39 protein-coding genes (1 of these 39 running past the window's edge) are annotated in these 41,020 nt (G+C 68.7%); 9 read left to right on the top strand and 30 right to left on the bottom strand.

Annotated features, from left to right (window positions below; genetic code table 11):
• Positions 1 to 347: 347 nt before the first annotated feature.
• From RWO82_RS02480 to gabT, 6 genes are all read right to left on the bottom strand, one after another.
• Positions 348 to 1,712 (bottom strand): NAD-dependent succinate-semialdehyde dehydrogenase, encoded by a 1,365-nt coding sequence (locus RWO82_RS02480; RefSeq protein ID WP_314422845.1) that lies wholly within the window; start codon positions 1,710 to 1,712, stop codon positions 348 to 350.
• A 25-nt stretch (positions 1,713 to 1,737) separates the two neighbouring features.
• Positions 1,738 to 3,204, bottom strand: a complete 1,467-nt coding sequence (locus RWO82_RS02475; protein WP_314422843.1) for an NAD-dependent succinate-semialdehyde dehydrogenase — start codon at positions 3,202 to 3,204, stop codon at positions 1,738 to 1,740.
• 32 nt (positions 3,205 to 3,236) lie between these two features.
• Positions 3,237 to 4,781, bottom strand: a complete 1,545-nt coding sequence (locus RWO82_RS02470; RefSeq protein ID WP_314422840.1) for an APC family permease — start codon at positions 4,779 to 4,781, stop codon at positions 3,237 to 3,239.
• Complete coding sequence (locus tag RWO82_RS02465) at positions 4,778 to 5,665, bottom strand: universal stress protein (RefSeq protein WP_314422837.1); 888 nt, start codon at positions 5,663 to 5,665, stop codon at positions 4,778 to 4,780. Before RWO82_RS02465 ends, RWO82_RS02470 begins: the two co-directional genes overlap by 4 nt.
• Positions 5,665 to 7,047: an NAD(P)/FAD-dependent oxidoreductase gene (locus RWO82_RS02460; RefSeq protein ID WP_314422834.1), complete on the bottom strand. Its 1,383-nt coding sequence runs from the start codon at positions 7,045 to 7,047 to the stop codon at positions 5,665 to 5,667. The genes RWO82_RS02465 and RWO82_RS02460 overlap by 1 nt, the downstream gene beginning before the upstream one ends.
• Before the next feature lie 111 nt (positions 7,048 to 7,158).
• The gene (gabT, locus tag RWO82_RS02455; protein WP_314422831.1) at positions 7,159 to 8,526 is read right to left on the bottom strand and encodes a 4-aminobutyrate--2-oxoglutarate transaminase; all 1,368 of its coding nucleotides are present in this window, start codon (positions 8,524 to 8,526) and stop codon (positions 7,159 to 7,161) included.
• A gap of 118 nt (positions 8,527 to 8,644) precedes the next feature.
• On the opposite strand from gabT, the gene RWO82_RS02450 reads away from it, so the two are divergent.
• Positions 8,645 to 10,153, top strand: a complete 1,509-nt coding sequence (locus RWO82_RS02450) for a PucR family transcriptional regulator ligand-binding domain-containing protein (RefSeq protein WP_314422829.1) — start codon at positions 8,645 to 8,647, stop codon at positions 10,151 to 10,153.
• Between the two features lie 135 nt (positions 10,154 to 10,288).
• On the top strand, positions 10,289 to 11,611 hold the full coding sequence (locus RWO82_RS02445; protein WP_314422826.1) for an aromatic acid/H+ symport family MFS transporter: 1,323 nt from the start codon (positions 10,289 to 10,291) through the stop codon (positions 11,609 to 11,611).
• A 6-nt stretch (positions 11,612 to 11,617) separates the two neighbouring features.
• On the opposite strand, the gene RWO82_RS02440 is transcribed toward RWO82_RS02445, so the two are convergent.
• Positions 11,618 to 13,069, bottom strand: coding sequence for a helix-turn-helix domain-containing protein (locus tag RWO82_RS02440; RefSeq protein WP_314422825.1), 1,452 nt, complete (start codon positions 13,067 to 13,069; stop codon positions 11,618 to 11,620).
• 136 nt (positions 13,070 to 13,205) lie between these two features.
• On the opposite strand from RWO82_RS02440, the gene aceA reads away from it, so the two are divergent.
• From aceA to RWO82_RS02425, 3 genes are all read left to right on the top strand, one after another.
• A complete protein-coding gene (aceA, locus tag RWO82_RS02435; RefSeq protein ID WP_314422823.1) occupies positions 13,206 to 14,531 on the top strand; it encodes an isocitrate lyase in 1,326 nt (441 codons plus the stop codon).
• A 109-nt stretch (positions 14,532 to 14,640) separates the two neighbouring features.
• Entirely contained in the window at positions 14,641 to 16,311 is a 1,671-nt protein-coding gene (gene aceB, locus RWO82_RS02430) for a malate synthase A (RefSeq protein WP_314422821.1), read from the top strand.
• Between the two features lie 80 nt (positions 16,312 to 16,391).
• A complete protein-coding gene (locus RWO82_RS02425) occupies positions 16,392 to 16,826 on the top strand; it encodes a hypothetical protein (protein WP_314422819.1) in 435 nt (144 codons plus the stop codon).
• Positions 16,827 to 17,233: 407 nt separating this feature from the next.
• Here the strand turns inward: RWO82_RS02425 and RWO82_RS02420 are convergent, their stop codons facing one another.
• Positions 17,234 to 18,307, bottom strand: a complete 1,074-nt coding sequence (locus RWO82_RS02420; protein ID WP_314422816.1) for a helix-turn-helix domain-containing protein — start codon at positions 18,305 to 18,307, stop codon at positions 17,234 to 17,236.
• Positions 18,308 to 18,433: 126 nt separating this feature from the next.
• Entirely contained in the window at positions 18,434 to 18,943 is a 510-nt protein-coding gene (locus RWO82_RS02415; RefSeq protein WP_314422814.1) for an Lrp/AsnC family transcriptional regulator, read from the bottom strand.
• Between the two features lie 115 nt (positions 18,944 to 19,058).
• Between RWO82_RS02415 and ald the strand changes: the two genes are divergently transcribed.
• Positions 19,059 to 20,153: an alanine dehydrogenase gene (ald, locus tag RWO82_RS02410; RefSeq protein ID WP_314422811.1), complete on the top strand. Its 1,095-nt coding sequence runs from the start codon at positions 19,059 to 19,061 to the stop codon at positions 20,151 to 20,153.
• 17 nt (positions 20,154 to 20,170) lie between these two features.
• Here ald and RWO82_RS02405 read toward each other — a convergent pair whose 3' ends face one another.
• The 8 genes from RWO82_RS02405 to RWO82_RS02370 all read right to left on the bottom strand — a co-directional run bounded on the left by RWO82_RS02405 (position 20,171) and on the right by RWO82_RS02370 (position 28,305).
• The gene (locus RWO82_RS02405) at positions 20,171 to 21,022 is read right to left on the bottom strand and encodes a fumarylacetoacetate hydrolase family protein (protein WP_314422809.1); all 852 of its coding nucleotides are present in this window, start codon (positions 21,020 to 21,022) and stop codon (positions 20,171 to 20,173) included.
• Positions 21,022 to 21,429: a RidA family protein gene (locus RWO82_RS02400; RefSeq protein ID WP_314422806.1), complete on the bottom strand. Its 408-nt coding sequence runs from the start codon at positions 21,427 to 21,429 to the stop codon at positions 21,022 to 21,024. The genes RWO82_RS02405 and RWO82_RS02400 overlap by 1 nt, the downstream gene beginning before the upstream one ends.
• 62 nt (positions 21,430 to 21,491) lie before the next feature.
• Positions 21,492 to 23,876 (bottom strand): bifunctional salicylyl-CoA 5-hydroxylase/oxidoreductase, encoded by a 2,385-nt coding sequence (locus RWO82_RS02395; protein WP_314422804.1) that lies wholly within the window; start codon positions 23,874 to 23,876, stop codon positions 21,492 to 21,494.
• Between the two features lies 1 nt (position 23,877).
• Positions 23,878 to 25,554, bottom strand: a complete 1,677-nt coding sequence (locus RWO82_RS02390; protein ID WP_314422803.1) for an AMP-binding protein — start codon at positions 25,552 to 25,554, stop codon at positions 23,878 to 23,880.
• Positions 25,555 to 25,585: 31 nt separating this feature from the next.
• Entirely contained in the window at positions 25,586 to 26,452 is an 867-nt protein-coding gene (locus RWO82_RS02385; RefSeq protein WP_314422801.1) for an acyl-CoA thioesterase domain-containing protein, read from the bottom strand.
• On the bottom strand, positions 26,449 to 26,907 hold the full coding sequence (locus RWO82_RS02380) for a cupin domain-containing protein (RefSeq protein WP_314422798.1): 459 nt from the start codon (positions 26,905 to 26,907) through the stop codon (positions 26,449 to 26,451). Before RWO82_RS02380 ends, RWO82_RS02385 begins: the two co-directional genes overlap by 4 nt.
• Before the next feature lie 79 nt (positions 26,908 to 26,986).
• On the bottom strand, positions 26,987 to 27,814 hold the full coding sequence (locus tag RWO82_RS02375) for a PaaX family transcriptional regulator C-terminal domain-containing protein (RefSeq protein WP_314422795.1): 828 nt from the start codon (positions 27,812 to 27,814) through the stop codon (positions 26,987 to 26,989).
• A gap of 32 nt (positions 27,815 to 27,846) precedes the next feature.
• Entirely contained in the window at positions 27,847 to 28,305 is a 459-nt protein-coding gene (locus RWO82_RS02370; RefSeq protein ID WP_314422792.1) for an Lrp/AsnC family transcriptional regulator, read from the bottom strand.
• 192 nt (positions 28,306 to 28,497) lie between these two features.
• Here RWO82_RS02370 and RWO82_RS02365 point away from each other — a divergent pair, with 192 nt between their 5' ends.
• Positions 28,498 to 29,925 carry an amino acid permease gene (locus RWO82_RS02365; protein ID WP_314422789.1) on the top strand — a complete coding sequence of 476 codons (1,428 nt, stop codon included), beginning with the start codon at positions 28,498 to 28,500 and terminating at the stop codon, positions 29,923 to 29,925.
• A gap of 49 nt (positions 29,926 to 29,974) precedes the next feature.
• Positions 29,975 to 31,174, top strand: coding sequence for a pyridoxal phosphate-dependent aminotransferase (locus RWO82_RS02360; protein ID WP_314422787.1), 1,200 nt, complete (start codon positions 29,975 to 29,977; stop codon positions 31,172 to 31,174).
• A 168-nt stretch (positions 31,175 to 31,342) separates the two neighbouring features.
• On the opposite strand, the gene RWO82_RS02355 is transcribed toward RWO82_RS02360, so the two are convergent.
• The 5 genes from RWO82_RS02355 to RWO82_RS02335 form a co-directional block, all read right to left on the bottom strand.
• Positions 31,343 to 31,744, bottom strand: a complete 402-nt coding sequence (locus RWO82_RS02355; protein ID WP_314422784.1) for a VOC family protein — start codon at positions 31,742 to 31,744, stop codon at positions 31,343 to 31,345.
• Positions 31,745 to 31,841: 97 nt separating this feature from the next.
• Complete coding sequence (locus RWO82_RS02350; protein ID WP_314422847.1) at positions 31,842 to 32,975, bottom strand: UDP-N-acetylmuramate dehydrogenase; 1,134 nt, start codon at positions 32,973 to 32,975, stop codon at positions 31,842 to 31,844.
• A 14-nt stretch (positions 32,976 to 32,989) separates the two neighbouring features.
• The gene (locus tag RWO82_RS02345) at positions 32,990 to 33,388 is read right to left on the bottom strand and encodes a MaoC/PaaZ C-terminal domain-containing protein (protein ID WP_314422782.1); all 399 of its coding nucleotides are present in this window, start codon (positions 33,386 to 33,388) and stop codon (positions 32,990 to 32,992) included.
• Entirely contained in the window at positions 33,388 to 33,855 is a 468-nt protein-coding gene (locus RWO82_RS02340; protein ID WP_314422781.1) for a MaoC family dehydratase N-terminal domain-containing protein, read from the bottom strand. The genes RWO82_RS02345 and RWO82_RS02340 overlap by 1 nt, the downstream gene beginning before the upstream one ends.
• 60 nt (positions 33,856 to 33,915) lie before the next feature.
• A complete protein-coding gene (locus RWO82_RS02335) occupies positions 33,916 to 34,716 on the bottom strand; it encodes a sulfite exporter TauE/SafE family protein (protein ID WP_314422778.1) in 801 nt (266 codons plus the stop codon).
• Between the two features lie 110 nt (positions 34,717 to 34,826).
• Between RWO82_RS02335 and RWO82_RS02330 the strand changes: the two genes are divergently transcribed.
• A complete protein-coding gene (locus tag RWO82_RS02330; RefSeq protein ID WP_314422775.1) occupies positions 34,827 to 36,401 on the top strand; it encodes an AMP-binding protein in 1,575 nt (524 codons plus the stop codon).
• A gap of 77 nt (positions 36,402 to 36,478) precedes the next feature.
• On the opposite strand, the gene rplQ is transcribed toward RWO82_RS02330, so the two are convergent.
• The 8 genes from rplQ to map all read right to left on the bottom strand — a co-directional run.
• Positions 36,479 to 37,042: a 50S ribosomal protein L17 gene (gene rplQ / locus RWO82_RS02325; RefSeq protein WP_314422772.1), complete on the bottom strand. Its 564-nt coding sequence runs from the start codon at positions 37,040 to 37,042 to the stop codon at positions 36,479 to 36,481.
• A gap of 33 nt (positions 37,043 to 37,075) precedes the next feature.
• A complete protein-coding gene (locus tag RWO82_RS02320; protein WP_201471273.1) occupies positions 37,076 to 38,065 on the bottom strand; it encodes a DNA-directed RNA polymerase subunit alpha in 990 nt (329 codons plus the stop codon).
• A 133-nt stretch (positions 38,066 to 38,198) separates the two neighbouring features.
• The gene (gene rpsK, locus RWO82_RS02315; protein ID WP_017829189.1) at positions 38,199 to 38,597 is read right to left on the bottom strand and encodes a 30S ribosomal protein S11; all 399 of its coding nucleotides are present in this window, start codon (positions 38,595 to 38,597) and stop codon (positions 38,199 to 38,201) included.
• Positions 38,598 to 38,628: 31 nt separating this feature from the next.
• Entirely contained in the window at positions 38,629 to 39,003 is a 375-nt protein-coding gene (gene rpsM / locus RWO82_RS02310) for a 30S ribosomal protein S13 (RefSeq protein ID WP_017829190.1), read from the bottom strand.
• Positions 39,004 to 39,149: 146 nt separating this feature from the next.
• The gene (gene rpmJ, locus RWO82_RS02305) at positions 39,150 to 39,266 is read right to left on the bottom strand and encodes a 50S ribosomal protein L36 (RefSeq protein ID WP_005050492.1); all 117 of its coding nucleotides are present in this window, start codon (positions 39,264 to 39,266) and stop codon (positions 39,150 to 39,152) included.
• 64 nt (positions 39,267 to 39,330) lie between these two features.
• Entirely contained in the window at positions 39,331 to 39,552 is a 222-nt protein-coding gene (gene infA, locus RWO82_RS02300) for a translation initiation factor IF-1 (RefSeq protein WP_028496510.1), read from the bottom strand.
• 175 nt (positions 39,553 to 39,727) lie between these two features.
• On the bottom strand, positions 39,728 to 40,405 hold the full coding sequence (locus tag RWO82_RS02295; protein WP_314422743.1) for a thioredoxin domain-containing protein: 678 nt from the start codon (positions 40,403 to 40,405) through the stop codon (positions 39,728 to 39,730).
• Between the two features lie 173 nt (positions 40,406 to 40,578).
• Positions 40,579 to 41,020 carry the 3' portion of a type I methionyl aminopeptidase gene (gene map, locus RWO82_RS02290; RefSeq protein ID WP_314422740.1) on the bottom strand. It continues 407 nt past the right edge of the window, so the window shows 442 of its 849 coding nt (coding positions 408–849); its start codon lies off the right edge, out of view; its stop codon occupies positions 40,579 to 40,581.

The following is a 41,020-nucleotide window of genomic DNA, read 5'->3' as shown; positions in this document are numbered from 1 at the left end:
AGGTCCGGAAAACCTCTTCCGGCCCTGCATCCGTCACTTCGGCATGCATCTGCACCTCGGCGCGCACGAACGAGGCGCGGATGCCGGCACGCACCGGCATCCCCGCCGCACACCCGCACCCACCTGCATGTCCATTTCACGGATGCAGGTCCGGAAAACCTCTTCCGGCCCTGCATCCGTCACTTCGGCATGCATCTGCACGTGGGCGCACACGAAGAAGGGGCGGATGCCGGCATGCATCTGCACGTGGGCGCGCACGAACGAGGCGCGGATGCCGGCATGCGCGTCGGCGCGCACGAAGAAGGGGCGGATGCCGTGCAGCATCCGCCCCTTCCGTCATGTCGCGCTCAGCCGATGCGGATGAGCTTCTTGTTGACGAACTCGTCTGCGGCGAGGTGCCCCAGCTCGCGCGAGGTGCCGCTGCGCTTGATGCCGCCGAAGGGCAGCTCGGGGCTGTCGGCGAGCACGAGGTTCACGTAGACCATGCCCGCCTCGATGCCGTCGGCGACGCGCTCGGCCTGCTCGGGATCGGTCGTGTACACGTACGAGCCGAGGCCGAAGGTCGTGTCGTTCGCGAGCGCCACGGCGGCGTCCTCGTCGGCGACCCGGTAGACGACGGCCGCGGGGCCGAAGAGCTCCTCGCGGTAGACGTTCATCTCCGGAGTCACGTCGGCCAGCACCGTGGGTGCGAAGAACGCGCCGTCGCGTGTGCCGCCGGTCAGCAGCGTGGCGCCCTGCTCGACCGCCTGATCGATCTGCTTCTGCAGGTTCTCGGCCGCCGTCTCCGACGAGACGGGTCCCAGCACGGTGTCGTCGAGCATCGGATCGGCGGGCTGCACCGCGGCCATCGCGGCCGTGAACTTCTCGACGAATGCGTCGTACAGCTCGTCGACGATGATGAAGCGCTTCGCGCCGTTGCACGCCTGGCCGTTGTTGTCGAGCCGCGCGTCGACGCCCGCCTGCACGGTGGCGTCGAGGTCGGAGGTGCTCAGCACGATGAACGGGTCGGATCCGCCGAGCTCGAGCGCGACCTTCTTGAGGTTGCGCCCGGCGATCTCCGCCACCGCCGCGCCGGCCCGCTCGGAGCCGGTGAGCGAGACGCCCTGCACGCGGGGATCGGCGATCATGTCGGCGATCTGCTCGTTGGTCGCGAGGATGTTCTGATACGCGCCCTTCGGGAAACCGGCGTCGTGATAGATCGCCTCGATCGCGGTCGACGACTCGGGGCACTGCGGCGCGGGCTTGAGCAGGATCGTGTTGCCGACGATCAGGTTGGGCGCCGCGAAGCGCACGATCTGGTACGCCGGGAAGTTCCACGGCATGATCCCGACGAGCGGCCCGAGAGACGAGCGGCGGATGATCGCCGATCCCTCGCCCAGGATCGCGATCGGCTGGTCGGCCATGATCGCCTCAGCCTGGTCGGCGTAGTACTCGGCGATGTCGGCGGCGAAGTCGACCTCGCCCAGCGCAGCCTCGCGCGGCTTGCCCATCTCGCGCACGAACACGTCGGCGAGCTCCTCGCGGCGCTCCCGGTGCAGCTCGGCGGCTCGACGGAGCAGCGCCGCGCGCTCGGCCACGGTCGTGGACCGCGACCACTCGCGGTGCGCCTCGTCGGCGGCCGCGACGGCCTGTTCGATCTGCGCATCCGTGAACGTGTCGAAGGACGCCAGCGTCTGTCCGGTGGCGGGGTTGATGACGGCGTAATCGGTCATGTTCTCTCCTCCTCTGGCCGACCGGTCAGGAGACCGGGATCAGCGTGTACTTGGTGGACAGGTACTCGTGGATGCCCTCGAGTCCGCCCTCGCGGCCGACGCCCGACTGCTTGACGCCGCCGAAGGGGGCCGCGGCGTTCGAGACGACGCCCACGTTGAGACCCATCATGCCGGTCTCGAGGCGATCGATCATCCGCTGGCCGCGCTGCAGGTTCTCGGTGAAGACGTACGAGACGAGCCCGTACTCGGTGTCGTTCGCGAGGCGCACCGCGTCGTCCTCGGTGTCGAAGGTCGCGATCGCGAGCACCGGCCCGAAGATCTCCTCGCGCAGGATCGCCGATCCGGGCACGACGTCGGTGAGCACGGTGGGCTCGTAGAAGGTGCCGGTGCCCTCGAGCGCCTTGCCGCCGGCGAGCAGGGTCGCACCGCGCTCGACGGCGTCGTCGACCAGCTCGCCCGCCTTGGCGACGGCATCCTCGTCGATGAGCGGCCCGATGGCCACGCCCTCTTCCGTGCCGCGGCCGATCTTCATGGCGTTGACGCGCTCGGTGACCTTGCGGGCGAACTCCTCCGCGACGTCCTTGTGCACGATGAACCGGTTGGCGGCGGTGCACGCCTGGCCGATGTTGCGGAACTTCGCGGCCAGCGCGCCGTCGACCGCCTTGTCGAGGTCGGCGTCGTCGAAGACCACGAACGGCGCGTTGCCGCCGAGCTCCATCGACACGCGCAGCACGCCCTCGGCGGCCTGCGCGATGAGCTTGCGTCCCACCTCGGTCGACCCCGTGAACGACAGCTTGCGCAGACGGGGGTCGGCGATGATCGGGGCCGACAGCGCCGACGACTTCGAGGTCTGCACGACGTTGACGACGCCCTTGGGGAGTCCCGCCTTCTCGAGCAGCGACGTGAAGAAGATCGTCGTGAGGGGCGTGAGTGCCGGGGGCTTGATCACCACGGTGCATCCGGCGGCCAGGGCAGGGGCGATCTTGCGCGTCGCCATCGCGAACGGGAAGTTCCACGGCGTCACGAAGAACGAGGGACCCACGGGGCGCTGCGAGACGACCATGTGGCCGGTGCCTTCGGGGTTGATGCCGTAGCGGCCGCTGATGCGCACCGCCTCCTCGCTGAACCAGCGCAGGAACTCGCCGCCGTAGACGACCTCTCCCCGCGCCTCGGCGAGCGGCTTGCCCATCTCGAGCGTCATGAGCAGAGCAAGGTCCTCCTTGTGCTCCTGCACGAGGTCGAACGCCCGCCGCAGGATGTCGCTGCGGGTGCGCGGTGCGGTCGCGGCCCACGCGTCCTGCGCGGCGACGGCGGCATCAAGCGCGCGGATGCCGTCGGCCGGCGTCGCGTCGGCGATCGTGCGGATGACGTCGCCCGTCGAGGGGTCCTTGACGTCGAACGTGCCGCCCGTCTCCGCGTCGATCCACTCGCCGCCGATGAAGAGGCCGGTGGGGATGCTGTCGAGCAGCGCCTGCTCGGTCTGAGTGCTCATGGATTCTCTTTCTGTGGGGACGGGGAAGGTGGTCAGCGGCGACGGGCGCTCACGGGAGCGTCCATGCTGAGCGTCTCGCCGCGGAAGAACGCCGGGCGCTTGATGGACTGCCAGATCATGATCACGATGCCGACGCCGATGATGCCGACGCCGAGCACGAACACCAGTCCGACGCCGCCGATGTTGGATCCGCTGCCGTAGGCGGGGTCCATCGAGTCGATCAGCGTCGTGACGAACAGCACCGCGAGGATCGCGCCGCCGACGAGCGGGAACAGGAACGTGAAGAAGAAGCTCCGCGCGGAGTCGAACCACTGCTTGCGGAAGTACCAAACGCACGCGAACGCGGTGAGTCCGTAGTAGAAGCAGATCATCATGCCGAGCGACAGGATCGTGTCGGTGAGCACGTTCTCGCTCACCAGACGCATGACGGCGTAGAACGCGGACGCGACGACCGCCGACACGATGGTCGAGTACCCGGGGGTGAAGAAGCGCGGGCTGACCCGTGCGAACTTCTTGGGCAGAGCGCCGTAGTGTCCCATCGCCAGCAGGGTGCGGGCGGGGCCGACCGCGGTCGACTGCAGCGACGCCGCCGAACTCGACAGCACCGCGAGCGAGACGAGGAAGGCCAACGGCCCGAGGATCGGATCGGACAGTGCGAAGAACACGTTCGCGGAGATGTCCTCGTTCGCGAGACCGTACTCGCCCGAGCCCACGCCGGCGAACATGATCAGACCGATCGCGAGGAGCAGATACAGGGCGACGACCACGACGACCGTGACCATCGCGGCACGACCGGGGGTCTTCTCGGGGTCCTTCGTCTCCTCGTTCATGGTGAGGACCACGTCCCAGCCCCAGAAGATGAAGATCGACAGCGAGAGACCCGCGGCGAAGGCGCTGAAGGACGGCACCTCGAACGGATTGAACCACGACCACGAGAAGGCGGTGGGCTCGGGGGCGTCTCCCGAGACGGCCTTGACGATCGCGACCGTCGCGAAGACCACGAGCACCAGCACCTGGAAGCCCACGAGGACGTACTGGAACTTCTGCGTGGTCTGCATGTCGCGGTAGGACACGAGTGTCGCACCGAGCATGAAGAGGAGACAGACCACGACGTTGATGATCGGGTTGAACGCGAGGTCGGCGATCTCGGGATTCCGGCTGACCTGAGCGATGAGCAGGAACAGGAACTCGACCGCGATGCCGGCGAGGTTCGACAGCACGATGACGGTGGCGGCGATCAGGCCCCATCCGGTCATCCAGCCGATCCACGGACCGAACGCCCGCACACCCCACGTGAACGAGGTGCCGGAGTCGGGCATCATGCGGTTGAGCTCGCGGTAGCCGAAGGCGGTCAGGAGCATCGGGATGAAGCCGACGAGCATGATCGCGGGCACCTGCGTGCCGACGACCGCGACGGTCGGTCCGAGCGATGCGGTGAGCGTGTAGGCCGGTGCGATGGTGGAGACGCCGATGACGACGGCACCGAGCACGCCGACGGCGCCCGCGCTGAGTCCCTTCTGCGAGATGCCGGTCGTCACGCCGGATTCGGGCCCCGTCGCCCGGTTCATGCTGCTCATCGGCGGACTCCTGCTTCGGCGCGGGTGCGCGGGACGACGATCATGGGGACGGGCAGTTCGTGCAGCATCTTCGCTGCGGTCGAGCCCAGGAACAGACGGCGCGGCTGCGCCAGGCGGCTGGATCCCACGAGGACGACCTCGCCGGGCAGCCAGGAGAGGTTCGCGACCGCCTCCTCGACCGTCTCTCCGGGGGCCTGTTCGGCCTCGGCCTTGAGCTCGGCGGGCAGCAGACTCTTCGCGACCTCGAGCACGTCGTTCGCGTGCTCGTCGCCGACCACGCGGATGGCTCCGGTGTCGAGCCCCGGGGGCACGTCGAAGGGCACGAGAGAGACAAGGCGCAGTCCGACGCGCGCCTCGGTGGCGATCGCGGCGGCCTCGTCGAGCAGGTTGTCGGCACCGGCGCGGTTGCCGACTGCCGCCGTCACCCGCGGGAGCACGTGGTCGTCCTGCTCGGCCGTGCCGGCCGGGGCCAGCGCGACGGGGACGGTCGACGAGTGCAGCAGCTCGGAGGCGACGCTGCCGAGGCGATGGCGGCCGAGGATGCTGCCGCCTGCCGTTCCGATGACGATCAGCCGGGCGTCGAACTCCTCGGCGGCGGCGATGAGTCCCTCGGCGAACGACTCGCCGAACCGGACATGCCCCGTACGGGTGAGCTCCTGCGGCAGCCGGACGACGGCATCCTCGAGCCACTCCGTCGCCTGGCGACGGATGTAGTCCTCGTACGCGCGCTCGGGAGGTACGGCCGCATTGCGTGTGCCCTCCGAGGGCAGCACGATCACGAGGTGCAGCACCGCGCCGATGCTGCGTGCGAGCCGGGCTCCGAGCGCCGCGGCATCCGCTCCCGCATCCGTCGCCGTGTACCCGACGACGACCGCCCCGGTCATCAGCCGACCTCGACGGTGTCACCCGCGGCGCGAGCGGCCTCGACGATGTTCGAGGCGGCGAGGCGCCCCATTCTGATCGCGCCGTCGACGTGCTGGTATCCGGCGCCGGCCATGTCGCTGCACGCGAAGTGGATCGGACCGACGGCCTCTCGCAGGTCGGCGCCGTAGCGGTGCAGACCGCCCATGTCGAAGCTCGCGGCGTACGCGCCACGGGTCCACTCCTCGGTGCCCCAGTCGCTCTCGTAGTAGACGACCGGGTTCTTCGCCTCGGGACCGTAGTAGTGCGAGAGGGACTCGAGGATGCGCTCCTTACGCTCCTCGGCCGTCAGCGCGAACAGGTCGTCGGCGTTCTGGTCGCTGACGAAGCCGACCAGCGTGCCGCGCTCATCGCCGTGGTTGGTGTTGTCGTACGCCTCGTGCGAGAGCTCGTAGGGGCTGAACGCGGTGCCGCTGAGGCCCTGCTCGCGCCAGAACGGGCGGTCGTAGACCGCGTGGACCTTGATCACGAACCCCATCGAGATGTGCTGGTGCATCTGGTGCTGGCGACGGGGCAGCGGCGGGACGAACGAGATGCGGCTGTAGAGCACCGGAGCGTGCGCGAGGATCGCGTAGCGGGCGCGCACGGTGGTGTCGTCGGTCGTCGCGGTCACACCGTCGGCGCCCCACTCGAGCGAGCGCACCGGCTGATTCAGCAGGACGTCGTCGCCCAGCCGCTCCGCCAGGAGCAGGGGCACCTGCTGCAGACCGCCGACGACGCGCTTGTCGAGGATGAAGTCTGCGTCGACGAGGTTCGAGTACGAGCCGGCGGACGCCGCCATGAGCAAGGACTGCAGCAGCGAGAACGAATGCGTCGGCTTGGTGAGCATCGCGGATCCGGTGGCGAAGGCCAGGTTGCGCACGGCCTCGTCATCATCGGTCTGCGCCCGCAGCCAGGCGTCCCACGTGACCGAGTCCCACTCCTTCGCCGAGGGGTGCTCCCACGGGCGGTCGGGGTCGATCTCGGCGACCATCGCGTCCAGGCGCTCGGTGATCTCGGCGATGACCGCCTCGGTCTCGGCGGAGACCGGGAACATCTCGCCCGTGAAGCGGTGCACCTGGCCGTCGGGCCCGACGTAGACGCTGTCGCCCTCGCGATAGCGGCTGTAGGTCTCGAGCCCCAGCTCCTCGATCGTGTCCTTCAACGCGTCCTGATCGGGCGAGACCCACTGACCGCCGATCTCGAGCATGGCGCCGTCGATGACGTCGGTCCACAGACGGCCGCCGACGCGGTCCCGTGCTTCGAGGACCGCCACCGACAGTCCGGCCTTTCGCAGGTCGTTCGCCGCCGTGAGCCCTGCGGCTCCGGCTCCGACGATCAGCACGTCGCGAGTGATCTCAGCCATCTGCTTCTCCTTCATTGGAAATGTATGTGCCGGCCGCGACTCGAAATCCCCCGATCCTCGTCGCGGCCGGACGTGTGGTGGCGGTCGCGGCGAACCGGGACCGCTGGTCTGTCAGGCCGGGTTCGCGGCGAGCGCGGCCGCGACGACGTCGAGGCCCTCGTTCAGCAGGTCGTCGCCGATCGCGAGCGGCGGCAGGAACCGGATGACGTTGCCGTAGGTGCCGCACGTGAGCACGATCACTCCCTGCGCGATGGCGGCCTTGGCGACGGCGGCGGTGAGGGCGGCGTCGGGCGCCTGGGTCTCGGGGTCGACGAACTCGGCCGCGATCATCGCGCCGTGTCCGCGGATGTCGCCGATGCGGGCGTCCTTCTCCTGCATCGCTCCCAGGCGCGTCGTGAGGATCTCGCCGATCTCGCGCGCACGCTCGATCACGCCGTCGTTCTCGAACACGTCGATCGCCGCGAGCGCTGCGGCGCACGCGATCGGGTTGCCGCCGTAGGTGCCGCCGAGCCCGCCCGCGTGGGAGGCGTCCATGGTCTCGGAGCGGCCGGTGACCGCCGCCAGGGGCAGGCCGCCGGCGATGCCCTTGGCGGTCGTGATGAGGTCGGGCTCGATGCCGAAGATCTCGCTCGCGAACATGTGGCCGGTGCGCGCGAAGCCGGTCTGCACCTCGTCGGCGATGAAGACGACGCCGTTCGCGCGGCACCACTCGAGGATCGCGGGCAGGAAGCCCTCGGCCGGCACGATGAAGCCGCCCTCACCCTGGATGGGCTCGATGATGACGGCGGCCAGGTTGTCGGCGCCGATCTGCTTCTCGAGCTGCAGGATCGTGCGCGCGGCCGCCTCGGCGCCGTCGAGTCCGTCCCGGAACGGGTAGGACATCGGCGCGCGGTAGACCTCGGGCGCGAACGGACCGAAGCCGCTCTTGTACGGCATCGACTTGGCGGTCAGCGCCATCGTGAGGTTCGTGCGGCCGTGGTAGCCGTGGTCGAACGCCACGACCGCCTGGCGGCCGGTGTGCTTGCGGGCGATCTTGATCGCGTTCTCCACGGCCTCGGCGCCCGAGTTGAACAGTGCCGTCTTCTTCTCGAAGTCACCGGGGGTGATGCGGTTGAGGGCCTCGGCCACCTCGATGTACGACTCGTACGGCGAGATCATGAAGCACGTGTGCGTGAACTGCGCGGCCTGAGCGGCGACGGCGGCGGCGACCTTGGGGTGCGCGTTGCCGACGGTGGTCACGGCGATGCCCGAGCCGAGGTCGATCAGCGAGTTCCCGTCTGCGTCGACGACGACTCCCCCGCCCGCGGCGACGGTCGCGACGGGCACGGTGTGTCCGACACCCGCGGGAACCGCTGCGGCCTTGCGGGCGAGGATCTCCGCCGATCGGGGACCGGGGAGCTCGGTGACGAGGCGTCGCTCCTGGGGGAGCTCGGGTCCGCCGAGAGGGACTGCAACAGCTGCGGTGTCGAGGAGTGCCATGTCCGCGAGCGTACGACCGCATCCACTGCCCCTGCATTCGCCGGACTGTACAATCTGCAAGTGGCAGTCGCCATCCGGTACAACCGAGTGGGCGCCGCAGCAGACAGGAGCGCCGAGCATGGATGACACCGAGCAGCCCACGCTGCGTGCCCTGCTCCGGCGCCGCGACCTCGCGCTCAGTCTGATCTCGTCGGAGCACGCGCTCCCCGACGGTGCACTCGACCGCCCCCTGCGCTGGGTGCACAGCTCCGACCTCGCCGACCCCACGCCGTTCCTCGCGGAGGACCTCGCGCTGCTGACCACCGGAACGCAGTTCGACGCCGACACCGCCGTCGACGTGTACGTGGGTCGCCTCGCGGATCGCGGGGTCCTCGGCCTCGGCTTCGGCACCGACGTGCACCGCGCCGCGATTCCCGACGAGCTGATCGCCGAATGCGCGCGCCGCGGCATACCCCTGTTCGAAGTGCCCTACCGCACGCCGTTCATCGCCGTCGCCCGCGCGCACTCCGAGGCGATCGCGGCCCAGGCCTACGCCCGCAGGTCCTGGGCGCTCGACACGCAGCGCGCCCTCGCGCTCGCCGCACTCCGCCCGCACGGACTCGATGCGACACTCGCGGAACTCGGCCGACGCCTGAGCGCGTGGGTGGGCATGTACGACGCGTCCGGCGCCCTGCAGGTGTCGCACCCTCGATCGGGGATGACGGCGCACCTGCTGACCGAGCTCGGTGACCGCGCCACCGAGATCCTCACGCGCGGACTCGAGGCCGGTCAGTCGCTCACGATCGACGATCAGACGTTCATACTGTTCACGGTCGGCCGCGGCGGTCACCTGCGCGGCGTGATCGCTCTGGCCGCCGATGCGCTGGACGCAGAGGCCCGCACGGTCGTGACCTCGGTGATCGCCATGGCCGGACTCGCGCTCGAACAGAGCGATCAGCTGGCCCGCAGCAAGCGTCGACTGAACTCGCAGCTGCTGAGGTCGCTGCAGGACGACGACCCCTCGCTGGCCAGGCGCGTGCTCGGGGGGATGCCTTCTGCGCCGGTCGTCGTGGCGATCGCCGCAGACGCCCCGACGGGACCGTTCGTCGACTGGTGGGACAGGCGCCGCGCCGAGCACGGCACCGCGAGCTTCCTCGCCGAGTCGCCGGACGGCGTCGTGCTGTGCCTGTCGGTGACCGATGAGGCGCTGCTCGACGAGGCCGCCGCCCGCTTCGGCATCCGCATCGGGGCGTCGAGCTCGGAATCGTACGACGCATTCTCCCGCGCACACGCGCAGGCCCTCGCGGCGCTGCGGCAGCAACCCGATGCGGGGGTCTTCCACTTCACCGACGCCGCAGGGTCCAGCATCCTCAGCGCGCTCGCGACCGACGAAGCCCGCCTGGTCGCGGAGTCGCGTCTCGCTCCCCTCCGCGACCACGATGCACGGACCCGAGCCGACCTGGAGGGCTCGCTGCGCGTCTGGCTCGAGCATGACGCGAAGGCCGATCCGGCGGCGGCGGCTCTCGGCGTGCACCGCCACACGCTGCGGTCGCGCATCGCTCAGGCCGGCGCCCTGCTCGGCAGCGACCTGTCGACCTTCCCCGCCCGCGCAGAGCTGTGGGCGCTGCTGCAGACCGCGCAGGACTAGCTGCTCCCGACGCGGACGGCGGGTGGAAGACCGCTCGGTATATTGCAATCGGGTGACTGTCGTCATAGTTTTGAGACAGCGGTCTGATCGACCGATCCATCGACGCACTGTCGCGTCACCGCGAAGGAGACGACGTTGTCTGCCACTTCATCGACCACATCCCCCGAGACCGTCTGGCCCGTGCCCCCGGCGGTCACCCGCATCGTCCTGTTCAGCTGTTGGCTCGCGATCCTCGCCGACGGCTACGACATCGGCGTGATCGGCGCCGTGCTGCCCGCCCTCGCCGAGGACTCGGCCTGGGCACTCTCCCCCGTCGAGCTCGGGGGCCTCGCCTCCTGGGCCCTGGTCGGCATGCTCATCGGAGCCCTCTTCATCGGCACGCTGAGCGATCGTGTCGGCCGCAAGCGGATGCTGCTGGTGTCGATGTCGATCTTCACGCTGATGCAGCTCGGCGCCGCACTCGCGCCCACGCCCGAGATGTTCGGCCTCTTCCGCTTCCTCGGCGGACTCGGGATGGGCGGCGTGATCCCGGTGGCCGCGGCGCTCACGATCGAGTTCTCGGCACCGAGACGCCGCGCGCTCAACTACGGCATCATGTACTCCGGCTACTCGCTCGGAATCGTCGTCTCCGCCCTGGTCGCGATGCTGCTGCTGCCTCACCTCGGCTGGCGCTGGGTGATCGCCGTCGGCGCGTTCCCGATCCTCCTGATCCCGATCATCGCGAAGATGCTGCCCGAGTCGCTCGAATCGCTCGAGAACCGGGGTCGACACGGCACCGCGGCGGCGCTGGCCCGGCGGATCGGCATCGACCCGTACATCCCCACCCCGCGGCCCGAAGCGAAGCCCGGAGAGCGGATGCCGTGGCACAGCATCCTTCAGCAGCTGTTCTCCCGTCGCTACCTGCGCTCGACGGTGTTCCTGTGGATCTCGCTGTTCGCCGGCCTGCTGCTCGTCTACGGGCTGAACTCCTGGCTGCCGTCGATCATGCGCGCCGCGGGATACGACCTCGGGCCGGCACTCACGTTCCTGATGGTGTTCAGTCTCGCCTCGGCCGTCGGCGGACTCGTGCTCGGGCACCTCGCCGACCGCTTCGGGTCGAAGCCCGTCCTGGTCATCTTCTACACCCTGGGCGGGGTCGCCTGCCTGCTCATGATGTTCCCGAATTCGATGCTGCTGAACCTCGTGTTCGTCGCGATCTCGGGCGTCGGATCGATCTCCACATCGCTCGTGCTCACGGCGTACATCACCGACTACTACCCGGCCTCCGTGCGTGCCACCGCCGCCGGGTGGGCGCTGAGCTTCGCGCGCATCGGAGCGATCATGGGTCCGATGGTCGGCGGATGGCTGGCCTCGATGGCGATCGGCGTCGAGTGGAATTTCGTCGCCTTCGCGCTGGTGGCGCTGCTCGCCGCCGTCGCGGTGTCGCTCGTGCCGAAGAAACCCGCGACTCTGACCTGAGGTCGCTCAGCGGGGCGCGTGGGCGTCGAGGAACTCGTAGACGTCCGTCGTGTCCACGCCGGGGAAAGAACCGGTCGGCAAGGTCGCCAGCAGGGTGCGCGGGGTCTTCACGTTCGGCCAGGAGTTCTCCCGCCACCGCTCCTCGAGGCCTGCCGGCGCCCTGCGGCAGCAGACCTCGACGGAGTGCTTCGAGACGCCGCGATGCGGGGTGTCGCGCCCGACGAACCACCTGGTGTCGTCGAAGCGCACGCCCACGCTCACCGAGTGCAGCCCTTCGCTCGACGCCTCGACCCGCGCCGTGCACCAGTACGTGCCGTTGCCCGTGTCGGTGTACTGGTAATACGGATTGAAGCGGTCGTCCTCGTCGAACACCACCCGGCTCGTCCATCGACGGCAGCACATCTGCCCTTCGATCGCGCCGAGGCGGTCGGTCGGGAAGTTCACGTCGTCGTTCTCATAGGCCTTCGTGATGGTGCCCGATTCGTGCACCTTGAGGAAGTGCACGGGGATGTCGAGGTGACGCGTGGCGAGGTTCGTGAACCGGTGCGCGGCCGTCTCGTACGAGACCGAATAGGCGTCACGGAGGTCTTCGATCGAGATCGCCCGCCGCGCCTTCGCGTCCCTGAGCGCGGGCACCACATGCGCCTCGGGGATCAGCAGCGCGCCGGTGAGGTAGTTCGTCTCGACGCGCTGGCGCAGGAACTCGGCGTAGCTGCGCGGTTCGGCATGGCCCAGGATGCGACTCGACAGGGCCTGCAGCACGGCCGTTCGCGCATCGCCTTTGGCCGGCACACTGCTCGACAGGTAGAGCCGCCCGTTCGCGAGGTCGGCGACACTGCGCGTGGTCTGCGGCAGATCGGGCGCGTAATGCAGTGTGAAGCCGAGGTAGGCGGCGATCTCGGATGCCGTGCGCTGCGTGAGCGGTCCACCCGGGTGTCCGACCGCCGAGAGGATCTCGGCGGCCTTGCTCTCGAGATCTGCGAAGTGGTTGTCCTGACGTCGCATCAGGTGACGCAACTCGACGTTCGCTCGCCGAGCCTCCTCCGGAGTCGCCGCCCGTTCGTCCTTCAGCCGGTCGATCTCACCGTGCAGAGCGAGCAGCGCCTTGAGCGCATCCGTCGGCATGCTCTTGGCGATGCGGAACGGCTCGATCCCGAGCGCCTGGAACGTCTGCCCCTTCATGGCCCGCTCGAGCGCGATCTCGATCGCACTGCGCTCGTCGAGCGGCTCGCCCTCGAGCAGCGCGTCGATCGTGACACCGAGAGCGCGCGCGATCGCCTGCAGCTGTGTGAGCTTCGGTTCGCGCTTGCCGGTCTCGATCATCGACATCTGGCTGGGGGCTCGATCGACGGCCGCTGCGAGGTCGTCGAGGGTCATCCCGCGCGCGGTGCGCAGCTGGCGGATGCGCCGCCCGATCGTGAGGGCGTCGGCGTCTTCATCGACCACGGAGGTGCTCATGGTGCCGATTCTGTCACAGAAACAGAATTTCCGTCGAACTTCACACCGGAATCGATCGTTCGACGTCGTGATCTTCACGCACAGTGGAACCACGCCACCCGGCTTCACGGTCCGGGCATCCAACGGAGGAGACACCATGACGAACACCGCTCAGAACCACACCCCTCGCCCTGCAGGTCTGCGCGCCGGCGATCAGGTTCAGACGGCCGCCGAGCTCCAGGAGATCTGGGACACGGATCCCCGCTGGGACGGCGTCGAGCGCACCTACACCGCAGAGGACGTCATCCGCATCCGCGGCTCGGTGCGGGAGGACGCCACCCTCGCGCACCGCGGCGCCGAGAACCTCTGGAACCTGTTGCACACCGAGGACTACGTGCGGGCGCTCGGCGCGTACACGGGCGGCCAGGCCGTGCAGCAGGTGCGTGCAGGCCTCAAGGCCATCTACCTCTCGGGATGGCAGGTCGCGGCCGACGGCAACCTCGCCGGCCAGACCTACCCCGACCAGTCGCTCTACCCCGCGAACTCGGTGCCGGCAGTCGTGCGTCGCATCAACAACGCGCTGATCCGCCAGGACCAGCTCGAGCACGCCGAGGGCGAGGTCACGCAGGACTGGCTCGCGCCGATCGTGGCCGACGCCGAGGCCGGCTTCGGCGGACCGCTCAACGCCTATGAGCTCGCGCAGTCGCTGATCCAGGCGGGTGCCGCCGCGATCCACTGGGAGGACCAGCTCGCCAGCGAGAAGAAGTGCGGTCACCTGGGCGGCAAGGTTCTGGTGCCCACGCAGCAGCACATCCGCACGCTGAACGCCGCCCGCCTCGCGGCAGACGTCTCGGGTGTGCCCACGGTCATCATCGCCAGGACGGATGCTCTCGCCGCCGACCTGCTCACGAGCGACGTCGACGAGCGCGATCAGCAGTTCACCACCGGTGAGCGCACCACCGAGGGCTTCTACCGCATCCGCCCCGGCATCGAGTCGGTCATCAGCCGCGGACTCGCCTTCGCCCCCTATGCCGACCTGCTGTGGGTCGAGACCGGTGAGCCCGACATCGAGCTGGCCCGCGAGTTCGCCGCGGCGATCCACGCGCAGTACCCGGGCAAGCTGCTCGCCTACAACTGCTCCCCCAGCTTCAACTGGAAGCGCCACCTGTCGGACGCCGAGATCGCGACGTTCCAGCAGGAGCTGGCCGACCTGGGCTACAAGTTCCAGTTCATCACGCTCGCCGGCTTCCACGCCCTGAACCACTCGATGTTCGACCTCGCCCGCGGGTACGCCGAGCGCGCCATGAGCGCGTACGTCGAGCTGCAGGAGGCCGAGTTCGCCGCCGAGGCGAACGGCTACACCGCCACCAAGCACCAGCGCGAGGCGGGCACCGGCTACTTCGACGTGATCTCGACCGCGCTCAACCCCGACAGCGCGACCCTCGCCCTCGCCGGCTCCACCGAAGCCGCGCAGTTCCACTGATCCGCACCGCGTGTCGTCTCGGCGCTCCGCTCCTCCCGGTCGTTGAGCGAGGACGGCGCAGCCGACCGAGCCGACACGCACGCACCCACACACGTAAAGGACTCCGATCATGACCACTCCCACCGCACCCCCGACCAAGGCTCCGATCCAGACGACGCAGCAGGGTCCGGCGATCTCCGTCACCGGCCCGCTGCGCGACCGCTACGACGAGATCCTCACGCCCGATGCGATCGCGTTCCTCACCGAGCTGCACCACCGCTTCGCCTCGCGTCGCCATGACCGTCTCGCCGACCGCATGCGTCGCCGTTTCGAGATCGGCAACGGGCACGACCCGCGGTTCCGCGACGACACCGCCCACATCCGCGAGGATGCCGAGTGGCGGGTCGCGGGTGCCGGCCCCGGTCTCGAGGACCGCCGCGTGGAGATCACCGGACCCACCGACCCCAAGATGACCATCAACGCCCTCAACTCCGGCGCGCGGGTCTGGCTCGCCGACCAGGAGGACGCCACGAGCCCCACCTGGACGAACGTCATCGAAGGACAGCTGTCGCTGCGTGACGCGATCCGCGGCGAGCTGACGTTCACGGGCCCGGCGACCGAGTCGGGACCGGGCAAGGAGTACCGCGTCACCGCGGAGCGCACGCCCACGATCGTGATGCGTCCTCGCGGCTGGCACCTGCCCGAGAAGCACCTGCAGTTCATCGACCGCGCCGGTCGCCGCACGGCGGCATCCGGTTCGCTGGTCGACTTCGGGCTCTACTTCTTCCACAACGCCCAGCAGCTGATCGCGAACGGTCGCGGCCCCTACTTCTACATCGCGAAGATCGAGTCGAGCGAGGAGGCGAAGCTGTGGGACGACGTCTTCTCGTTCAGCGAGGAGTACATCGGCATCCCCCACGGCACGATCCGTGCGACGGTGCTCATCGAGACGCTCCCCGCCGCCTTCGAGATGGACGAGATCCTCTACGAGCTGCGCGACCACTGCGCGGGACTCAACGCCGGACGCTGGGACTACATCTTCTCGATCATCAAGAACTACCGCGGGCGCGGTGCGCGCTTCGTGCTCCCCGACCGCAGCGAGGTCACGATGACGGTGCCTTTCATGCGGGCCTACACCGAGCTGCTCGTGCAGACCTGCCACAAGCGGGGGGCGTACGCGATCGGCGGCATGAGCGCCTTCATCCCGAACCGCCGCGACCCCGAGGTGACTGCACGGGCGATCGAGAAGGTCTCCGCCGACAAGAAGCGCGAGGCGGGCGACGGCTTCGACGGCACCTGGGTGGCCCACCCCGACCTGATCCCCACCGCGCAGGCCGAGTTCGACGCGGTGCTCGGCGACCGCCCGAACCAGGTCGACCGGCAGCGTCCGGAGGTGACCGTGCGCGCATCGCAGCTGCTCGATCTGCACATCGGACGCCCCATCACCGCCCGGGGCGTGCGCGACAACGTCTCGGTCGCGATCCGCTACCTCGAGGCGTGGCTGCGCGGTCTCGGTGCGGTCGCGATCGACAACCTGATGGAGGATGCCGCGACGGCCGAGATCAGCCGGTCGCAGGTGTGGCAGTGGATCCACCAGGACCGCACCACGGAAGACGGCACTCCGATCACCCCGGAGTACGTCGAAGGGCTGATCGCCGAGGTGCTCGCCGAGGCGGAGCGGCACGCCGGCGACCGCTTCGACGACGCCGCATCGGTGTTCCGCGAGGTCGCCCTGCAGGAGGAGTTCCCGGCGTTCCTCACGCTCGGCGCCTACAGCCGGTTCCTGGTCGAAGAGGCCTGACCGGCGCGACCACGAGCCCCTCGGATGCCGTGATCCGGCGCCGAGGGGCTCGGCCGCGCCACGCGGCGTACCCTGGAGGCATGAGCGACGTCTGGACCGACATCTCTTCCGAGTTCCTCCACCTCTACCCGCGCGGTCGCCGGCTTCTGGTGGTGGCAGGAGCGGATGCCGAGCGGTCCCGACGAGCAGCCGACGACCTCGCGTCGGCGCTGAGCGCCGCCGGTCAGCAGGTCGAACGCGCGCACAGCGCCGACGGCGCGGAGCAGCAGCTGCGCGACGAGATCATCTCGCCGTTCCGCCAGCGCGACGACTCGGGGACGGTGCTGCTCGTCTCCGGCCCTGCGGCCCTGCTGAGCGAATCGACCAGAGGCATCTGGAACCACATCGTGTGGCAGCTCGCGGGAGATGAGCAGCCGCACTCGATCGCCTCCGCCATCGTCGACGTCTCGGATCCCGACAACCCGACACGTCGCTTCGCCGACTACTGCGCGCTGCCGGCGTCCTTCGGAGCCTGACGGCCGCGGCTCCGCGGCCGACCACACGCTCGCGATTCGCGGGTGTCCCGACCGTCCCCCCGATCGGGACACCCGCAGGTCCGCCGCGCTCTGCGCCTGCGATCCGCTATGCCCGACGCTCATCGCGTCTGCCCCCGAACTTCCGGACGGGCGTCTCCGCCACGCCCGGAAGCCGTGACGGGAGACTGTGAAAGGGGCCGCGGCGCCTCTCTCCTCCCCCGTCATGGCCCGCCTGGGGGCACGGGCAGGTTCAGGTTATGCACCCGCCGGGCCCCACGGAACGGGGCGAGCGGTTCCTGTCACCGGATCCGCGCACGAGGTCACTCACCGGCATGATTGGCACGGCTATCGCGCTCGCATGTCACCGTGCACGACACCGCCGAGGCGCGCGTCTGTCGCCACCCGGGTCACGATGCAGAGCCCTCCTGCTCGTCGGAGAGCAGCATCGCCTCGGCGAGGCGCGGCGGAGAGGCCGCCGCGAGACGGAAGGCGCTGGGACTGAGACCGACGTGGCGCGCGAACTGCGCACGCAGCGCGCCGGCATCCAGAAACCCCGACCGTGCGGCCACGGTCGTGAGGTCCTGCGGCGGCACGGCCAGCAGCTCCTCCCGCGCCGTGTCGAGACGTCGACGCAGCAGCCGCTCGGCCAGAGTCTCATCGGTGCCTGAGAACAGGCGGAACAGCTGCCTGCGGCTCACGTGCAGCTCGGCGGCGAGCATGTCTATCCCGAACTCCGCGTCGCGGTGACGTGCGTCGATGACTCGCGTGGCCTCAGCCCGCAGCTCGCTGGCCCTGTCGGTCTCTCCGTCGCCGGGAAACTGTCTGAACAGCCCGCGGACCAGCGCCACCAGGGCGGTCTCCGTGCCGGCGACCGCTCCGACGCCCTGGTCGGGGTCGCGCATCCACTCGTAGAGCATGCGGGCGAACGCCACGCCGGCCGCCCGGGTCAGCGGAGTGTCGGGGAAGACCTCCGCTCCTCTCGCCAGCACCTGGCGATGCCCGGGGAGGGCCGTGATCGGCACGACGACACCGGTCGTCTCGCTCGCGCCGAAATGCTCGACCGCCGACGTGCCCAGACTCGACATGAAACCCATCCGACCGACGCCCATCATCTGCAGGCCGGTCGCGGTGCGCAGTCGCTGCCCGCCGTGATTCGACATGCCGATGATCACGATGTCCTCGCCACCCGGCGCACCGCGGTGGTAGCTCACGGTGTGCGGAGTCTCGAGCGTGCTGTAGAGCATCGTCGCGCCGATCGATCGACGCAGCAGCACCGCCTCGAAGGACGACGGATCGTGGGCGTGCATGGTGCCGAAATTCGACAGCTGCATCATCCCCATCTGCCCGTCGAGCCTGATCATGTTCGACCTCAGCCACTCGGGCACCGCACCCGGGGGCGCGTCGTCGCGATCGTTCTCCACCCCGCCCGCGAGCCGTCGAGCCCACGCGGTCAACTGCCCATCGTCAAGCATGCGCACCATGGCGTCCCCCACAACTCTGCGCGCCGCTCCCAGACGCCGCAACCGATCCCCGGCCTCACCCTAGGCACCGCCGCGACCCGCGTGCAATATGCTGCAGGCGGCCATCCGACCGCGTGACGCCGGCCGTCAGCGGAAGGACGCCGCCACGGAGTTGCGGTGGTAGTCGAACACGATGCTCGTGCGGGTCGAGGCGACGCTGCTCTGCGCCGAGAGGTGCTCGAGCACGAACTCCCGCATCTCCGAGGAGTCGGCGACGGCGATGTGCAACAGGAAGTCGTCGTCGCCCCCGAGGAAGAACACCTGGATCACCTGGGGAAGAGCCCGCACCCGATCGGCGAACTCGACGATGCTCTCGCGGCGAGCGCTGGGGCGCAGACTGACGCCGATGATCGCCTGCAGGCCGGCGCCGAGCATCCGCTCATCGACGCTCGCGTGGAACCCGCTGATGACTCCGCGTTCGACGAGCGCGCGCAGTCGTGCGTGAGCGGTGGAGGGAGCGACACCGAGGTGCCCGGCGAGCTCGGCGTTGGTCATGCGGCCGTCCGCGCTGAGCAGTTGCACGATCCTCGCATCGACGGCGTCGAGCGCGGGCGCCCGAAGAGTGTTCGACTGGGGGGTCTCCGACGACGTCTCCATGCGAACGATTATGCAGGATCTGCTGGACGAGCGAATGTTCTTCAGGCATTCTGTCGATGAACCGACGTTTCTGCGATTCTGAGATGCACTCCCGCAACCGCAATTTGGAGGATCGATGAAGATCGGCGTGCCGACCGAGGTCAAGAACAACGAGAACCGCACCGCGCTGACCCCTGCGGGGGCCGACCGCCTGGTGCACGAGGGCCACCGCGTGCTCGTGCAGGCGGGAGCGGGCGTCGGTTCGGGCATCTCCGACGACGCCTATCGCGCGGCCGGTGCCGAGATCGTCGCCACCGCCGAGGAGACGTGGGGCGAAGCCGACCTCCTGATAAAGGTGAAGGAGCCGATCGCGCAGGAGTACGGGTTCCTGCGATCCGACCTCATCCTCTTCACGTACCTGCACCTCGCGGCCGACCGCGCTCTCACCAGCGCGCTCGTCGAGGCCGGCACCACCGCGATCGCCTACGAGACGGTGCAGCTTCCCGACCGCAGCCTGCCACTGCTCATCCCCATGAGCGAGATCGCCGGGCGACTGTCGGTCACGATGGGCTCGCACTCGCTGATGCGCTCGGCCGGCGGCCGTGGTGTGCTGCTCGGCGGCATCGCCGGCACGCCGCGCGCCGAGGTCGTCGTGATCGGCGGCGGCGTGGCCGGTGAGCACGCGGCGGCCAACGCCCTCGGACTCGGCGCCAAAGTGACGGTCGTCGACATCTCGCTGCCCCGGCTGCGCGAGCTCGAGCACCGCTACGGCGGCGCGCTCGAGACCCGAGCGTCGAGCCGGTATGACATCGCGCACGAGCTGCTCACGGCCGACCTCGTGATCGGTTCGGTGCTGATTCCCGGAGCGGCCGCGCCCAAGCTGGTCACGGACGACATGGTCGCCGCCATGAAACCAGGCTCGGTGCTCGTCGACATCGCGATCGACCAGGGCGGATGCTTCGAGGGATCGCGCCCGACCACCCACGACGATCCCACCTTCGCGGTGCACGATTCGATCTATTACTGCGTCGCGAACATGCCCGGCGCTGTGCCCGAGACGGCGACCCGCGCACTCACGAACGCGACGCTGCCGTATGTGTCCGCGATCGCCGGAAAGGGCTGGGAGGCCGCTTCTGCGGACGACCCCGCCCTGGCTCGGGGACTGAACGTCGACGGCGGACGCATCACACTGGATGCGGTGGCCAGAGCGCACGGCTTCGCGACCGCCTGACGCGCCGAGGGCGCACGCTAGACAGCATCCGCCCTCGCGCCGACGTCGTATCGGATGGTGTTGCGCAATGCGCCGATGCCGTCGATCTCCGTCGTGACCACGTCGCCGTCGCGCAGCCATCGCGGCTCGGGCATGCCGAGTGCGACACCGCCCGGGGTGCCGGTCAGCACGATGTCCCCCGGACGCAGCACGGTGATCTGCGAGACGTAGGCGACGAGGTCTGCCGCGTCGAAGACCAGCTCGGCTGTGTCTCCGCGCTGCATCTCCTCGTGGTTGACCGCGCAGCTGATGCGCAGGCCGCGTCGGGGATCGATCTCGTCGGCCGTGACGATCCAGGGTCCCACGGGGGTCGTGGCGTCGAACGCCTTGCCCTGCAGCCACTGCAGAGTGCGCTGCTGCCAGTCGCGCATCGAGATGTCGTTCGACACCGTGTACCCGAGGATCGCCGCGCCCGCCTGATCCCGATCGGCGCGGTACACCTCGGCCCCGACCACGACCGCGAGTTCGGCCTCCCAGTCGACACGATCCGAGTCCCGCACCACGATGTCGTCGGTCGGACCGGTGAGGGTGTCGGCGAACTTCGCGAACAGCGTCGGGAACTCGGGCACCGGTCGACCGGTCTCCACGATGTGATCCCGGTAGTTCAGGCCGCAGCAGAACACCTTGGCGGGGCGGGGCACGGGGGTCGCGAAGTCCGCAGGTTCCAGATCGACGCGAGCGGGATGCCGCAGCGCGGCGTCCGCCCGATCGCGCCACCCCGGCGAGACGAACAGCTCCTGCGCGTCCGTCTCGTCGAACACCACCCAGCCGGCCTCGTCGCCGACCGCGGCGCGGGTGCCGCCGTCTCGGCGCACCGTCGCGAGCCGCATCAGGCGTCCTGCGGGGCGACGATGTGAGCCACACCCTGGATCTCGATCATCGCCTCCGGCTGCCACAGCCGTGTCACGCCGATGCCCGCCATCGCCGGGTACTCGGTGCCGGCGAGCTCACGCCAGCGACGCCCGATCTCGCGACCGTTGCGCTGGTAGTCGTCCACGTCGGTGAGGTAGATCGTCACGTCGACGAGATCGCTCGGCTCGCCGCCCGCGGCGGCGAGAGTGGTGAGGACGTTGGAGAACGCCTGCACGAACTGCTCGACGATGCCTCCGGCGACTATCCGCCCCTCGGCGTCCATGGCCGTCTGCCCGCCGAGGTAGACGAATTCACCGGCGCGCACGCCGTGGGCGAAACCGATCGGCTTCACGAGCGAGTCGGGGTTGATGATCTGCCGCGTCATGAGCGGCCTCCTTCATGTCGGTGCGGAAAGGAATGCGGATAGGGATGAGGTGAGGGATCAGGTCAGCGCGCGAGAGCGCCGGGTGCCGGTTCGGGGCTCCAGCGACGATGGCCCGCCGCGAGGGCGTCGAGCGGATCGCGCACGAGCGCGAGACGCGGCCGCACGGCATCCGTCCGCGAAGACGGGGGCTTGCGTGAACCGGCGCGCAGCTGCGGCACCCAGTCGGCGCCGGCTCCGCGATACCCCTGATCCGCGGCCGCGTGCAGCGTCCACTGCGGGTTCCACAGGTGCGTGCGCCCGAGCGCGACGAGATCCGCGCGTCCCGCCAGCAGGATCGAGTTGACGTCGTCGTGGCTCGAGATCGCGCCGACCGCGATCACGCTGACTCCTGCAGCCGCCGCGACTCGGTTGCGGATCGCATCGGCGAAAGGCGTCTGGTAGCTGCGGCCGAACTGCGGACGTTCGTGCTTCGCGATCTGTCCCGACGACACGTCGATCGCATCGGCTCCGTGAGCGATGAACGCCCGCGCGATCTCGACGGCATCGTCGACCCTGTTGCCCCCGTCGATCCAGTCGTCGGCCGAGAGGCGCACCGCGAGCGGTCGGTCCTCGGGCCACGCCGCGCGCATCGCGTCGAACACCTCGAGCGGATACCGCAGCCGGTTCTCGAGCGAGCCCCCGTACTCGTCGGTCCGCTGATTCGAGATCGGCGAGAGGAACGACGAGATCAGGTAGCCGTGCGCGGCGTGGAGCTCGGCGAGATCGAACCCCGCCTCCGCGGCCCGCCGCGTGGCCGCCACGAACTCCTCGAGCACTCGCGTCATGGTCTCGCGATCGATCTCCTTCGGCGCACGGTTCTCCGGGCCGTACGGGAGCGCCGACGGAGCGAGCGTGTCCCAGTTGCCGGTGTCGAGGGGCTGGTCGATGCCCTCCCACATGCGGCGCGTCGAGCCCTTCCGCCCGGAATGACCGATCTGCACGCCGATGCGCGCGGTCGAGTGCCGATGCACGTACGCCACGATCCGCGCCCATGCATCCCGTTGCTCGTCGGAATAGAGTCCGCCGCATCCGGGGGTGATCCGCCCCTCGTCCGACACGCAGACCATCTCGGTCATGACGAGTCCGGCGCCGCCCATCGCCTTGGATCCGAGGTGCACCAGGTGGAAGTCGCCCGGCACGCCCTCGAACGAGGAGTACATGTCCATCGGAGACACCACGATGCGGTTCTTGAGCTCGAGACGACCGATGCGATGCGGGCGGAACATCGCGGGCTCGTCGGGTGTGCGCGACGTGAGCGGCGCGCCCCGCACGACCTCCGCGGCGAACTCGGCGTCACGCACGGCGAGGTTGTCGAGCGTGATGCGCCGGCTGCGCGTCAGGAGGTTGAACGAGAACTGCAGCGGGTCCTGGTCGGCGTACTGCCCGATGCGCTCGAACCACTCGAGCGAGGCCTGCGCGGCGCGCTGCGTCGAAGCGACGACCGGGCGGCGCTCGGTCTCGTACGCCGCGAGCGCGGCATCCGTCGAGTCGTGCTCGTGCAGGCATGCGGCGAGCGCGAGGGCGTCTTCCATGGCGAGCTTCGTGCCCGAGCCGATCGAGAAGTGCGCGGTGTGCGCCGCGTCGCCCAGGATCACCAGGTTCTCGTGGTGCCACCGCTCGTTCGTGACCGTCGTGAAGTTCAGCCACTTCGAGTTGTTGGTCAGCACGTCGTGGCCGTCGAGCACCTCGGAGAAGAGATCGCGCAGCCTGTCGACCGAGTACTGATCGCTCACGCCGGGAGGGAAGACCTCGTTCTCGGTCGCGTCGAGACCGGCGGCGCGCCAGACGTCTTCGTGCATCTCGATCAGGAACGTGCTGCCCTGATCGGAGTACGGGTAGCCGTGCAGCTGCATGATGCCGTGCGGGGTGTGCACGACCGCGAACGTGAACGCCTCGAACACCCGATCCGTGCCGAGCCACATGTACTTCGACACACGCCGATCGAGATTCGGCCCGAACCGATCGGCGAACTGACCGCGCACCTGCGAGTTCACGCCGTCTGCCGCCAGCACGAGATCGTACTGCGCCATGAGCTCCTCGGCATCCGGGGCCGGCGTGCGGAAGTGGATCGTGACTCCCAGCTCCCGACAGCGCTGCTGCAGCAGCTGCAGCAGCTCCTTCCTGCCCATCGCGGCGAACCCCTGCCCGCCGATGGTGTGCGTGGTGCCGCGGAACACGATGTCGATGTCGGTCCAGCGTGCGAACTGCTCCCCCATGCGCTGCGCGATGACGGGATCGGCGTTCTCGATGCCCCCGAGCGTCTCGTCGCTGAACACCACGCCGAAGCCGAAGGTGTCGTCGGGAGCGTTGCGCTCCCACACCGTGATGTCGTGGGCGGGATCGAGCTGCTTCATGAGAGCGGCGAAGTAGAGCCCTCCCGGGCCTCCGCCGATGACGGCTACGCGCATGTCAGGCTCCTTGAGTCTGGGTCTGGGTCTGGATCTGGGTGGGCGCGGCGGCCCGTGCGGCGGCCTGTTCGCGCAGGATGAAGTGCTGCACCTTGCCACTCGGGTTGCGGGGCAGCGCGTCCACGTACTCGATGCGTCTCGGGCACTTGTAGACAGCGATGCGCGACTTGACGTGCTCGAGGATGCGGGAGGTGAGTTCCGCCGAGGCCTCGACGCCGTCGCGCGCCACGACGAAGGCGACGACGATCATGCCCCGCTCGTCGTCGGGGCACCCCACGACCGCGCACTCGAGCACGCCCGGGTGATCGAGCACCGCCTCCTCCACCTCGGGCGCTCCGACGTTGTAGCCGGCGGTCACGATCATCGAGTCGTTGCGCGCCTGGAAGGTGAGGTAGCCGTCGGCATCCTGGACGAATGTGTCGCCGGTCACGTTCCACCCGCCCTGCACGTAGACCCGCTGACGCTCGTCGTCGAGATATCGGCACCCGGTCGGTCCGATCACCGCCAGACGGCCCGGCTCGCCCGGGGGGACCTCTGCGCCGTCGTCGTCGAGCACGGCCGCGCGATATCCGGGCACTGCGCGGCCCGTCGATCCCGGGCGGATGTCGTCACCGGACGCCGAGACGAACACGTGCAGCATCTCGGTCGAGCCGATGCCGTTGATGAGCCGGAGCCCGCTGGCCGCTTCGACGGCCTCGAAAGTCGCGAGCGTGAGGTGCTCGCCCGCGGCGATGCCGATGCGGAGTCGCCGCAGCTCGCCGGCCAGTCCCTCCTTGATGATGCTCCGGTACCCGGTCGGCGCCGTGTAGAGCACCGTGATGCCCAGCGGCTCGATGAGCTTGGCGAGTTCGACGGGGGTCGCGCGTTCGACCAGCACCATCGTTCCCCCGCTGCGCAGCGGGAACACGACGTTGCCGCCGAGCCCGAACGTGAACGCGAGCGGCGCCGTGCTCGCACTGACGTCGTCGGGACCGAGGTGCAGCACGTGGCGCCCGAACGTGTCGGCGTTCGCCAGGATGTCGCGGTGGAAGTGCATCGTGATCTTCGGCACACCCGTCGTGCCGCTCGTCGCGCCCAGCAGCGCCACGTCGTCGGCGGAGGTGTCGACCGCGGTGAAGCCGGCGCTCTGAGCGTCGCACGCCTCGATCAGTCCGTCCCGTTCCCCGCCTGACACGATGACCGCGGGTGGGACGTCGAGTCGGCCGAGTGCGACGTGGGCGTCGTCGAGACCGCGATGGTCCACGACGGCCACCCGCGGCTGCACCCGAGCGGCGATCGGGTGCAGCTCCTGTGCGCGCCACGCGACCATCGTGGTCACCACGACCATCCCCGCCTTGAGGGCGCCGAGCCAGCAGACCACCGTCCACGGGCCGTTGAGCATGCGCAGAAGCACGCGGTTCCCCGGGACGAGTCCGTGGTCCTCGGTGAGCACGGCCGCGAACTGATCGACCCGCCGCTGCAGTTCGCCGTATGACCACGACGAGCCGTCGGCGAGCAGGATCGCCGGCCGGTCGGCGCCGTACCGTTCGATCGTGCGGTCGAGGAGCTCGACCGCGGCGTTCAGTCGCTCGGGATACTGCACGTCGGGGATGGTGAACTCGAGCGTCGGCCAGAGATCGGTCGGCGGAAGCGACTCGCGCGTGAACGTGTCGACGTGCGCGGAGGGGGAGAGCGTCATTGCATTCCCTTCGGAGAGGATGGAGGTGGAGTCAGAGCGGACGACCCGGACGGATCATCCCTTCCTGGGCGACGGTCGCGACGAGCCGTCCGTCGTGCGTGTAGAACCGACCGAGGCCGAGTCCTCGGCCGTCGGCGACGCCGGCGCACTCCTGCGCGTACAGCAGCCACTGATCGGCGCGTGCGGGCGAATGGAACCACATCGCGTGGTCGAGACTTGCCGTGACGAGTCCTTCCGCACGCCACGGCAGACCGAGGACGCGCAGCACCGGCTCGAGGATCGTGTAGTCGCAGACGTACGCGAGCGCCACCTGGTGCGTGCGCGGATCGTCGTCGAGGCGCTCGAACGAACGCACCCACACGGCCTGATGAGCGGTGCGCTCACCCTCGACCTCGAGGTAGAGGGTGCCGGGGACGTGACGCATGTCGAAGCTGCGGCCGTGCGACCAGTAGTCGATGTCGGCGCCCTCGTGCCCTTCGAGGGCCTCGGCCGAGGAGCGCAGGCTCTCGGGTGCCGGCACCGAGGGCATCGCCGGGCCGTGCTGAGGGAAGGCCTCGGGCACATGGAACGAGGCCGTCGCCATGAAGGCGAGCCTGCCGTGCTGGTGCCCTCGCACATGCCGGGTCGAGAATCCCCGCCCATCGCGGATGATCTCGACGTCGTAGTGCATCGGCTCCGCGACGTCGACGCCCCGCAGGAACGTGCTGTGCACGGAGTGCAGCGCGCGGTCGTCGTCGACGGTGCGCAGCGCCGCCGCCACGCTCTGCGCCACGGTGTCGCCGCCGTAGGCCTTGGGCCAGGGCACCGGCTGAGGCTGCGCTTCGAACGCCCTGCCGCCGAAAGCGGTGTGCACCTCGGTGAGGTCGATCGCGCGGAGGAAGGCCTCGGACGTGCTCATACCCGGCGGAATCCGTCGAGCGTCGAGTCATCGACGTCGTCGAGATTCACGACGATGTTGTCCGGCGTGCGGGTGGTCAGCCAGATCAGCTCTTCGGTCACCGACATGTTCGCCTCGACGTGCGGCATGAAGGGCGGCACGAAGACCCAGTCACCGGCGCTCATGTCGAGATACTCGCGGTACCCCTCGCCGAAGTAGATGCGGGCCGAGCCCCTGAGCACGTACCCGCCCGTCTCGGCCTCGCCGTGGTGGTGAGGAAGCGATCGATATCCGGGATCGTTGGAGACCTGCCCAAACCAGATCTTCGTCGCCTCGGTGTGCTGCGGGCCGACGCCCGAGACGCGGATGCATCCGCCCGACGACATGGTCTGCGTGTCTTCCTCGCCGGCGCGGGTCACCTGCGGCACCCGATCCCCGCGCAGTTCGACGTGCGTGTCCCGTTCGTTCTCGGTCATGAAAGCTCCTTCGCTTGCGTGTCGAAGAAGTGTCACATACGTGACGATCGTCACGCAAGTGCGATAGCAATATGAAGCGTCAGCGCATCACGGCGCTCACGAAGCGCTCGGCATGCGGTTCGAGCCGCTGGTGCAGGTCGGCGAAGAGGCGCCCGGCTTCGACGCCGACCCAGCCGGAGGGGAGGAGGTCGGCGGGGATCCCGGGATCCAGGTACACGAGGCGACGCCACTGCGTGATCGCGCGCACGTGTGCGGCGAAGGCCGCCCTCTCGTCGCGCTCGTCGACGGCGACGCCGAAGGCATCGACGAACCCGCGATACAGGGGCTCCATCGCCGGCAGGTCCCACCACTCGCGCACCGCATCCTGCAGCGGCTCGGATGACAGCCTCGAGCCCAGGAACATCTCGACGTAACCGTCGAGTCCTGCGCTGCGCAGCGCCGCGCCGGTCTCCTCGGCGATCTGCCCCGGTGCGACCCACAGTCCGCCGCTCACCTGGCCGAACCCCAACCGCTGCAGGAGCGTGCGCAGCTGATGCCGCACGGGTCTCTCGCTCTCGGGCACGCTGAACGAGGCGAGCAGCCACGGCTCGTCGATCGCCGCGCGACGCGGCTCGAAGATGCGGCGATCCCCGGCCGCGAAGACCTCATCCAGCGACGCGGACAGACGATAGGCGCCGCCACCCTCGGACACCAGGATGCCGCGCTGCTTGAGACGGGACACCGATGACCGGACGACGCCTGCGTCGACCCCGAGCGCTCCCATCATCTCGATGAGAGCGGCGATGCGGATCTCGCCACCATGGGCGCGCACGTACCGTCCGAAGATCGTCACGATGAGGTGCTGAGGACGAACCCCCGCCTCGGGCGTCAACTCGTCGGCATCCACGACTTCCCCGTCCGTCTTCACGTCCACTCAGCGTAGCGGCGAGTGCGCGGCTCTCACGCTGACGCCTCCCCCGCCGCATGCTCGAAGATCAGCTGCGTCTGGGACTGGCCCAGGTCGGGGTGCGAGCCGATGTGCACCCGGATGAACTCGCGCAGCGACGCCACATCGGCCGCAGAGACATGGATGACGATGTCGCGGTCGCCACCGAGGAGGAAGACCTGCTGCACTCCGGCGGCCCTGCGGAGCACGGGCACCAGCGCCGTCACCTGACTGCGGGCGTGATCGAGCACCGCCACCGAGATCAGCGCACTGATCGCCGCGCCCGCCGCCACGGGATCGATCACGGCGCGGTAGCCCCGGATGACCCCTGCGTCCTCGAGCGCGCGCACCCTTCCGTGGCACGTCGACGGGGCGAGTCCGACGCGGTCGGCCAGCTCCTTGTTCGACAGCCTGCCGTCGGCGGCGAGTTCGCGGAGGATCACCCGATCGCTCTCCGTCACCGTGATCGTCATCGCACACCCCTTCGGTTGCATCCGAATCCTGTTCAGTGATTCGGCGATCTCCTGAATCCTGTCCGAAACAGTGCCATGCGACTCGAATCCTTGCAAGACTCTGCCTCCGTGCCGGACTCGAGTCCGGATCCCGCCCGCTCGTGTCGCACTGCCGCGATGCGCATCCCGGCGACGACGCATGGAAGGACGACGATGGCCGAATTCTCCGACATCCAGACCCGAGAGATCGGGTTGCACAAGGCGCTCACCGCACGACAGCTGAGCATGATCGCGCTCGGCGGAGCCATCGGCACCGGGCTGTTCCTCGGCAGCAGGTTCGCGATCGGATTCGCGGGTCCGAGCGTCGTGCTGAACTACCTGATCGGCGGGATGATCGCGCTCATGCTCATGGCGGGTCTCGCCGAGATGACGGTGCAGCATCCGACATCCGGCTCTTTCGGCGCGTACGCCGAGCACTACCTCGGCCCGCTCGCGGGATTCCTCGTGCGCTACATGTACTGGGGGTGCATCGTGCTCGCGGTCGGCACCGAGGTCACCGCGGTCGGCGAGTACATGGGGCTGTGGTTCCCTGGCATCCCGCCGTGGATCTGGGTGGTGCTGTTCGGCGGCGCCCTGATCCTGGTCAACGCGATGAACGTGAAGAGCTTCGGCACGCTCGAGTACTGGTTCTCGGCGATCAAGGTGTTCGCGATCCTCGCCTTCATCATCGTCGCGGGGTGGCTGGTCTTCTTCTCGGGAGACCGGGATCGCGGCCTGCACAACTGGGGCGCCGAGGGCGGGTTCATGCCGAACGGTGCGAGCGGAATGTGGTTCGCCGTGATCGTCTCGATCTTCAGCTACCTCAGCATCGAGATGATCGCGGTCGCGGCGGGCGAGGCCGCCGAACCCGAGAAGGCCGTCAAGAAGGCGTTCAAGGTCACCGCGTTCCGGCTGCTGATCTTCTACATCCTCACGCTCTCGCTGATCGTCTCGATCGCGCCGGTGTCCGAGATCCTGTCGGGTGCGAGTCCCTTCGTGACCGTCATGCAGGTGGTCGGCATCCCCTTCGCCGATTCCGTGCTCAACGTCGTCGTGATCATCGCCGCGCTGTCCGCCATGAACAGCCAGCTCTACATCTCGACCCGCATGATGTTCTCGCTGTCCCGTGCCGGCGAGGCGCCCAGGGCGTTCGGCGAGGTCGCCCGCAACGGCACGCCGCTGAAGGCCCTTCTGCTGTCGACCGGCGGCATCGTCGTGGCCACCGTGATCTACGTGCTGAATCCCGCGCAGGCTTTCACCATGATGTTCGCGATCTCGATGTTCGGAGCCCTGTTCACGTGGTTCATGATCTTCGTCACGCACGTCGCCTTCCGCCGCACGCTGGCCGCGCGCGGCGAGAAGCCGGTCTACGCGGTGCGGGGTTCGCGCATCGGAGCGATCATCGGGGCACTGCTGATGGTGGCGATCGCGGTGTCGACGGCGCTGACCGAGGAGTTCCGCGCGACGCTGCCGTTCGGCATCCCCTGCCTGCTGATCGCGGTGATCGCGTTCCTCGGCCTGCGGAGCCGCCGCAGACGCACGGCTGCGGTGCCCGACGTGGCGGAGGCGGCGACGCCCGACGGAAAGAACCGCGATTCTTGAACGCCTGCGAACCGTCATCCGCGTGGACGAGCCGAGTACGCTCGTAGTCGTGACCGAACGCGCTCCTCTCTCTCGCAAACTGTCCGCCATCGCCGAGTCGGCGACCCTGAAGGTCGACGCGAAGGCGAAGGCCCTCAAGGCCGAAGGCAAGCCCGTGATCTCGTATGCGGCCGGCGAGCCCGATTTCGCGACGCCGCAGTTCATCGTGGATGCCGCGGCCGAGGCGCTCGCGGACCCCGCCAACTACCGGTACACCCCGGCGCCGGGCCTACCCGCACTGCGCGAGGCGATCGCCGCGAAGACGCTGCGCGACTCGGGCCTCGAGGTCTCCCCCAGCCAGGTCATCGTGACCAACGGGGGGAAGCAGTCGGTGTACCAGGCCTTCCAGACAGTGGTGAACCCGGGCGACGAGGTGCTGCTGCCGGCCCCGTACTGGACCACCTACCCCGAGGCGATCCGCCTCGCCGACGGCACCCCCGTCGAGGTGTTCGCCGGCGCCGACCAGGACTACAAGGTGACGGTCGAACAGCTCGAGGCCGCCCGCACCGAACGCACCACGGTGCTCGTGTTCGTCTCTCCGTCGAACCCCACCGGCTCGGTCTACACGGCCGAGGAGACGAAGGCCATCGGCGAGTGGGCTCTCGAGCACGGCATCTGGGTGATCTCCGACGAGATCTACCAGAACCTCACGTACGAGGGCGTGACGGCGACGTCGATCGTCCAGGCCGTGCCGGAGGTCGCCGGACAGACGATCCTCGTCAACGGCGTCGCGAAGACCTATGCGATGACCGGATGGCGGGTGGGCTGGATGGTCGGACCGGCCGACGCCATCAAGGTCGCGGGGAACCTGCAGTCGCACCTGACGAGCAACGTGAACAACGTCGCGCAGAAGGCGGCGATCGCTGCGCTGACGGGCCCGCAGACCGAGGCCGAGCAGTTCCGCGAGGCGTTCGACCGCCGCCGGCGCCTGATCGTGTCGGAGCTGTCGAAGATCGACGGCCTCGTGGTGCCCAACCCGCTCGGGGCCTTCTACGTCTACCCCGACGTGCAGGGGCTGCTCGGCCGCACCTGGGGCGGAGTGACGCCGACGACCTCGCTCGAACTCGCCGATCTGATCCTCGAGCAGGCGGAGGTCGCCGTGGTTCCGGGCGAGGCGTTCGGCCCGTCGGGATACATCCGCATGTCCTATGCGCTCGGCGACGACCAGCTCCTCGAAGGCGTGCAGCGGATGCAGCGGCTGTTCAGCTGACCGCGTTTCGACTCGGGCGCTTCGCGGCCTCGCTCAACGACCGAGGCGATGCGGCGCTTCGCGGCCTCGCTCAACGACCGAGGCGATGCGGCGCTGCGCGGCCTCGCTCGACGACCGAGGCGATGCGGCGCTTCGCGGCCTCGCTCGACGACCGAACCACTCGCGTGCTCAGTCCTCGTCGTGGAAGCCGATGAGCCAGCGGATGCCGTAACGGTCGACGAGGGTGCCGTCGTAGTCGCCCCACGGGCGTTTCTGCAGAGGGTCGATGACCCGGCCTCCGCCCGACAGCCGATCGAACCAGCTGGTCAGCGTCGTGGCGTCGGCCGTGCCCAGCAGAGACAGGAACATGCCGCTCATCTGCACGGCGTCGTCGTCGGCTCCCGCATCGGCGCCTGCGAGTTCGACCGGCCCCGTCAGCTGCCCGTGGGCGATCGCGTCGCCGGGCCCGTCGTGACGGCCCGCGGCGGCGTAGTCGAGGGTCTGCAGCTCACCGCCGAAGACGGATCGGTAGTGCTCGAGCGCCTCTGCGGCGTTGCCCGGGAACAGCAGGTAGGGGATCAGTCCGCTCATGCCGCGAGTGTACGGCGAACCGGCGACCCTGTCAGTCGGTGACCGCGCTCCGATACCTCCGGGGCTTGCCCTCACCGAGGTCGACGACCCTCTGCACCTACAGTTCGACGCCGAGCAGCACCGGCTCAGGCTGCAGCACCAGACCGAACTCGGCGTGCACCCTGCTCTGGATGAAGCGCGCGAGCTCCGCGACCTCGGCCGCCGTCGCGCCGCCACGGTTGGTGAGTGCGAGGGCGTGCTTGGTCGACACCGAGGCGCGCGAACGCGGCAGCTTGAAACCCTTGCGGATGCCGGCGTGCTCGATAAGCCAGGCTGCGCTCACCTTGACGTCGGCCGCCTCGACGGCCTTCGATGACGGTACCAGACCGTCGTAGGAGGAGAGCGGGATCACGGTGACGGCGTCGAGGTCGGGGGCCACCGGCCAGCGTGGGCACTCGGGCGGCAGCGCGCGAGCGACAGTCTCGGGGACGATCGCGTTCTGGAAGAACGACCCCACGCTGTGCGTGTCGGGATCGTCGTCGTCGAGCAGCATCCCCTTGGATGCGCGCGTGGCGAGGATGCGCTCGCGCACCCACGACAGCGACACGGGCGCATCGGAGTCGAGGCCGAGCGCCCGCCGCAGCTGCTCGCCGCGCACGATGCGGTCACCGGCCACGAGCAGGTCGACCGTGACCGAGAGGATCACGGCGCGGCGCTCGGGGACGCTGCCATAGTGGTGCTTCAGCACCGAGGTGCGGAACCCGAGACCCAGCTCGGAGGCCGGCACGACCGAGACCTCTCCCGTGGCCTCGTCGATGAGCTCGACCTCGACCAGGGTCTCCTGGATCTCCTGTCCGTAGGCTCCGATGTTCTGCACGGGTGAGGCGCCGACGGTGCCGGGGATCCCGCTCATGGCCTCGAGTCCGGCGTAACCGCGCTCGACTGCGTAGGCGACCAGATCGTCCCAGCCGTGCCCGGCCTGCACGCGCAGGCGGATGCGGCCGGCGTGCGGAGACGGCAGCTCTTCGACGCCACGGGTGAGCACGCGGATGACCGTGCCCTCGAACGCCTCGTCACCGATGAACAGGTTCGAACCGCCGCCGAGCACGAACCACTCGTCGCCACGGGCCCATACGTCGCGGAGGGCCGCGACGAGCTCGTCGGACGTGGTGGCGTCGACCATGCGCTCGGGGGCGGCGCCGGTGCGCAGGGTCGTGAGGGTCGCGAGCCGCAGCGGCTCGATCTCGTGCACCACGGTGTCGCCCATCAGACGGCGACGCGCAGCTGCGCCTTGACGAGCACCGTCGTCTCATCGGACGTGACCTTGAGATCGATGCGCGCGGCGGTGTCGTCGACGGCTCCGACGGTCGCGACGACGTGCAGGTCGGCACCGTGCTCGGGGTCGACCACGACGGGCTTGGTGAACCGCACGCCGTAGTCGAGGATGCGCGCACCGGGCTCGAGCGCGGCGACGACCACAGACGACGCGATGCCCATCGTGAGCATGCCGTGCGCGAGCACGCCGGGGAGGCCCACCGCGGCGGCGACATCGTCGCGGTAATGAATCGGGTTGAAATCCCCCGAGGCACCGGCATAGCGCACCAGAGACTCGCGGGTGAGGTGGACGGTGCGCTCGGCGATCACGTCTCCGACGGCGTACGACATCACTCGGCTCCCTCTTCTGCGCTGTCGTCGGCGCCTACCAGCAGCACGCTGGTGGCCGTGACGACGTGCTCGCCCGCGGCATCCGTGATCTCGGCCGCACTCGTGAGCATGGCGTTGCCGCCCATCATGCGGATGCCGGTGACGCGAAGCAGGCCTGTCAGCTCATCGCCGGCGACGATCGGCCGTGTGTACGAGAACTTCTGCTCGGCATGGATCGTGCGCGCGAGCACGATTCCCGAGTCGGGTTCGGCGAGGAGCTGCTGCAGCGTGTGGTCCTGGATCACCATCGCGAAGGTCGGTGGCGCCACGACGTCGGCGAAGCCCGCCGCACGAGCGGCCCCGACGTCGGTGTGCTGCGGGGCATCGGCGAAGACGGCGCGCGCGAACTCGCGCACCTTCTCACGGCCGACGAGGTAGGGGGTCGTCGGCGGGAACTCCCGGCCGACCAGATCTTGGTTCACTGCCACCCTTCGATCCTACGTTCTCGGTCGAGGAGCGCGGTGCCGGGCGGCCCGATCGCGGGCCCTTCAGTCCTTCTTCGCGCGGCCCCTGATCGCCTTCATGGCCATCTGCACCGCGATCACCACCAGGTATGCCGCGAAGAGCATGTTGCCCACGAGTGGATCGATGAGGGTGGCGAGCCACGCGCCGAGCGCGGTCGTCGCACATGCCGAGATCCCCACGATCGCGGCGGCGACCAGATCGACGTTGCGGTTGCGCAGGTTGCCGATCGTCCCCGAGATCGCCGTCGGGATCATCATCAGGAGCGAGGTCCCCTTGGCCACCAGATCGCTCGTACCGAAGGCCAGCATGAGCACGGGCACGACGATCACTCCCCCACCCACGCCGATGAGACCTGCGAGGATGCCCGTGCCGACGCCGACCACGAGCAACGCGAGCCCGGTCAGCAGCTGCAGCTCGAACTCGGCATCGCGCGAAGGCACCACCAGGAACAGGCTCACGATCACGATCACGAGGAAGCCGACGAAGAACCAGCGCAGCACCGTCTGCGAGATCCTGGGCAGCAGACGCGTGCCGATCTGCGCTCCGACCACCGCGCCGGCCGCGAGGATGAGGGCAGGGATCCATGCCACGGCCCCGTTGACCGCGTAGGAGACCACGCCCACAGTCGCCGTCGGCACGATCGCCGCGAGCGAGGTGCCCGCTCCGAGACGCTGGTTGAAGTGCAGGAACAGCACGAGCAGCGGAACGATGACCGTGCCCCCGCCGACTCCGAAGAGTCCGGAGAGAAGGCCCGCGAGCAGGCCGATGCCGATGAAGGCCGTATAGGCGCGAGGCCCTCTGTTCAGGGTCTCTGCGTCAGTCACCGGATCAGCCTACTCCTCGCAGCACCCTCGCCTCTGGGACGCAGTCCCCTCGTGTGCGACACTGGATCGCACCGACGACGACGAGGTCGCCCGGATCGAAGGAGATCTCCATGGTGCGCAGTTCCTATCCCGACGTCGAGATCCCCGCGGTCTCGATCCACGAGTTCCTGTTCGGCGATGTCGACGAAGATCGCCTCGACGCCGTCGCACTGATCGACGGAGTCTCGGGCGCGACCACCACCTACCGGCAGCTGATCGGCCAGATCGACCTGTTCGCCGGCGCTCTGGCGGCCCGCGGTGTCGGAGTCGGCACCACGATCGGGGTGCTCTGCCCGAACGTCCCGGCATTCGCGACGGTGTTCCACGGCATCCTGCGGGCAGGGGCCACCGCGACCACCATCAACTCGCTCTACACGCCCGAGGAGATCGCGAACCAGCTGACGGATGCCGAAGCGACGTGGCTCATCACCGTCTCCCCTCTGCTGCCCGCCGCGAAGGAGGCAGCGGAGTCGCTCGGCCTCGACGCAGATCACCTCATCGTCCTCGACGGAGCCGACGGGCATCCGTCTCTCCCCGCGCTGCTGGGCGAGGGTCGTGCCGCACCCGACGTGTCGTTCGACCCCGCGACGCATCTCGCCGTACTCCCCTACTCGTCGGGCACGACGGGACGCCCGAAAGGGGTCATGCTCACACACCGGAATCTCATCGCCAACGTGAGCCAGTGCCGTTCGACCATCTCGCTCGGCGACGACGACCGGGTGCTCGCGGTGCTGCCGTTCTTCCACATCTACGGCATGACCGTGCTGCTGAACTTCGCACTGCGTCAGCGGGCCGCACTCGTGACGATGCCGAGGTTCGACCTCACCGAGTTCCTCCGTGTCGTGCAGGAGCACCGCACGAGCTGGGTGTTCATCGCGCCGCCGATCGCGGTCGCGCTGGCGAAGCACCCCCTCGTCGACCAGTACGACATGTCGTCGGTCAAGGTCATCTTCTCCGGGGCGGCTCCGCTGGACGGCGCGCTCGCCTCGGCGGTGGAGACCAGACTCGGCTGCACGGTGTGTCAGGGATACGGCATGACCGAGACGAGCCCCGTGACACATGCGATCCCGTACGATCGCTCCGACATCGACCGCTCCTCGGTCGGCATGCTGCTCGCGAACACCGAGGCGCGGCTCGTGGCCGAAGACGGCAGCGACATCGAGGCGCCGGCGGACGGCGCGAGCTCCCCCGGCGAACTGCTCATCCGAGGGCCACAGGTGATGAAGGGCTACCTGAACCGTCCCGATGCGACGAATGAGATGCTCGACGCCGAGGGGTGGCTGCACACCGGAGACGTGGCGACCGTCACGCACGACGGCGTCTTCCGCATCGTCGACCGACTCAAGGAGCTCATCAAGTACAAGGGTTATCAGGTCGCACCGGCCGTGCTCGAGGCTGTGCTGCTCGAGCATCCGTCGATCGCGGATGCCGCCGTCATCGGCGTCCTCGATGACGACGGACAGGAGGTGCCCAAAGCCTTCGTGGTGCGGCAGTCCGGGGCGACGCTCGAGGAGGAGGCTGTGATCGCGCATGTCGCGGCGAATGTCGCGCCCCACGAGAAGGTGCGGCAGGTCGAGTTCATCGACGCGATCCCCAAGTCGGCCTCCGGGAAGATCCTGCGGAAGGACCTGCGCACCCGGGTGTGACATCAGCGCGCCGATCGAAGAGACGACGAAGCCCGCCACCCCGAGAGGGGCGGCGGGCTTCGTCGTGAGCGAGGTCCTTACTCGGACTTCTTCTCCACAGCGTCTTCGGCAGCGGCCTCAGCGGCTTCGCCCTCGGCCTGCGACTCGGCGCCGGCCTCGGCTGCGGGAGCCTCGTCGGCAGCGGTCTCCTCGGCAGCGGTCTCCTCGGCGGGAGCCTCCTCGACGACCTCGGCGGGCGTCTCAGCCTTGGCGGCCTTCTTGGTCGACTTCGCCTTGGGGGTGACGGGCTCGAGGACGAGCTCGATCACGGCCATGGGAGCGTTGTCGCCCTTGCGGTTGCCGACCTTGGTGATGCGCGTGTAGCCACCGTCGCGGTCTGCGACGAGCGGGGCGATCTCGGCGAACAGGGTGTGCACGACATCCTTGTCACCGATGACCGAGAGAACGCGGCGACGAGCGTGAAGGTCTCCGCGCTTGGCGAAGGTGATCAGGCGCTCGGCGAGCGGACGCAGGCGCTTGGCCTTGGTCTCGGTCGTCTTGATCGACTTGTGGGTGTACAGCGCAGCCGCGAGGTTGGCAAGCAGCAGGCGCTCGTGGGCGGGGCCGCCTCCGAGGCGGGGACCCTTAGTGGGCTTGGGCATAATCGTCTAACTCCTGGTCAGAAAGGTCGGGTATCAGAAGGACTCGTCTTCGCTGCCGCTGTAGAAGTGGGCGCCGTCGAAACCGGGCACCGAATCCTTGAGCGACAGACCGAGCGAGATGAGCTTGTCGCGCACCTCGTCGACCGACTTCTGGCCGAAATTGCGGATGTTCATGAGCTGCGTCTCCGACAGGGCGACGAGCTCAGAAACGGTGTTGATGCCCTCACGCTTCAGGCAGTTGTAAGAGCGGACCGACAGGTCGAGGTCTTCGATCGGCATCGACAGCTCGCTGGAGTTCACAGCCTCCACCGGCGCCGGGCCGATCTCGATGCCCTCGGCCTCGACGTTCAGCTCGCGTGCGAGGCCGAACAGCTCGGTGAGCGTCTTGGCAGCCGAAGCGACGGCGTCGCGGGGGCTGATCGCCGACTTGGTCTCGACGTCGAGGACGAGCTTGTCGAAGTCGGTGCGCTCACCCGCACGGGTGGCGTCGACGCGGTAGCTGACCTTGAGGACCGGCGAGTAGATCGAGTCGATCGGGATCTGACCGGCCTCGGCGTACTCGTTGCGGTTCTGGGTCGCCGACACGTAGCCGCGGCCACGCTCGATCGTGAGCTCGAGCTCGAACTTCGCGGTCTCGTTGAGAGTCGCGATGACGAGCTCGGGGTTGTGCACCTCGACACCGGCCGGAGCCGAGATGTCAGCGGCGGTCACTTCGCCCGAACCGGTCTTGCGCAGGTACGCCGTGATGGGCTCGTCGCGCTCCGACGAGACCACGAGCTGCTTGATGTTGAGGATGATCTCGGTGACATCCTCCTTCACGCCGGGGATGGTGCTGAACTCGTGCAGCACTCCGTCGATGCGAACGCTGGTGACCGCGGCACCGGGGATCGACGACAGCAGGCTGCGACGAAGCGCGTTGCCGATCGTGTATCCGAAGCCGGGCTCCAGAGGCTCGATGATGAACCGGCTCCGGTTCTCGACGATCTTTTCCTCGGTCAGTGTGGGACGCTGTGCAATAAGCACTCTGTGTTCCTTTCGATCACATGCCCGCTATATGACATGTGGTGGGGTGAGGTCTTGAGTTGTGGAAGTCGATGCCCGCTGGCGGGCGTCGAGCCGCTCGCACCCTCAGGCACGAGCGGCTCAACAAGCCGTGTCAGACGCGGCGACGCTTCGGCGGGCGGCAGCCGTTGTGCGCCTGCGGGGTGACGTCCTGGATCGAGCCGACCTCGAGGCCTGCGGCCTGGAGCGAACGGATCGCGGTCTCGCGGCCGGAGCCCGGACCCTTCACGAGGACGTCGACCTTCTTGACGCCGTGCTCCGCAGCCTGGCGGGCTGCGGACTCGGCTGCCATGCCGGCGGCGTACGGGGTCGACTTGCGGGAGCCCTTGAAGCCCACGCCACCCGACGATGCCCACGCGATGACAGCGCCGGACGGGTCGGTGATCGAGACGATCGTGTTGTTGAACGTCGACTTGATGTGGGCCTGGCCCAGCGCGATGTTCTTCTTTTCCTTGCGGCGCGGCTTGCGCGCGGCGGCCTTGGGTGCAGCCATGAAAGTGTTCTCCTAGTCCCTGGGGCCGCGCTTAGCGGGCCTTCTTCTTGCCTGCGACGGTGCGCTTCGGGCCCTTGCGGGTACGGGCGTTGGTCTTGGTGCGCTGACCACGGACCGGGAGACCACGACGGTGGCGGATGCCCTCGTAGGAGCCGATCTCGACCTTGCGGCGGATGTCTGCGGCGACCTCGCGGCGCAGGTCACCCTCCACCTTGTAGTTGCCTTCGATGTGGTCGCGGAGGGCGATCAGCTGGTCGTCGCTGAGGTCCTTCACGCGGATGCTCTCGTCGATCTCGGTCGCCTTGAGGATCTCGACCGAGCGGGTACGGCCGACGCCGTAGATGTAGGTAAGGGCGATCACCACGCGCTTGTCACGCGGGATGTCAACGCCGGCAAGACGTGCCATGCGGTTCTCCTGAGTTTGGTGGAGGTGTGGAGCAGGATCGGTGCTCGGGCCTCCGCCCCGAGGTGTCCCCCACTCGCGTGGGATCTGATCCTGCCGTCGTGTATTGAGTTGTGAGTCAGTCCGTAAGAGCGGCCCGACGCCGGGGCTCAGCCCTGGCGCTGCTTGTGGCGCGGGTTGCTCTTGCAGATCACCATGACGCGGCCGTGGCGGCGGATCACCTTGCAGTGATCGCAGATGGGCTTGACGCTGGGGTTGACCTTCATGATGTTTCCTGTTCGCTGTCTTCGTACCGCCCCGAGGTGGGGCAGGCCGTTACTTCTCGACCGATCAGCGGTAGCGGTAGACGATGCGACCGCGGGTCAGGTCGTAGGGGCTGAGCTCCACGACCACGCGGTCCTCGGGGATGATGCGGATGTAGTTCTGCCGCATCTTTCCTGAGATCGTTGCCAGGACCTTGTGCCCGTTGGTGAGCTCAACACGGAACATCGCGTTGGGCAGAGCCTCGGAGATCACACCTTCGATCTCGATGACACCGTCTTTCTTAGCCATAGCCTCGCTGACGCTTCTGCAGACCGGTCGATCTGCGGTGGGTGATTGGGATTGCGGTGCCGCACCGATTCAGACACGCCGAATCAGGGCGCAAAGCACCAAAGATCTATGTTAGACGACGAAAGGAGTTCCGGCAACCTGAGCAGGATGCCGGAACTCCCGTCGCATGTCGGGGTCAGCCGAGGATCTTGGCGAACTCGGTGGCGATCTCCGAGTTGTCGATGCGGTCGCCGTTGATGGCGACGGTCGGGGTGCCGAAGTTGCCCGTGGCCGGGTCGACGGGGGTCTCGGTCGTGCGGTTCGCCACGAAGCGCGAGTACGTGCCGTCCGTGATGCAGTCTGCAGCGGAATCCGCGCCTGCCTGCGTCGCGAGTTCGATGAGCTGGTCATCGCTCAGACCCGCGGTGTTCTCCTCGGGCTGGTTGGCGAAGAGGAGGTTGAAGTAGTCGAGCGCCGCGTCGGGCGCCTCCGTCGCGACGCAGTACATCGAGTTCGCCGCGCGCGTCGAGAACTGGGTGTTCTGCGACGCACGGTCGAGGATCGAGATCGGGTGGATGTTGAGCGTGATGGTGCCGTCCGCAGCAGCCGCCTGCAGCTGCTCGCCGTACGCATCCTCGAACTGGCCGCAGATCGGGCACATGAAGTCGATGTACGTGTCGATCGTCTGATCGCCGTCACCGAACGAGATCGCGCCGGTCTCCTGATTCACGATCTCACTGTCGGGAGCGACCCCCGGCGCCGTCGCCTGGTTGTTGAGCACCACCACGACGGTGGCGAGCACGGCCAGCACGACCACGACCGCCGCGGACACTCCGATCACGAACCAGTTGGTGTTGCTCTTCGCGGCTGCCATGGGTTTCCGTTTCTGTCGGGGCCCGCGAGACGGCGGGCCCGGCGTGAAGTCAGCGGGTGCGCACGCACCCGCACCTATTCTGCCCGGAGAATCCTATGTACGCGTTGTGATCCGGACCCGCGACCACGACGGACCTGCATCAGCGGACCAGCGCGCCCGCCAGGCGCCCCGGGTCAGGCGATGGGCGTCGGTGCCACGCCGAACGGCGCAAGACCCGCTGCTCCCCCGTCAGGGGCCGTGAGCACCCATATGCCGCCCGCGTGCACGGCGACGCTGTGCTCCCAGTGCGAACCGTCACTGCCGTCGACCGTCGAGACCGTCCAGTCGTCGTCCTCGAGGAACGTCTCTTCGCCGCCCGCGGTGACCATCGGCTCGATCGCGAGCACGAGTCCGGGCTTGATCTCTGCTCCGGGATCGGGCGTGCGGTAGTTGAAGACGCTCGGCGCCTCGTGCATCTTGCGTCCGATCCCGTGACCGACGTATTCGCGGAGGATCCCGTAGGTCTGCCCCGACACGGCCGACGGACCCTGAGCCTCGATGTACCCCTGGATCGCCGCCCCGATGTCGCCGAGGTGAGATGCGGACGCCATCGCCGCGATGCCCGCCCACATCGAT

This window comes from uncultured Microbacterium sp. (assembly GCF_963521645.1).
GTDB lineage: Bacteria > Actinomycetota > Actinomycetes > Actinomycetales > Microbacteriaceae > Microbacterium.
Note: the sequence above shows the minus strand (reverse complement) of the source record. Positions and strands in the feature narration are given on the sequence as shown.

Excerpts from the sequence above, each read along its gene's own strand:
- RWO82_RS02405 (WP_314422809.1), bottom strand. The coding sequence starts at position 21,022 with ATGCGGCTCGCGACGGTGCGCCGAGACGGCGGCACCCGCGCCGCGGTC.
- RWO82_RS02470 (WP_314422840.1), bottom strand. The coding sequence starts at position 4,781 with ATGAGCAGCATGAACCGGGCGACGGGGCCCGAATCCGGCGTGACGACC.
- rpsM (WP_017829190.1), bottom strand. The coding sequence starts at position 39,003 with ATGGCACGTCTTGCCGGCGTTGACATCCCGCGTGACAAGCGCGTGGTG.
- rplQ (WP_314422772.1), bottom strand. The coding sequence starts at position 37,042 with ATGCCCAAGCCCACTAAGGGTCCCCGCCTCGGAGGCGGCCCCGCCCAC.
- RWO82_RS02465 (WP_314422837.1), bottom strand. The coding sequence starts at position 5,665 with ATGACCGGGGCGGTCGTCGTCGGGTACACGGCGACGGATGCGGGAGCG.
- RWO82_RS02390 (WP_314422803.1), bottom strand. The coding sequence starts at position 25,554 with ATGACGCTCTCCCCCTCCGCGCACGTCGACACGTTCACGCGCGAGTCG.
- aceA (WP_314422823.1), top strand. The coding sequence starts at position 13,206 with ATGACGAACACCGCTCAGAACCACACCCCTCGCCCTGCAGGTCTGCGC.
- RWO82_RS02365 (WP_314422789.1), top strand. The coding sequence starts at position 28,498 with ATGGCCGAATTCTCCGACATCCAGACCCGAGAGATCGGGTTGCACAAG.
- rpsK (WP_017829189.1), bottom strand. The coding sequence starts at position 38,597 with ATGGCTGCACCCAAGGCCGCCGCGCGCAAGCCGCGCCGCAAGGAAAAG.
- gabT (WP_314422831.1), bottom strand. The coding sequence starts at position 8,526 with ATGGCACTCCTCGACACCGCAGCTGTTGCAGTCCCTCTCGGCGGACCC.
- RWO82_RS02400 (WP_314422806.1), bottom strand. The coding sequence starts at position 21,429 with ATGACGCGGCAGATCATCAACCCCGACTCGCTCGTGAAGCCGATCGGT.
- RWO82_RS02450 (WP_314422829.1), top strand. The coding sequence starts at position 8,645 with ATGGATGACACCGAGCAGCCCACGCTGCGTGCCCTGCTCCGGCGCCGC.
- RWO82_RS02355 (WP_314422784.1), bottom strand. The coding sequence starts at position 31,744 with ATGAGCGGACTGATCCCCTACCTGCTGTTCCCGGGCAACGCCGCAGAG.
- RWO82_RS02330 (WP_314422775.1), top strand. The coding sequence starts at position 34,827 with ATGGTGCGCAGTTCCTATCCCGACGTCGAGATCCCCGCGGTCTCGATC.
- aceB (WP_314422821.1), top strand. The coding sequence starts at position 14,641 with ATGACCACTCCCACCGCACCCCCGACCAAGGCTCCGATCCAGACGACG.
- RWO82_RS02480 (WP_314422845.1), bottom strand. The coding sequence starts at position 1,712 with ATGACCGATTACGCCGTCATCAACCCCGCCACCGGACAGACGCTGGCG.
- RWO82_RS02395 (WP_314422804.1), bottom strand. The coding sequence starts at position 23,876 with ATGCGCGTAGCCGTCATCGGCGGAGGCCCGGGAGGGCTCTACTTCGCC.
- RWO82_RS02425 (WP_314422819.1), top strand. The coding sequence starts at position 16,392 with ATGAGCGACGTCTGGACCGACATCTCTTCCGAGTTCCTCCACCTCTAC.
- ald (WP_314422811.1), top strand. The coding sequence starts at position 19,059 with ATGAAGATCGGCGTGCCGACCGAGGTCAAGAACAACGAGAACCGCACC.
- infA (WP_028496510.1), bottom strand. The coding sequence starts at position 39,552 with ATGGCTAAGAAAGACGGTGTCATCGAGATCGAAGGTGTGATCTCCGAG.
- RWO82_RS02440 (WP_314422825.1), bottom strand. The coding sequence starts at position 13,069 with ATGAGCACCTCCGTGGTCGATGAAGACGCCGACGCCCTCACGATCGGG.
- RWO82_RS02460 (WP_314422834.1), bottom strand. The coding sequence starts at position 7,047 with ATGGCTGAGATCACTCGCGACGTGCTGATCGTCGGAGCCGGAGCCGCA.
- RWO82_RS02415 (WP_314422814.1), bottom strand. The coding sequence starts at position 18,943 with ATGGAGACGTCGTCGGAGACCCCCCAGTCGAACACTCTTCGGGCGCCC.
- RWO82_RS02385 (WP_314422801.1), bottom strand. The coding sequence starts at position 26,452 with ATGAGCACGTCCGAGGCCTTCCTCCGCGCGATCGACCTCACCGAGGTG.
- RWO82_RS02475 (WP_314422843.1), bottom strand. The coding sequence starts at position 3,204 with ATGAGCACTCAGACCGAGCAGGCGCTGCTCGACAGCATCCCCACCGGC.
- RWO82_RS02420 (WP_314422816.1), bottom strand. The coding sequence starts at position 18,307 with ATGGTGCGCATGCTTGACGATGGGCAGTTGACCGCGTGGGCTCGACGG.
- rpmJ (WP_005050492.1), bottom strand. The coding sequence starts at position 39,266 with ATGAAGGTCAACCCCAGCGTCAAGCCCATCTGCGATCACTGCAAGGTG.
- RWO82_RS02380 (WP_314422798.1), bottom strand. The coding sequence starts at position 26,907 with ATGACCGAGAACGAACGGGACACGCACGTCGAACTGCGCGGGGATCGG.
- RWO82_RS02295 (WP_314422743.1), bottom strand. The coding sequence starts at position 40,405 with ATGGCAGCCGCGAAGAGCAACACCAACTGGTTCGTGATCGGAGTGTCC.
- RWO82_RS02345 (WP_314422782.1), bottom strand. The coding sequence starts at position 33,388 with ATGTCGTACGCCGTCGGAGACGTGATCGCCGAGCGCACCGTCCACCTC.
- RWO82_RS02370 (WP_314422792.1), bottom strand. The coding sequence starts at position 28,305 with ATGACGATCACGGTGACGGAGAGCGATCGGGTGATCCTCCGCGAACTC.